General features: G+C 58.1%; 45 protein-coding genes and 1 pseudogene (2 of these 46 running past the window's edge). 26 read left to right on the plus strand and 20 right to left on the minus strand.

Translation table 11 applies throughout. The features are described from left to right. From sctV to XH80_RS20215, 6 genes are all read right to left on the minus strand, one after another. Nucleotides 1-1,517 carry the 5' portion of a type III secretion system export apparatus subunit SctV gene (gene sctV / locus XH80_RS20190; protein ID WP_271600074.1) on the minus strand. The gene continues 583 nt to the left of window position 1, outside the view, so the window shows 1,517 of its 2,100 coding nt (coding positions 1-1,517); the start codon lies at nucleotides 1,515-1,517; its stop codon lies off the left edge, out of view. Nucleotides 1,518-1,526: 9 nt separating this feature from the next. Further along, the gene (locus XH80_RS20195; protein WP_271600075.1) at nucleotides 1,527-1,955 is read right to left on the minus strand and encodes a hypothetical protein; all 429 of its coding nucleotides are present in this window, start codon (nucleotides 1,953-1,955) and stop codon (nucleotides 1,527-1,529) included. A 2-nt stretch (nucleotides 1,956-1,957) separates the two neighbouring features. Beyond that, nucleotides 1,958-2,494: a hypothetical protein gene (locus XH80_RS20200; protein WP_271600076.1), complete on the minus strand. Its 537-nt coding sequence runs from the start codon at nucleotides 2,492-2,494 to the stop codon at nucleotides 1,958-1,960. A 33-nt stretch (nucleotides 2,495-2,527) separates the two neighbouring features. Beyond that, nucleotides 2,528-3,421, minus strand: coding sequence for a SctD/MshK family protein (locus tag XH80_RS20205; RefSeq protein WP_271600077.1), 894 nt, complete (start codon nucleotides 3,419-3,421; stop codon nucleotides 2,528-2,530). 115 nt (nucleotides 3,422-3,536) lie between these two features. After that, the gene (locus XH80_RS20210; RefSeq protein ID WP_271600078.1) at nucleotides 3,537-3,728 is read right to left on the minus strand and encodes a hypothetical protein; all 192 of its coding nucleotides are present in this window, start codon (nucleotides 3,726-3,728) and stop codon (nucleotides 3,537-3,539) included. A 42-nt stretch (nucleotides 3,729-3,770) separates the two neighbouring features. Then, on the minus strand, nucleotides 3,771-4,079 hold the full coding sequence (locus tag XH80_RS20215; protein ID WP_271600079.1) for a hypothetical protein: 309 nt from the start codon (nucleotides 4,077-4,079) through the stop codon (nucleotides 3,771-3,773). A gap of 916 nt (nucleotides 4,080-4,995) precedes the next feature. Between XH80_RS20215 and XH80_RS20220 the strand changes: the two genes are divergently transcribed. After that, complete coding sequence (locus tag XH80_RS20220) at nucleotides 4,996-6,450, plus strand: DUF1521 domain-containing protein (RefSeq protein WP_271600080.1); 1,455 nt, start codon at nucleotides 4,996-4,998, stop codon at nucleotides 6,448-6,450. A gap of 684 nt (nucleotides 6,451-7,134) precedes the next feature. On the opposite strand, the gene XH80_RS20225 is transcribed toward XH80_RS20220, so the two are convergent. From XH80_RS20225 to XH80_RS20235, 3 genes are all read right to left on the minus strand, one after another. After that, entirely contained in the window at nucleotides 7,135-7,338 is a 204-nt protein-coding gene (locus XH80_RS20225) for a hypothetical protein (protein ID WP_011084616.1), read from the minus strand. A 586-nt stretch (nucleotides 7,339-7,924) separates the two neighbouring features. Then, a complete protein-coding gene (locus XH80_RS20230; protein WP_271600081.1) occupies nucleotides 7,925-8,791 on the minus strand; it encodes a hypothetical protein in 867 nt (288 codons plus the stop codon). A 297-nt stretch (nucleotides 8,792-9,088) separates the two neighbouring features. Then, complete coding sequence (locus XH80_RS20235; RefSeq protein WP_271600173.1) at nucleotides 9,089-9,781, minus strand: secretin N-terminal domain-containing protein; 693 nt, start codon at nucleotides 9,779-9,781, stop codon at nucleotides 9,089-9,091. 182 nt (nucleotides 9,782-9,963) lie between these two features. On the opposite strand from XH80_RS20235, the gene XH80_RS20240 reads away from it, so the two are divergent. The 12 genes from XH80_RS20240 (at nucleotide 9,964) to XH80_RS20295 (ending at nucleotide 18,605) form a co-directional block, all read left to right on the plus strand. Continuing rightward, on the plus strand, nucleotides 9,964-10,464 hold the full coding sequence (locus tag XH80_RS20240) for a nodulation protein NolB (RefSeq protein ID WP_271600082.1): 501 nt from the start codon (nucleotides 9,964-9,966) through the stop codon (nucleotides 10,462-10,464). An 8-nt stretch (nucleotides 10,465-10,472) separates the two neighbouring features. Next, complete coding sequence (sctJ, locus tag XH80_RS20245) at nucleotides 10,473-11,336, plus strand: type III secretion system inner membrane ring lipoprotein SctJ (protein ID WP_271600083.1); 864 nt, start codon at nucleotides 10,473-10,475, stop codon at nucleotides 11,334-11,336. Between the two features lie 11 nt (nucleotides 11,337-11,347). Continuing rightward, nucleotides 11,348-11,986, plus strand: coding sequence for a nodulation protein NolU (locus XH80_RS20250; RefSeq protein ID WP_271600084.1), 639 nt, complete (start codon nucleotides 11,348-11,350; stop codon nucleotides 11,984-11,986). Beyond that, a complete protein-coding gene (gene sctL / locus XH80_RS20255) occupies nucleotides 11,983-12,603 on the plus strand; it encodes a type III secretion system stator protein SctL (RefSeq protein ID WP_271600085.1) in 621 nt (206 codons plus the stop codon). Before XH80_RS20250 ends, sctL begins: the two co-directional genes overlap by 4 nt. Continuing rightward, the gene (gene sctN / locus XH80_RS20260) at nucleotides 12,600-13,955 is read left to right on the plus strand and encodes a type III secretion system ATPase SctN (RefSeq protein WP_271600086.1); all 1,356 of its coding nucleotides are present in this window, start codon (nucleotides 12,600-12,602) and stop codon (nucleotides 13,953-13,955) included. Before sctL ends, sctN begins: the two co-directional genes overlap by 4 nt. After that, on the plus strand, nucleotides 13,931-14,467 hold the full coding sequence (locus XH80_RS20265; protein ID WP_271600087.1) for a hypothetical protein: 537 nt from the start codon (nucleotides 13,931-13,933) through the stop codon (nucleotides 14,465-14,467). The genes sctN and XH80_RS20265 overlap by 25 nt, the downstream gene beginning before the upstream one ends. Then, nucleotides 14,464-15,585 (plus strand): type III secretion system cytoplasmic ring protein SctQ, encoded by a 1,122-nt coding sequence (gene sctQ / locus XH80_RS20270; RefSeq protein WP_271600088.1) that lies wholly within the window; start codon nucleotides 14,464-14,466, stop codon nucleotides 15,583-15,585. The genes XH80_RS20265 and sctQ overlap by 4 nt, the downstream gene beginning before the upstream one ends. Continuing rightward, on the plus strand, nucleotides 15,578-16,243 hold the full coding sequence (gene sctR, locus XH80_RS20275; protein ID WP_271600089.1) for a type III secretion system export apparatus subunit SctR: 666 nt from the start codon (nucleotides 15,578-15,580) through the stop codon (nucleotides 16,241-16,243). Before sctQ ends, sctR begins: the two co-directional genes overlap by 8 nt. 2 nt (nucleotides 16,244-16,245) lie before the next feature. Further along, a complete protein-coding gene (locus XH80_RS20280) occupies nucleotides 16,246-16,521 on the plus strand; it encodes an EscS/YscS/HrcS family type III secretion system export apparatus protein (RefSeq protein WP_271600090.1) in 276 nt (91 codons plus the stop codon). Nucleotides 16,522-16,531: 10 nt separating this feature from the next. Next, nucleotides 16,532-17,353: a type III secretion system export apparatus subunit SctT gene (gene sctT, locus XH80_RS20285; RefSeq protein WP_271600091.1), complete on the plus strand. Its 822-nt coding sequence runs from the start codon at nucleotides 16,532-16,534 to the stop codon at nucleotides 17,351-17,353. Next, nucleotides 17,350-18,387 carry an EscU/YscU/HrcU family type III secretion system export apparatus switch protein gene (locus XH80_RS20290; protein WP_271600092.1) on the plus strand — a complete coding sequence of 346 codons (1,038 nt, stop codon included), beginning with the start codon at nucleotides 17,350-17,352 and terminating at the stop codon, nucleotides 18,385-18,387. The genes sctT and XH80_RS20290 overlap by 4 nt, the downstream gene beginning before the upstream one ends. A 71-nt stretch (nucleotides 18,388-18,458) precedes the next feature. After that, on the plus strand, nucleotides 18,459-18,605 hold the full coding sequence (locus XH80_RS20295) for a hypothetical protein (protein WP_271600093.1): 147 nt from the start codon (nucleotides 18,459-18,461) through the stop codon (nucleotides 18,603-18,605). A gap of 674 nt (nucleotides 18,606-19,279) precedes the next feature. Here the strand turns inward: XH80_RS20295 and XH80_RS20300 are convergent. The 3 genes from XH80_RS20300 to XH80_RS20310 form a co-directional block, all read right to left on the minus strand. Continuing rightward, on the minus strand, nucleotides 19,280-21,592 hold the full coding sequence (locus XH80_RS20300) for a S9 family peptidase (protein WP_271600094.1): 2,313 nt from the start codon (nucleotides 21,590-21,592) through the stop codon (nucleotides 19,280-19,282). A gap of 1,296 nt (nucleotides 21,593-22,888) precedes the next feature. Then, nucleotides 22,889-23,113 (minus strand): hypothetical protein, encoded by a 225-nt coding sequence (locus XH80_RS20305; RefSeq protein WP_271600095.1) that lies wholly within the window; start codon nucleotides 23,111-23,113, stop codon nucleotides 22,889-22,891. A gap of 172 nt (nucleotides 23,114-23,285) precedes the next feature. Continuing rightward, nucleotides 23,286-25,280, minus strand: a complete 1,995-nt coding sequence (locus tag XH80_RS20310) for a hypothetical protein (protein ID WP_271600096.1) — start codon at nucleotides 25,278-25,280, stop codon at nucleotides 23,286-23,288. Nucleotides 25,281-26,437: 1,157 nt separating this feature from the next. On the opposite strand from XH80_RS20310, the gene XH80_RS20315 reads away from it, so the two are divergent. Further along, entirely contained in the window at nucleotides 26,438-27,970 is a 1,533-nt protein-coding gene (locus XH80_RS20315; protein ID WP_271600097.1) for a S10 family peptidase, read from the plus strand. Between the two features lie 502 nt (nucleotides 27,971-28,472). Here the strand turns inward: XH80_RS20315 and XH80_RS20320 are convergent. The 3 genes from XH80_RS20320 to arfA all read right to left on the minus strand — a co-directional run bounded on the left by XH80_RS20320 (nucleotide 28,473) and on the right by arfA (nucleotide 33,612). Then, entirely contained in the window at nucleotides 28,473-30,230 is a 1,758-nt protein-coding gene (locus XH80_RS20320) for a hypothetical protein (RefSeq protein ID WP_271600098.1), read from the minus strand. Nucleotides 30,231-31,086: 856 nt separating this feature from the next. After that, nucleotides 31,087-31,563 (minus strand): hypothetical protein, encoded by a 477-nt coding sequence (locus XH80_RS20325; protein ID WP_271600099.1) that lies wholly within the window; start codon nucleotides 31,561-31,563, stop codon nucleotides 31,087-31,089. A gap of 504 nt (nucleotides 31,564-32,067) precedes the next feature. Next, nucleotides 32,068-33,612: an arabinosylfuranosidase ArfA gene (gene arfA, locus XH80_RS20330; RefSeq protein WP_271600100.1), complete on the minus strand. Its 1,545-nt coding sequence runs from the start codon at nucleotides 33,610-33,612 to the stop codon at nucleotides 32,068-32,070. Nucleotides 33,613-35,069: 1,457 nt separating this feature from the next. Between arfA and XH80_RS20335 the strand changes: the two genes are divergently transcribed. After that, nucleotides 35,070-35,318 (plus strand): hypothetical protein, encoded by a 249-nt coding sequence (locus XH80_RS20335; RefSeq protein ID WP_271600101.1) that lies wholly within the window; start codon nucleotides 35,070-35,072, stop codon nucleotides 35,316-35,318. A gap of 604 nt (nucleotides 35,319-35,922) precedes the next feature. On the opposite strand, the gene XH80_RS20340 is transcribed toward XH80_RS20335, so the two are convergent. The 4 genes from XH80_RS20340 to XH80_RS20355 form a co-directional block, all read right to left on the minus strand. After that, nucleotides 35,923-36,585, minus strand: coding sequence for a CpaD family pilus assembly lipoprotein (locus XH80_RS20340; RefSeq protein ID WP_271600102.1), 663 nt, complete (start codon nucleotides 36,583-36,585; stop codon nucleotides 35,923-35,925). A 10-nt stretch (nucleotides 36,586-36,595) separates the two neighbouring features. Beyond that, nucleotides 36,596-38,050, minus strand: coding sequence for a type II and III secretion system protein family protein (locus tag XH80_RS20345; protein WP_271600103.1), 1,455 nt, complete (start codon nucleotides 38,048-38,050; stop codon nucleotides 36,596-36,598). A gap of 26 nt (nucleotides 38,051-38,076) precedes the next feature. After that, nucleotides 38,077-38,766 carry a winged helix-turn-helix domain-containing protein gene (locus XH80_RS20350; protein WP_271600104.1) on the minus strand — a complete coding sequence of 230 codons (690 nt, stop codon included), beginning with the start codon at nucleotides 38,764-38,766 and terminating at the stop codon, nucleotides 38,077-38,079. Nucleotides 38,767-40,762: 1,996 nt separating this feature from the next. Then, nucleotides 40,763-41,743 (minus strand): hypothetical protein, encoded by a 981-nt coding sequence (locus XH80_RS20355; protein WP_271600105.1) that lies wholly within the window; start codon nucleotides 41,741-41,743, stop codon nucleotides 40,763-40,765. 709 nt (nucleotides 41,744-42,452) lie between these two features. Here XH80_RS20355 and XH80_RS20360 point away from each other — a divergent pair. Continuing rightward, nucleotides 42,453-42,893 (plus strand): VirK family protein, encoded by a 441-nt coding sequence (locus tag XH80_RS20360; protein WP_271600106.1) that lies wholly within the window; start codon nucleotides 42,453-42,455, stop codon nucleotides 42,891-42,893. Between the two features lie 448 nt (nucleotides 42,894-43,341). Here XH80_RS20360 and XH80_RS20365 read toward each other — a convergent pair whose 3' ends face one another. Further along, nucleotides 43,342-44,250 carry a hypothetical protein gene (locus tag XH80_RS20365; protein WP_271600107.1) on the minus strand — a complete coding sequence of 303 codons (909 nt, stop codon included), beginning with the start codon at nucleotides 44,248-44,250 and terminating at the stop codon, nucleotides 43,342-43,344. A 1,372-nt stretch (nucleotides 44,251-45,622) separates the two neighbouring features. Between XH80_RS20365 and XH80_RS20370 the strand changes: the two genes are divergently transcribed. The 10 genes and pseudogenes from XH80_RS20370 to XH80_RS20410 form a co-directional block, all read left to right on the plus strand. Further along, nucleotides 45,623-47,104 carry a pentapeptide repeat-containing protein gene (locus XH80_RS20370; RefSeq protein ID WP_271600108.1) on the plus strand — a complete coding sequence of 494 codons (1,482 nt, stop codon included), beginning with the start codon at nucleotides 45,623-45,625 and terminating at the stop codon, nucleotides 47,102-47,104. Between the two features lie 190 nt (nucleotides 47,105-47,294). Continuing rightward, on the plus strand, nucleotides 47,295-48,194 hold the full coding sequence (locus XH80_RS20375) for a pantoate--beta-alanine ligase (protein WP_271600109.1): 900 nt from the start codon (nucleotides 47,295-47,297) through the stop codon (nucleotides 48,192-48,194). Nucleotides 48,195-49,826: 1,632 nt separating this feature from the next. Then, a complete protein-coding gene (locus XH80_RS20380; RefSeq protein WP_271600110.1) occupies nucleotides 49,827-51,035 on the plus strand; it encodes a pyridoxal phosphate-dependent aminotransferase in 1,209 nt (402 codons plus the stop codon). 350 nt (nucleotides 51,036-51,385) lie between these two features. Then, entirely contained in the window at nucleotides 51,386-52,012 is a 627-nt protein-coding gene (locus XH80_RS20385) for a CDP-alcohol phosphatidyltransferase family protein (protein WP_271600111.1), read from the plus strand. A gap of 50 nt (nucleotides 52,013-52,062) precedes the next feature. Then, entirely contained in the window at nucleotides 52,063-53,214 is a 1,152-nt protein-coding gene (locus XH80_RS20390; protein WP_271600112.1) for an aminotransferase-like domain-containing protein, read from the plus strand. Continuing rightward, nucleotides 53,211-53,735, plus strand: coding sequence for a GNAT family N-acetyltransferase (locus tag XH80_RS44055; protein WP_442869160.1), 525 nt, complete (start codon nucleotides 53,211-53,213; stop codon nucleotides 53,733-53,735). Before XH80_RS20390 ends, XH80_RS44055 begins: the two co-directional genes overlap by 4 nt. 114 nt (nucleotides 53,736-53,849) lie before the next feature. Further along, nucleotides 53,850-54,689, plus strand: coding sequence for a class I SAM-dependent methyltransferase (locus XH80_RS20395; RefSeq protein ID WP_271600113.1), 840 nt, complete (start codon nucleotides 53,850-53,852; stop codon nucleotides 54,687-54,689). A 17-nt stretch (nucleotides 54,690-54,706) separates the two neighbouring features. Beyond that, nucleotides 54,707-55,720 carry a succinylglutamate desuccinylase/aspartoacylase family protein gene (locus XH80_RS20400; protein WP_271600114.1) on the plus strand — a complete coding sequence of 338 codons (1,014 nt, stop codon included), beginning with the start codon at nucleotides 54,707-54,709 and terminating at the stop codon, nucleotides 55,718-55,720. A gap of 30 nt (nucleotides 55,721-55,750) precedes the next feature. Continuing rightward, the gene (locus tag XH80_RS20405) at nucleotides 55,751-57,289 is read left to right on the plus strand and encodes a hypothetical protein (protein ID WP_271600115.1); all 1,539 of its coding nucleotides are present in this window, start codon (nucleotides 55,751-55,753) and stop codon (nucleotides 57,287-57,289) included. 219 nt (nucleotides 57,290-57,508) lie between these two features. Further along, nucleotides 57,509-57,671 (plus strand): annotated as a pseudogene (locus tag XH80_RS20410) (IS66 family transposase); its annotated part runs 15 nt beyond the window's last position; the annotation flags it as partial.

A 57,671-nucleotide genomic window follows, 5' to 3' on the forward strand; every position in this document is an offset into this window, starting at 1 on the left:
ATCCGGGCGAGCAATTGGCGGGTTTCCTGAATGCCGACCAGGCGCTGTGCAAAGCGTGTCAATGTGGAATGGAGACGTAAGGCAAGAACTTCGCTTAGCCGATGATATCCGATTCCGGCAGCCTTGAGAGCCGCTGCATGCCGTTCTTCGATCCAGACCCGGTTCGTTTCAGGGTCTCGCTGAAAGGGGACGCCGCACAATTCGATGTTCGCCACATCGTCATTGAGTGCCAAGTGCCCGGGATTGATCACATCGCGCTCAACTGGCACACTATCGACATCGACCCTGAACTGCGACGAGGACAAGCTCTCGCCGATCTGGGCAGGGATCCGCGGAATGGTGATGCCAAGGTCCGCCGACACGAGCCTTGAAACACGCGAAATACTCTCTTCCAGCTCGTCTTTGTCGATCGAATCCGTCAGGTTTGGTGCAAGGAACAACGCGATCGGAAGGGCTTCCGCATGTGCGGTCTGCTTTTGGACCGCTGCAGGAGCCGGCGCCGATGCCCCGGTGCTTACTCCCATTTTGGCGGCAGGCTTATCGTCTTTGGGGCCGACCTTGACGTAGCTTGCGGCAGCGAACAGGACGGCGAGCACGACAAACGGGGGCAAAGGAAAGCCAGGAACGAGCCCCATGAATACCAAGACGCAGGCGGCTAGCCTAAGTGCCTGCGTACTTGCGGTAAGTTGGTGAACGATATCGGCGCCGAGTTTGAGTTTGGAAGGTCCGTTGACGCGCGTGACAATGGTCGCGGCGGTAATTGACAGCAGCAGCGCCGGAATCTGCGAAATGAGCGCATCACCAATCGTCAAAAGAGTATATTGATGCAGCGCTTCATCGAGCGACATGCCTTTGGAGAGCAGGCCGATGCTTATTCCGCCCAGCATATTGATGCAGATCACGATCAGCCCGGCGATCGCGTCTCCCTTAACGAACTTCATGGCACCATCCATAGCGCCATGAAGTTGACTCTCTTGTTCTAAGGCGGCACGTCGGCGGCGTGCTTCGTGTTGATCGATGTGGCTGTTGCGTAGCTCCGCATCGATCGCCATCTGCTTGCCTGGTAGGGCATCAAGCGTGAAGCGCGCCGACACCTCTGCGACGCGTTCGGCACCCTTGGCAAGAACCATGAATTGGACCATGGTCACGATCAAGAATATGACGATTCCGACCGCAATATTCCCTGAAATGACGAAGTCGCCGAAGGTGTGAATGATGCTGCCCGCGTCGCCTTCGGCGAGGATCAGCCGTGTTGTTGCAATCGTCAGCGCCAGCCGAAATACGGTGGAGATCAGGATGACGCCCGGCAAGGACGAGAAATCAAGCGGTGTGCTGAGATAGAGGGCAACCATCAGCAGCAATATGGCAAAGCCAAGATTGAAGCCGATCAGCATGTCGATCACGATGACTGGGATTGGCATGATCATCATGCCGATCGCCAGAAGCAGCATCAAGGCAACCATGAAATCCGGGTGGGCCGGAGCGCGCACGACGAAGTCACGCAAGGTGTTGGCCATGATAGATCCCTATTGCTTTCGGATGAGGGCTATACTCGCGCGCAATGACACATAGGTCTGGAAGACCTCGCGAGCCTCGGCCATGCGGCCAGCGTGCCGCAGTGCGTGACTGCGCAACAGCGTCATCGGTATGCGGGAAGAAGGTTGCGTATCAAGTGCGTCCAGCCGGTCCAGCACATGGAGTGCTTCCTCGCCGAGGCCCTCGGCGATGAGAGTGTAGGCTAGAATGCGCAGTAGACCGACGTCGTTGGAATGCTCGCGAGCTGCAATTCGCAACAGAGCCAGGCTGTGTGCGCTCTGCCCGCACGCGAGATGGACATATGAGAGTGCGCAAAGCAGGTCGCGCTCCGGCCCGGAGATCGACAGAATATCGCCGGATTTGGAGACTTCTGGAGTCAGGGGAACGGCGACATGCTGCAATCCATCAGGATCGGCCATGGCTACCCCTTGACTAAGCTGTTTTGATTTTGTCGGAGCATCAATAATCGCTGCAGCTCCTGCTGCAGGATTCCCAAACACTCTCGCGCCGTCTCGTCTTCCGACGTCGCCTCCAATGTTCGCGTCAAGCGTTCCAGAAGAACACTATGCTTGTCAGCGCGCAGTACGTCGGGATGACGAAGGCGCGGAACAACGAAGGAGAGTAGTCCGCGGGACAGATTAGGACCATACAGCGAAGCCAATATCGCGCGTGGATCTACCTCATTCGCTCCTGCTTCGCTTTCGAATAAAGTGACGCGCGAGATGGCGCCGACGGCATCGACCCCGAGCGACGCTTCGGTCGCGCCATCAATTGGCAGATCCTGCGAAGCCGCATCTTGCCACGACGCCCGCTTCGCGCCGCTATCCGCATGGACGCCTCCGACTTCGAGCTTATCACCTCGCGAGGGAGGCGAGCCGATGACCGGTGCGTGCTGGCCCGCATCTAACCCCTGCGATGAGGTGCCGGGCCCTATAGAGTGCTGGGGCAGCCTAGCCATGGCCTTCTCCTTTGTTCTTGCAGGGTAGAGACCTTAATATGGCAACGCGGCAGATCGGCCGTTGCGGCTGAGCAGAACTCGTCCATCCTCGATTCGGTCAACGGTCCATCCATTACTTAAGAGCGCGCCGACGAAATACTTCTGCCCGGCAATAAGCAGATAAGGGTCGCTTCCGCGCCAGACCGCTTGGACAGCAATCGAAGACGGCATCTTTTCCTCTTTCACCGTGACAGCATTCACAAGGGTCGGGATACCGTTGGTTTGACGATCGAACCATTGCTGGATTTCTTTCCATTTCGCGACGAGGTCCGGCGCAATCGTTCCTTCCGCGGTCACGACGCCGGGACCGTGCCCGATCTTGACGTCAAGAAGGCCCTCTCGTTCGATCTGTTGGCGCAGTGATGCGGCCATGTCATTAGCAGCTCTTGCGTCAAAATGTTCGACGGTTGGTTTAGCGGCAATTTCGACCGCGCGCGATGATTCGGTGCTTGGCGCCACCACTCTGTCGCCGGGGGCAAAGATGATTGAGACGGTGCCGATCGCGACAGAGCTGAGCAAGATCAGGCTGAGTGCCACGATCGAGTTGCGAGATCTCTTGCTCGAAGCAATTGGCTGGAAATCCTCTGCCGACCAGCGGATGGACATCGCGCCGGCATGAATGATCGCGGGAAGCGGCACTCTGACGCGCTCACCTGCAGCAACGCTAGCGTGACCGTCAATGCTGATTTTGGCAGCGAGCGCTTCGACCTCGATCGAATCGCTCAGCGCGATGATGCGGAGGTGATGCAGCTCGAGGCCTTGTTCAACGAAGATCATGTCGGCATCGAGGCCGCTGCCTACAATGCTCTCGCCGCCCGCCGTCTTTCCTTTGAGCCCGGTATAGAGCCCCGAAAGCACCTCGAACTCGAGCGAAATAGAGTCGTTCACGATAATCTCCTGAATAACGAGAGAAGCCGTACGGCAGTGCCGTACGGCTCATCCAGAGTTCGTCATTCACGGCGCGGCGACGGTAGCAACTCGGTGAGCCACCCGTCTTGCAGAATTACTGGACGCGCTCGTCGGCGACCTTTTTCTCGGACGAGAGTTCGGTCGTAATTCTGCGCATTGCCACGGCCTGGGCCTGAACCTTCTGGCTCACACGCTCGAATTCAGCCATCTGGTTCTGGAAACCCGAATCGCCGCTTTGCTGAACACCAGCAGCGCCGCCATTTCCGCCAACATTGTCAACCGCCATGTCTATTTACCTTTCTTTTAGGATAACCCTGGTTCTGATTTGTTACGAGATGCGGGCCGGCGAAACGATCGCAGGAATGGAAAGGAACATGGGCGTACCGCCGAGCGTGCTGAGCCCGAGGTTCAGCTCCGGGCTCTTGCAGGCAGTCTCGGGCTTGGGTTGCAACTCGGTCTCTTCGCCGGTGCCTTTGTGGTCTTCGGCCTTATCCCGGTGACCCTCGTCGGGCACCAAGGTGTGGACCACCTTGTCAAAGACCTTGTCCACGGTCCCGCCGAGTGCCGAACCAATTGCCGCTCCGGCCGGGCCGCCAAGGTAACCGCCGGCGGCGCTTCCAATCATTTCTCCGATCATTGCGTTCTCCTATGCTCGTCTTGTTGCGCAGACGACTGCTCGCCTAGCTTCAGCGGCCTCATGCTAGGGGCGCGAGCTTTCGAAAAGCTGACGAACCTCACGTTGAGGCGAGTTGGCTGATATTTTGCGGCAGGCTTGCACCTGCTCGCAATCATCGGATCGCCCTGTCGTTCCCAGCGGCGCCTATAGCTGGATTTGATGAAGGCGAGTTGAGCCGTGCTTAGCTGTGCGTTCAGGAATGATTTGACCTGGCGGAGCCTGCGCAGGCGCGTGGCTTGCAGGGTGGAGCGCGCAAGCGGGATAAGGTCATCGAGCCGTGCGGATCTCAGCCCTCGCTTGTCCCGTTTGGCTAAGATGGCGGCTTGCGAAGCTCACCTTTCGCGAAGTCTTGATGCCTGGGAAAATGGTTGCAGCGCGAGTTCAAGCTGTTGATCGCTCCTCGCAGATGATGTGCACCTCCGGTGGGAGCGCTGATTGCGGTGAGGATGAGATGATTGGCTGATAACCGGCAAACGTCGCGTCATTTGCCGTCAAAGGCATGGGAGCACCGTTGGTACCAGACGAGTCTTGCCATGAGCAATATTAAAGCTTGCGATACGTTCAGCGAAGGATGCGTTTCGGAAATCCGATCGATGCCAAATTGCGTGCGGCTTGGCTCGCTGATCATCGTCAGCTTTTCGACAGGTATTCGGGCTACCGTATCTGTGAGTTGAATGCGCGTGATGTGCTCGTGCGGTTACGGTGATGGGGCGAGAGGATCTCAAAAGGGCTGCCGGTTCTGGCAAGGGGATTAGTCGTTCGTTCGGATGAGCTAATCAGGCACTCTCAAGCAGATCTGAAGCGGCGGATCTTAGGTAACTATGCGCGTAACGCTCGCAGTTTTACAGATTTCGTCTATGCAACAGGAGTGAACTAAATGCAGTATCTTCCAGTGGCCGGCCTGCCAGTGGTGGGCGCGCCCGACTCGATGAACGGAGTGGCGCCGGAGGGCGCTGTTGTCCCTCCCGCCTTCAACGCCATGTTGGGGCAATATGCTCCGGCGAGCTACCAGTACTTGCCGGTAGCCTCACCAGCCCTCGTCGGTTCGGCCGTTGGGAGTGTCGTTCCGGTCGTCGTGACGCCAGCGGTCGTTACGACGCAGGCGTACATGATGGCGCCTCCTCCTCCGACCATGCTGATGAGCCAGCTGAATCAGAATGCCGAGCCTGCTGTGGATCCGGTGTGGACGCATGAGGTTAAGGATGGCAAGGCCACGATCAACCTTGGGGACAAGTATACGATTACAGCCAATGAGAAGGATGGCACGTGGACCGTCCGCAACAACCAGACCGGCCATGTCACGGTTATTCATGGCGACCCGCACGTTGATGCCGACGGAGACGGAAAGGATGACTTCGATTTCAAGAAGGATATGACGTTTCAGCTCGACGACGGCACGAAGATTACTGTCAATAATGTCGACTACGGCAATGGCCAGGCCATCTCTTCAAAGCTTACGATTACGAACGGCCACAACGCGATCGTTGTCGAGGGGCTCGGCGACGACAAGGATGGCAAAAACAATCTGAGGGTGACGCAGTCCAACGCTGGGATGACCCTTGACGAGTTGACGTCAGATGGTGCCCAAACGATCCATGAGAGTGGACAGGGATGGGTCGATGGCGCCGGACGCGCCGTGAATCAGGCGAGTATCGACGACGGCGAGCAGGGGCGCGGGCCGGGCAACTACCAGTATGCAAGCGGAGCGCCTGCCTCTACGGCCCCCGTCTTCTTCGTTCCTCCTCCGCCGCCGCCTCTTGCGATGGTGCCTGTTGCGGCTGCCCAGGTGCCCACGCAGTCTTCTCAGCCGGCGCCAGTGTGGTCACATGAGGTCAGGGACGGCAAGGCTGAGATCAAGCTTGGTGATAAGTATTCGATCTCGGTCGACGAAAATGACGGAACAGTGCTCATTCGGAACAAGCAAACAGGCAAAATCACCTCGATTAAAGGCGATCCCCATGTCGATGCCGACGGTGACGGCAAGGTCGACTTTGACTTCAAGAAGAACATGACTTTCCAGCTCGACGACGGCACGAAGATTACTGTTGACACCGTTGATATCGGCAAGGGCAAAACGATGGCCTCGAAGCTGACCATTACTAACGGCGACAATGCCATGGTCGTCGAAGGGCTTGGAGACCGTTTTGACGGTAAGAATAATCTCAAGGTGACGCAGTCGAATGCGGGCCGTACGCTTGATCAGTTGACTTCGGACGGAGCCCAGACGATTTATGAACAACCAGGCTCGGGCTGGGTTGACCGGTCTGGACGCCAGGTGAACCAGGAAATCATCGACAGCAATGAGAATCCAGGCACAACGTCGGATGCTTGAGTTGTCCTGAAGCCCGGCTGGTACTGCGCAGCGGTTCCAGCTTATGGGATAAGTCACTGAAGTGGGCGCTAGCGCCCGCTTTTCGTGTTCGGTGAGGGAGATGAAGATACTAGGTGCGGCGGCCTCGATGAGGATCTTAGCTCTTAGTCTAGCGCGATCGGGGCAGTCTGAGCTTTGGCGCCAATCGTACCGACAAATACGCCCATAACTCAGGATCAGGCAGCAGCAACATGCCTCGATGCTGAGGGGTAGCGGTCCCCGGAGTTCTGCAGATATGGGCGCAGCGAGCGCCAAGTCTGCCTATGTTACGGAAAATCTCAGAGGATCTCTCTAGACTAGCGCACGGTCTCGCGGGCGGCTGCAGATCCAATCGAGGATAGCTAGCTGACGAAGTTCATCGGCGGGGAGCGCTCGGGCTCGCTTGGAACGTCTGTCGCCCTGGCTAAAGAGCGTTCCTGATGAACCCTCATCGAAGAATATGGGACACGGCGGCATGAGCAAGTCGCTGCGGCGTCTTCCGATAGTTGCGAGGCCCCGCGGACCGCACCGCACCGCCTGCCTGGAGGATCACCTAAGACGGTCTAGCGGAGCTGCTGTCGCCAAGTCCGCCTGCTTCACCCGATCGTATTCGGTTCGGCTTGCCGTCCGGCAGATACTCCCTGTGCGCATCTGATAATCCGGCCTTCAGCCATCATCTAGCTCGCTCATAGCGTCATCCATGTCTGACTGGGTATCGCTTATGACCTGGGTAGCGACGGCAACTAGAGCTTTTTCGAAGGCCCGCTGCAACAATGCTGCGTGCGAGTTGTCGCCGCCGTTCGCGGCGTTATCGGTGTTTGTGCCAGCGTCTGGCGCCGTTGCTGCGATATCGGCTGCGCCTGTGTCCATGTCATACAACTCAGATAGCGGCGCTGCCGCGAGATGACCTATTCCTATCGTGCTAGCAGGGGCAGCTTGCAAGAAGCTGACGAAGAGCGAGGCCGGATTGATGCCGCGTTTGTGCCCTCAGTGATCTCAGGTGGTCCGGTGTTTTGGAGTTTTGTGGGCAAAGAACTGTGCTGGTTCTAACAACCGGTATGTTGAAGGTACTCAGGGGGCCGGTCATACCCTGACTATCCTGATCCGCAACGCGCTTACCTTCATCTCGACGACATGGATCGTCTCGCGGCCCTTTTAAATCGCAGGGTGACTCGCAGAGCTCGCGCGCGAGACGCGCTTTTGCAGCAATGCCTTTCTCCGCCGGCGTTCTGGTCTCACCGAACTATATGAAAAACCATTTCATGCATCCGGCTCGCGTGGTCGTCGACTTGACCGTTGCCCTCGAGCGAGTTGGTCTGGCACTTATGAAGTGGTCTGATAACAGAAGCGTGGCCGCGGAATAGCCGCTGGGAAGGCCTCTCGGCACGTGTCCTACCATCCGGAAGGCCGGTGCCGGCCCCGCGGAGATGGCCCTGCCGCTGCTCGGCTGCAGCTGTTAGCGGAACGGCGGATCTTCCGCGTCCTCAGGTTGGTCTTGCTCTCCCTCTTCAGGCCAAAGGGCCGGATCTCGCGAGGGCGTGAGACGAATGAAGTTCTCCTCTCTCCATTCGGCGGTATGAGGCACGCCGAGCATGGTGAAGACTGTTGCCGGGTGGTCCTTGCTCGGCTTCACTCCGCTTCGCTCCAGCATGTCGATCTGAGCGCCTGTGGCTGTTTGACCCGTAAACACCCAATAGTCCTTGGCGAAATGTCCGTCCCGCATGCGGAACCCGGAAAGTTCTGGTGGAGCTTCGGACGACCCAGGTTGGGGCGGTCCCGCCTGCAATGGCCGGGCATGGGAGGGGCCGGCGTGCGGCGGCTCATCCTGAAAAGGGGCGGTGCGCGACGGTCCTGCATGCGATGTCCCCGCTTGAGGCTCACCGGGCCGTGGCTCGGCTTCCGATGGGCCGACATCCAGAGTCTGCCATATCACATCTTGATCGAAGCCGGGATGTTCCTCGATCGCCTGAGCTATGGCCTGCGGCGAGAGATGCTGCGGGCCGTTGTCCGGCTCTGGCGCAGCGACGGCCGCAGGCGCGGCATAGAGATTATCCTGCCAACCCGAGTCTGGCCCAACGGGATCCGCTAAATCTGGGTAAGGCGGATAGAGGTGTCCAGTATCCAAGTATGGAGAGTAGGGATGACCCGCGTCCAGATAGGGTGAATAACCCTCGCCCTGCAGCACTGGATGGGCGACTCCCTGCGCCGAAGCGGCAGCCTCTGAACCGTTGAGCTGCTGCTCGAACTCAATTGCATCTGTAGCTGTCGGTGCTGTGTCGGGCTCCGGGCTCGTATTCGCCGGGGCGACTGCATTGAAATCCACTGTTTCTCCTCCAACTGATGACGCGCATCGAGCTATGCGAAGCCTCAGCTAGCTTGGAAGCACGCGTGCGGAGGCCCGCATTGATCTTTAATGCCCCGCACTGCGTGAAGGCAGCGCTACCCAATTTCCCTCGAGCATCCGGTCTCTGATCCATCTATCGGGCTGCCACAAGCAGGCAGCCGTCAAGACCTCGCAGGCTCATGCTGGGGGCTTTAGCTTTCGAAAAGCTGACGATCGGATGAATATAGGTCGCCGGACGGACCGACTTCACTCGGAGCGGTCTTGCATCTTCGACCATCACTTCTGGCCTGGACCGGCTTCGCGCAAAGCGCCTCCATGATGCGCCGTTTCGGGAGAAGCTTCCGGCCGCCCGTCCCGTAAGACCGTGCTCGAGGAGCCGCGAAACAACATCAATACCGACTCGTGTTGGGACCTCTCGGCGGCGGGACTGCGCCGGGCCTGCGCTTCCGCCACAAGGCCCTTAAGGGTCTGGTCCACCAGCGCAACAAATCTGGGTGGGCCAGAAGCAAGGATGAGGCCCTCTCCCGGGGCCGGTTTCACGATATAGCGCTCATCCGAGATGTTGAGCGCCTCGAGCGCGGACTTGAGCGCATCGAAGCTGATTGGGTTCAATACAATGAGCCGGCTTTGCGCCTCTTGGGCGCCGGAGATGTAAAGGACAAGTCCGTCATAATACCACTGGAGATTGTACAGGGCAGTCAAACGGTCAAGGAATTCTCGTGGCGGCAGGTCCGGCATCCGTCCACGAATCCGGCCCCTGACCTCGGCGCTGACATTGACCCTGATATTGAGATTGTTTCCGAACTCTTGCAGCGCCGCAGCAAGATCCTGATCGAGAACGGTGTAGCTATAAGGGGCGGGCGGCAGCGAAAGGGATGCAGCAGACGTGTGCAAAATTCCGCCACAGATGAGAACGCCGGCACAAAGAATTCTTTTTAAGATATGTACCACCGTGCACCGCGCGAGCATTCCTTGACGCCTTCCGCTCATCATGAAGTTGGAGTTTCGTCGCAGCTTGGAAGCCAAACGTGATCTTTAGATGACCAAGTCAACCTGATCTCCGTCAGGTTTTCGTCAGCTCAGCAGCCTATGAACTTGATCGGTTCATCGGCTAAAGCCTAGGTCATCATACCAGCACAATGACGCACTCCATGTTGTTAGGCGCAACGCCGATCCCGCCCAATTCAGCCGGTTGTCTTTCCGGCGCCTGCTCTCCGGCAGCTGCTGGCGAGCAGGCGCGTTTCGAGCAGTACCTGGCGCAAGTACCTCCCAATCAGGGGTCTGCTTTCCCGCCCGCGAACCCGCCCGCAGCGGCTCCGCCGATATTGGAGGTCCAACGCACGAATGTGCTGGCAAGTCCGCCGGGTGACCGAATCCTCCAAACCCTTTCCGGCATCTACCAGGCTCGAGCCGTTTCTCCGGCGATTGCGCCGGCTGCCGTACATGGGGTGCAGCCTGGACCGGCTGCGCAGCCACTTTTGCCGGCGGATAACGCCGGTGCCCATGCGGCTGTTAAGCCGGTTGGAGCTGATTTCGAATCGATGATGACGAATTTACGAGACGTCTACAAAGACGTTATTCAGGTTTCCCTCGTCTCCAAGGGCACCAGCGCTGTCAGCTCGTCGCTAAACAAGCTGCTATCGGCCGGCTGAGTAAGCTGATGACTGGCGATACGAAGAGGGGTAGCTGCGGCGGCCGTCAATCGTGGCGGCGGCTTCGCGTGTTTCTTGCTATGCCCCTTCTCCTCTCGCTGATCGGCTGTAAGACCGATCTCTACACCAAAATTCAGGAGCGCGAGGCTAATGAGATGCTGGCGCTTCTCCTTGGCAAGGGCGTTGATGCTGTCCGTGTTGTCGCCAAGGACGGAACCAGCACAATCCAGGTCGAGGAAAAGCAGCTCGCTTATTCGATTGACCTGCTCAATGTTGAGGGGCTGCCGCGCCAATCCTTCAAGAATCTCGGCGAAGTGTTCAAGGGATCGGGCCTCGTTGCCTCGCCGATTGAGGAGCGGGCACGATACGTTTATGCTCTAAGTGAAGAATTGTCGCGCACGATCAGCGATATAGATGGCGTCCTTTCAGCACGCGTTCACGTGGTTCTGCCGAAGAACGACTTGTTGCGGCAAGATGCGACCCCGTCCTCGGCATCGGTCTTCATTCGACATGGCTCCAGTGCGAGGCTTTCGGCTCTATTGCCGCAGATCAAGATGCTCGTCGCAAACAGCATTGAAGGGCTGTCCTATGACAAGGTCGCCGTTGTCTTCGTGCCGGTCGAGCGCGCTCCAGTCGAGCAGTCTGCCGGTCCGGGAGTTCCTGTGGCTCGGTCAGCAAGAGCCGGCTCATCGCCGTTACTTGCGCTTGCTGTAGGAGGCGTCGGAGCGGTATTCGGCATCGTCGCTTGCGTATTGCTGGGCCCGCGCATGCGTCAGTTTGGAAAATCATCGCGTAAGCTGAGCGTATTCGGTAAGGGCTCGCGTGTGTCTGCTGACCAAGCGGCGGGCAAGATGATTGCTGATGCGTCATAGTCTGGACGCTCATGCCGCCATCAATGTCAACCACAGCCACAAAACCCAATCGCTCGTTCACGCTCGCAGCCGATCGGCTGCGCGAGCTTGCTGCCTCGGCCGATCCCGGTCGCTTCGCCGGGCTTCTTGACCCGCTGCTTTCGCCTTCCACTTTGGCTCGGCTACAGCAGAGTGCCAGGCTACAGCCAAGGCTCGCCGAACTGCTTTTGGGCAGCAGGGGGGAGGTGAGCTGCGCCGACTGGAGCGAAGATGCTCTCCTGGGGCATGATCCGCGGCGGGCCGCGCTGCTCGCGGGCGGCATTTGGCATGCACGCTCCATCCTCAAGCTGGTCTCCAGGCACGATCTGCCTGTGTTGGTGGAGTTGATCGGTGCCGAGGCGCATGCTTTCGCAGTCCGGCATTTATCCTGCGCCGTCGCAACGGCCGAGACCGCCGATCCACAGCAATTGTCCCGACAGATCGAATATGACGGGCATGCTTGTCTCGGCGCTTGGCTCGAAGAGACTTCATCGCTTGCTCGTATCCGCGTGCTTCTACGCTTGCCCGTTGGGACGGCCGCCGAGAGCTCAACTGCCGAGCATCGTAGCGCAGCAGGCCCGCTGCTTTCCCTCGTCATGGCTCATTTGCGCACTGAGGATGCTGGGGCATGACGGCCGATGCCCTCTCACCACCCGCGGCGCCGAAGATTCGGGCTCTTGGACCGCTGATCCCAGCTGCGCAGCTTGAGATCTGGCACGATGCCGTACAGGCGTTGGCCGCTGCCGAGCGGCATCTGCAGCGGGTTCGAGGGTGGGCACGCCAGGCTTATGAGCGGGAACGTGCGCGGGGCCGCGCCGAGGGTGCAAAGGCTGGCGCAGAGGAAATGGCCCGGCTGATTGCGCAGGCGACTTGTGAACTGGCCCAACGCAAGGCGGTTCTGGAGCGGGAATTGCCGCAACTGGTCTTTGAGATCGTTCGCGATCTGCTTGGCGCATTTGACTCGGGCAAGATGCTGGTCCAGTGCGTTCGTCATGCCCTCGAGCAAAGATATAAAAGCACGGAGGTCTGCCTTCACGTATCCCCACTGAAAGCCGACCTACTAGCCAGTGAGTTCAAGGAGTATGACGGACTTGAGGGCCGGCCGAAGGTCAGGATTGAGGCGGATCCGGCGCTGAGCGCGGACCAATGCGTCTTATGGAGCGAGTTTGGCAACGTCGATCTTGGGCTTGCTGCGCAGCTGCGCGCGCTGCGCCTCGGCTTTGGCTTGGTGGAGGAAGCTGAATCGTGACCGTGCAACGACCAACCCATCATGCCGCGGCCGCAGAAGGAACTGTAAAGGCCGCACTCTCATCCTTAAGATCTTCCGCCAAGGACATCGATACACGCGCTGTCCGCGGCCGGATCACGCGGGCCGTGGGCACGCTGCTGCACGCCGTCCTACCGGAGGCCAGGGTCGGAGAACTATGCTTATTGCAGGATCCTCGCAGCGGATGGTCGCTCGAGGCCGAGGTGATCGGTCTGTTGCCGGATGGGGTGTTACTCACGCCCATCGGAGACATGGTGGGGCTGTCCAATCGCGCGGAGGTGGTGACGACCGGGCGAATGCAGGAAGTAGCTGCTGGCCCCGATTTGCTCGGCCGCGTGATCGACAGTTTTGGCCGGCCGCTCGACGGCAAGGGCCCCATAAAAGCCGGCGAAGCCAGGCCGCTGCGCGGCAGGGCGCCTAATCCGATGAAACGGCGCGGGATTGAACAGCCGTTCCCGCTCGGCGTCCGTGTCCTGGATGGTCTTCTCACATGCGGAGAAGGTCAGCGGATCGGAATCTATGGTGATGCCGGTTGTGGCAAGTCGACGCTGATGTCGCAAATCGTAAGAGGCGCAGCGGCCGACGTCACTATCGTTGCGCTGATCGGCGAGCGCGGTCGAGAGGTGCGTGAATTCATCGAACGTCATCTTGGCGAAGCCCTTCACCGTTCCGTGGTTGTGGTGGAGACCTCCGACCGTTCGGCGATGGAGCGGGCCCAATGCGCCCACATGGCGACAGCGCTAGCCGAATATTTTCGTGACCAGGGCCTTCGCGTCGTTCTGATGATGGATTCTTTGACGCGCTTTAGCCGCGCCATGCGTGAAATCGGCCTTGCCGCAGGAGAGCCGCCGACGCGGCGCGGATTTCCGCCATCCGTTTTTGCGCTGTTGCCGGGCTTGTTGGAGCGCGCCGGCATGGGCGAGCAAGGCTCCATTACGGCCTTCTATACCGTGCTTGTCGAAGGTGATGGCACGGGTGATCCAATAGCGGAAGAATCACGCGGCATCCTTGATGGGCACATCATTCTCTCGCGCGCGCTGGCCTCTCGGGAGCATTTTCCGGCTATCGATGTGCTGTCGAGCCGTAGCCGCGTCATGGATGCGATCGTGTCCGTGCCACATCGCAAGGCGGCATCCTTCTTCCGTGATCTGCTCTCTCGTTACGCTGAGGCCGAGTTCTTGATCAAGGTGGGTGAATACAAGCAAGGCTCTGACCCGCTGACCGATCGGGCGATCGCCTCGATCGAGCAGCTGCGGGCCTTTCTGCGCCAGGGACAGGGTGAGGCGTGCAGCTTTGAGGAGACGGTCGCATGGATATCGCGTTTGACCGCCTAAGTCCCGCTCACGCCTCAAAGCTGCGGCTCGTAAAGGACATGCGGGAGCGAAGCGCCATTCGTGAATTGTCTGACATGGAAGCCAAGCGCCACCTCGCGACTCAAGCTGTCCAACAAGCTTCCGAGCACCTTGCACTTGCCGAAGAGCGCCGCGCAAAGGTCGAGGCGGAGCTCTATCGGGAGATGCTCGCAGCCGATGCGATATCTGTGTGCGAACTGCAGCGGCGCTATCATCTCATCGTCGGGCGACTCACAGAAGAGATCACAGCGGCGCAGCGCGCTCTTGACAAGGCCCGTGCTACTCAAGACCAAGCTGAGGCTGCGGTTCTCGAGGCGAGGGCCGTTTGGACCAGGCGTTCAGCGGCGAGCCAGAAATGGCGTGAGATCGATCAGGACGTTCGGCGCATCACGAATGCTCATTTCGAAGCCGCCGCCGAAATCGAAGCCGATGATGAAGTCTTGCCCCGTTACCGGCGAGGCCCATCAGGGCAGACGGGAGGTGAGCCAGCATGATCGCAGATCCTCTCCCGCGCGAGCTAGCGGCCTGCGGCGCGGAAGCCGCACCGGCAGCATATCGGCCGGCTGAGCCCGCAGCCTTCATGCCGGCGCTGATCCTCTCGCGCGCCGTAGCCTCGTGGCTTAACGAGGTCGCAGCGTTGCGTGCGCATGTACAAGGTATCCTCGGCGAGAAGCCGCTCTCTGTGCGCGTGAGCCGAACCGTCTGGCAGGCGGAGCCGGCTGCGACGTCGATGCTTGACTGCGTCTTCGAAGTAGAGGGTGAAACCTTGATCCTGTCCTTGCCAGGTAAGCTTGCGGAAGCGCTGGTCGGGACCGTGCAGGATGGGCTTACCTTGCCTTCTGAGCCGACACGTTCGCTGGTCCTGGAACTTGCGCTTGAACCCTTGCTTGCTTCGCTGGAAAGAATGACGCAGCGGAATTTGCGGCTTGTTCGCACCGAGGAAGCGCGGAGCACGAGGCCTTATCTCGAACTTGACATCGCCTATGGTGAGCTCGCCAGCAAGGCTCGGATGCTTCTATTCTCGCCACTCGACGGTCCCGTTCCGCTGGCTTTCACGGTCCTCGGCGAACTGCTCGGCCGATTACCGCGACAGACGGCCAGGCTGCTTTCAGAGTTCCCCGTCATCGTTGCAGGCCATATCGGTTCGCTCCGCGTCGCGATCGGCGTTCTTCGCCAAGCAGAGCAAGGCGACGCGCTGCTCCCGGACGCAATTCCACTCGCGCAAGGCCAGATCATTCTCGCTGCAGACCGATTGTGGGCCCCTGCAGAGGTCGGCGGCGACAGGCTGGTGCTGCGAGGCCCATTCCGCTTGCGATCCAACCCCCTAAAAAGTGAAGATGTGATGCCCCAAAGCCCGTTGCAACAGCAGTCCCCGTCAGAGGCGGATATCGACAGCATCGAGATCACACTCGTATTCGAATGTGGCCGCTGGCCGATGCCGTTGGGAACCTTACGAACCATCAACGAAGGCCACGTGTTCGAACTTGGCCGGCCTCTTGATGGGCCGGTCGATATCGTTGCCAACGGCCAACGTATCGGCCGGGGCGACATCGTGCGGATCGGCGACGAGCTGGCCGTCAGGTTGCGCGGCAGGTTGGCGCTTAATGACTGAGATTCCACCCAGCATCCTTGCGCTTCTTGCGATAACCGTCGGCCTTGGCCTCCTGGCCTTCGTTGTCGTCACAACGACCGCCTTTATCAAGGTCTCGGTTGTTCTATTCCTCGTGCGCAATGCGCTTGGGACTCAATCGATCCCGCCGAACATCGTCCTTTACGGAGCGGCACTGATCCTGACCGTCTTCATCAGCGCTCCGGTCTTCGAGCAGACGTATAACCGCCTTACCGATCCGCAACTTCGCTACCAGAGTTTCGATGACTGGGTGACGGCCGCCAAAGAGGGACAGGAGCCGCTGCGTGCTCATCTGAAGAAATTCACCAATGACGAGCAGCGCCGCTTCTTCCTGTCGTCCACCGAACATGTCTGGTCGGAGGAGATGCGCGGCAGCGTAACGGCAGATGATTTCTCAATTCTTGTACCATCGTTTTTGATTTCCGAACTCAAGCGTGGGTTCGAAATCGGCTTTCTTCTCTATCTTCCCTTCATCACGATCGATCTGATCGTCACGACGATTTTAATGGCCATGGGTATGTCGATGGTGTCTCCCACGGTGATATCTGTCCCTTTCAAGCTATTTTTGTTCGTCACTATCGACGGCTGGTCACGTCTCATGCACGGGCTGGTACTAAGCTACTCGACTCCAGGAGGTTGACCATGAACGAAGCCAACATCCTTGCGCACCTCAGCCAATCGCTCGTGCTCTTCATGATCTGGGTTCTACCGCCGCTGCTCGCAGCTCTCATCTCCGGACTGATTATTGGCCTCATCCAGGCGGCAACTCAGCTCCAAGATCAAACCCTGCCACTGACCGTCAAGCTTCTGGTCGTCGTCGCCGTGCTCGCCGGGTTTTCTTCCGTACTCAGCGCTCCACTGATCGATCAGGCCGAGCACATCTTCAGCGAGTTTCCAGCACTCACCGCGAGATATTAGCAGAGCTTGGATGGCTGGCCTGTCACCCGCAGAGGCGCAAGCTCTCGTTCAGGGCACGATCGAATTCGTCGCCGCAACCGGCCTGAGTGCGGCGCGCGCCCTCGGCATCACGCTGGTGCTTCCCGTCTTCACCCGGCCGCGTATCAGCGGCCTCATTCGAGGAAGCCTGACGATTGCGATCGGCCTGCCTTGCCTCGCTCAGATCAAGCTCGGTCTGCAGACCCTTGACCCAAACACGCGGCTGGTTAGCGTTACCATGCTTGGCTTGAAGGAGGTGTTCGTCGGTCTTGTGCTCGGCATTCTGCTCAGTATTCCACTATGGAGCATACAGGCAGTCGGCGACATCATCGATACCCAGCGAGGAATTTCAAGCCAAGTTGCGGGGGAGGATCCCGCGACGCACAGCCAAGCGTCCGGTACCGGGCTTTTTCTCGGAGTTACGGCAGTTACGATCTTCGTTCTGCTCGGGGGGCTGCAAACCATGGTAAGCGGCCTTTATGGCAGCTACCTGGTGTGGCCGGTCTATCAGTTTCTGCCTGCCGTGACAGCGCAGGGGGCAATGGAGTGTCTCGCCCTTCTCGACCGTATCATGATGACGACCTTGTTAGTCGCCGGTCCGGTGCTGGCCCTGCTGCTGCTGGTCGATGTCTCAATCATGATGCTCGGCCGTTTTGCATCTCAGCTCAAGATGAACGATCTCTCCCCGATGATTAAGAATGTTGCATTCGGTGTCATCATGGTCAGTTATACCGTCTATCTGCTTGAATACGCCGGAGCTGAAATCCTGACCTCGAACAACATGCTCGGGTATCTGAAGAAGCTGTTGAAATGAGCTCTACGAGCGAGGAGAAAAAGCTACCTCCGACGCCCAAGAAGCTGCGCGATGCGCGCAAGAAGGGGCAGAGCGCGCGCAGCTCCGATCTTGTGAGCGGCGTCAGCGCCTGTGCCGGTTTCGGCTGCCTGTGGTGGCGAGCGGGTGCGATCGAGGACAAGTGGCAGGAGACGGTTCGCCTGGTCGACAAACTGCAGGAGCAGCCGTTCACAAACGCGGTGCCACAGGCGCTCAGCGGATTGCTAGAACTCTCGATTGCCACCGTTGCTCCGTTGCTCGCTGCTGCCGTGACAGCAGCCCTTCTGGCCAATGTTCTGGCCAATGGCGGCTTTATGTTTGCATCGGAGCCGCTCCAACCGAAGCTTGAGAAACTGGATCCGATCAAAGGCTTGAAACGCATCGCCTCAAAACGCTCGGCCATTGAGCTTGGCAAGACCCTGGCTAAGGTGGTCTTGCTTGGTGCGGCCTTCTTTCTAATCGTGACCACGAGCTGGAAAGCGCTGGTGTACCTGCCAGTTTGCGGCATGGGCTGTTTTGGCGTCGTCTTCACCGAGGTTAAACTGCTGATAGGGATTGCCGCTGGGGCGTTTCTGGTCGGCGGATTGGCTGACCTTCTAATCCAGCGCTGGTTGTTTATGCAGGATATGCGCATGACGGAAACGGAGGCCAAGCGGGAGAACAAGGAACAGCAAGGCAGTCCGCAAGTGAAGCGAGAGCACCGGCGTCTGCGGCAAGAGTCCGCCAACGAGGCTCCGCTCGGCATCAGTCGGGCCACGTTGATATTGCGGGGATCGGCAACATTGATTGGGCTACGCTATGTTCGCGGCGAAACCGGCGTGCCCGTCTTGGTCTGCCGTGGCGAGGGTGAAGTTGCTTCACAGCTGCTTCGTGAAGCGCGCGCGCTGCGCCTCAACATTGTGGATGATGATGTTTTGGCGCGTCAACTGCTCGGCAAAGCCAGGCTTGGGAACCCGGTTCCTTCGCAATATTTCGAGTCGGTCGCAAAAGCACTCTATGCGGCTGGGCTGGTCTAGATCATTCTGTCCTTGCGCTGCGATCTGCAACATACGCATCGATGGATGCTTGGATCTGTTGCGAGGACCCGATGGACTCGCCCGATCGCTCTTCAGCCCGCGGCTTCGCCGCCGGGACACCAAATCAGCTGCGGCGCCAAGCGCAACAGATGTTTGACGATTGCGACAAGTTCAGCGCCTGCATGCTCGAGGATGTCGGCTTGTATCGTCTTGGCTAGAGGGCCGCTGGCCATCGGATGACAAGCCGGTCGTGCTGATCGTGAAGTACGCCGGCTTCTATCCGGAGCACGCTCTCAGCCGCGCCTGTTTCTCGATGGTCACCTCGCGAGCAGCGCTGTTACGGCCTGATAAGATCACTCCGTTGCACCGTCTCAGGCTGAACGCGGAGCATCACAGACCGCTGAGAGGTTTGGGGTTCTCTTGTATCCGGAAGCTTACCAGTTGGCTCGGCACGGCCGAGATCGTCGTGATCGCCCGATAATGTCTCACGGCGCTCGACAACTGCGCCCGCCTCGCCAGGGAGACCGCTCCACGGGAAAACCTCGCAATGCCGAGCGCGCACGGATCAGCGACCAAAAAGGGGCGCGCGCCACACCGCAAAATATCTTCACGAATGCCGAAAGCGCAATGATTCAGAATCACCGTCCTGAGACAATAGGCCTCGACGGGTTCCTCACTCAACCAAATTATGGCGGAGGGAAGAGAAGAACGCCGCCTCCCACTAGTCTAATACTGTCTGGATCGGACGAAGGCGTTCAGGTCCGGCACGATGTATCCCAAGAGCGCAGAACTGTACGTTTCGTGCCGCAACGGAAGCGCCCATGACCCACCGTCAAAAGCGCTTCACACGAACGCTGAATCGGCTCAATCGTCCGGCCGTAGAACGCGGACATCACTTGTGAGATTCGATCGAGCTAATTAGTTTTTGGCCATCACGTCCTCGCATCCGGCACCGGCTGAGCGGCTCGATCGAAGCCGCGTTCCAGTTAGGAGGTGTCTGCCAAAGAATGTTGCGAACGAAGAAATCCACGAGCTTTAGTTCGCAGTAATTGCCTGGCACTCCGTGGTTCGCGTTCGGCACCACAAGCATGTCGAAGAATTTTCCTGCGTCGATAAGACGGTCGGCAAGCTGGAAGGTGGATGATGGATCGACGTTTTCATCCAGTTCGCCGACAATTAGCAACAGCTTACCTCGTAATCGGTGCGCGTTGTCGACGGCGGAGGATTGTGAATATTCGATGCCGACAGGCCAGCCCATCCACTGCTCATTCCACCAGATCTTGTCCATTCGGTTGTCATAGCAACCGCAATTGGCGACCCCAACCTTGTAGAACTCAGAATGGAAGAGGAGAGCGCTCACCGCATTCTGACCACCGGCGGACGCACCAAAAATGCCAAGGTTTGAAATATCGTACCACGGATAGTTTACGCTCGCCGCCTTGTGCCATAGGATTCGGTCGGGAAGGCCACCGTCCTTAAGATTCTTCCAGGCGACGTCGTGGAACGCTCGCGAACGGTTGTTCGTCCCCATTCCATCGATCTGTACAACGACGAATCCAAGTTGCGCGAGCGGTTCGGCCGAGGCTGAGAATGACTTCGGAACGAAAGAACCGTGGGGACCAGCATATATTCGCTCAACGACCGGATATCGCTTGGTTTGATCGAAATTAATGGGAAGGTGAATGACCCCCCAAATATCAGCCTCGCCATCTCTGCCCTTCGCATGAAAGCTGAGCGGCGGCGTCCAGCCAGCGGCCACGAGCTCCGAAATGTCGGCGTTTTCGACCTGCATGAGCTCCGAATTGTCAGTGGTTCGATATAAGACCAAGCTCGGCGGAAGATCGATTCGTGAACACAGGTCTACATAGTAGTGGCCATCTGGCGAGAACTCGATGTGATGATTTGCCGCTCGAGGCGTGAGGGCAGTCAGGCCCGTCCCGTCAAATTCGATTCGGTAGCCATGGATGAAGTAAGGATCTTCGCTTGGGTTCATTCCGCTCGCGCCAAACCAGATCTGGCGCGTCACCGGATCGACAAAATAGATCGTGCGGACCACCCACTTGCCTTTGGTGATCTGATTTTTAATCTCGCCGGTTTGGCCATCGAATAGGTAAAGATGCTCGTATCCGTCGCGCTCGGACGCCCAGATGATCTCCTTCCCGTCTGCGATGTTATACTGAAAGATTTTGCCAGTGCACTCCTGGTCCATGTTCAGAGGCTGATAGTCGACGAAGGTCTTGCTGCACTCATCGATCAGCGAGCGGACTTCTCCGGTGGCTGCTACCACTTCTAGAAGGCGATAGAGCTGATGACCTCGTTGATTATACTTAAAAGTGAAACCTCGACTGTCCTCCCACCACTCGATCGGCGAAAGTTCGTAAGGATTTCGGAATAGATTGTTGTCGAGCCGGATCTCGCGTCGGCTGCCGATCTCAAAGAGCACCGGATGTGCTTCTGTCAACAGGTCGCCAGGTTTAGGATACGTCATGGTCCGGCGCCTCGGATGAAGCTGGTCGGTCGGCGATGATTCGATGAAATGAATCTTACGCTCGTATCCGGGTCGGAACCGGTATCCCGCAAGATAGCGCGAGTTCGGAGACCACGTAAGTGTGGACAAGCCGTAGTAATTGCTCTCGGATCCGTCCCACGTCAAGGGCATGTCCTGCGAGCCATCCTTGCTGCACAGGAATAGATTGTGCCTATTGATATACGCCAGCCATTTACCATCAGGAGATGCGCTTTTTTGCTTCGGATCATTTTCTACCGGAGGGCTGCTATAGGGGTTCTCCTCATGGACTTCGGAGAAAGCGTTCTGGTTTAGACAGGTGTAGCTCACAAGATCGCAGCTCCACCTGGTGCTATCGATCTGGAAGCTGATCTTGCGACCATCGCTAGCCAGGTCAAAGCGACGGAACGGCAGATTGCCAGCGTCGCAATGTCTCTGCGTTGCTCGGGTCAGGGCGGCAGCTAACTTATCATGATCAAAGGCCAGCTGCTTTGCGCCCGTGACGGCGTTCACGAGGATGAATTCGCGCCGGCCCCTTACCCTTCGGCAATAAGCAAAGGCCTCACCACCTGACATCCAGAACGGCACGTCCGCGACATTGACCGTGAGCTGAGCATAGTAGCCATTGATCGAGAGCGCTCGTTCGTAATCCCCTACCTGCAGGATCTCGTGTCCCAGAGTATCTTTCCGGCGGTCCACGGCTACCTCCTCATCTGAGCTAACGGAGCGATCGTTAAGGTGCCCCGTATACGAAAGGAGCAATAAGGCTCGCTGAAGGGTGCGGCTAAGTCGTGCGCCGAAAGATTTCCAGCCCCCTTTCGGTTCGATCCTCCTCGAGCTCCGTCCAAGTCCTCCCTGCAGAAATGATGCCATCGAAGCTGCAGGCGCTATTACGTTGTTATCCGATCCCCTTGTCGGCTAGAGCACAAAGAGTGACGCGAACACGAATGTGTTAAATCAAACACAGCCTAGGAGTCCGCAGTAGCGGCAGGTCGAGCGAACAACGTTAGGCAGCGGTCATCTTTCGAAGCCGTGACTCCTAGAGAAATATGAACCTGCTTCGGACGCGAGTGCGAGGGCATACAACACACACACACAAGGACACACGCGACCTTGCACAGTTGCGCCACAGTACGCGGTTTCAAGTGGCAGGTAGTTGCCAGAACCTCCGAGCTGGCGGGGATGTCGGCTGCAGTCTCGTGGACATTTGTTTCGAAGGACATCCAACGTGTGTTTGATGCAACCTTGGCTGATTACTTCAATCCTGTCGTGGGCGCTGCTCTTGCCGCGGGCGATGCTTAGTGAGCAGCGACTCCACCAGAATGCTATGGACCGGCCCAGGAACATGCCTCCTAGAGAAACTGAACCCGAGCATCTCTGCCCGTAAGCTCACTAACGAGGTGACGATGGGCTCGGTTAAGCGAACCGCTCCAAGTTGGAACGAGAAAAAAGAAGGTTTAAACCCCGTCCCAGGGGCTAAGTTTTAGCGCTCGGGAAATTCCGCTTTGCTGGACGGCCAGCGTCCAGCCGCTTCGGGCCACTCCGCGAACAGGAATTGCAGTGGATTGCTATGTGCTGCCGATGCTGCTTCGGCGCGACAAACATCGCGCCGGGCGATCACATCCCGTGTCAGTCACCGGCTTTTCGACTTCGTCCGCCACCACTTCTTTCAAGCCGTTCGTCTGGCTTGGGGCTACATGGCATCGTCGCTGGGCAGTTCAAGCCGGCGAGGGGTTCGATGAGCCCGGAATGCCTTCTAGACCCCTCGCGCGAACTGGCGCACCGCTGAGTGCCGTCTAGCCGCCCGCGAGCACGAACTGATTTAGCAGAAATACGACGGATCCTGCCTTCAAACGCCGCCGAACGTCTTGGTTGCGATGTCAATGTCCCTCGACAATCGGCTGAGGGAACAAGCATGGCTCAGGCATTTCGCAGTACCGTCATGGCACTCACTTGCTGGATGACTACGTCGCGTCCGGCCTCGCGCTAGCCGCTTCATTCACCGCCGGCTTTTGCGTCGAGCGCGCCTTCATCAAACGGTCCCAGCGCGAAATGATCCGTCAATACGGCGCAGGCTGGCAGGCTGGTAGCGAGCGCATCGAGTCTGGCGGACCAACTAGTTAGGCTTTCGGCCGGGTAGAGCTGGCCGTGGATAAAGAAACGGTCAGTGGAACGTCTCGGCTCGGGCAGAAGACCCAGGCTCTGCAATATGTCGATCACGGGAGGCGAAACCTGTTGGGGGGCGTGCGTGCAATCGTCGCTCAACAACTCTGCCAGTTCAGGCACTTGCGGGAGTGGTTGATGGCCTGATGCCGGTGCGGCAGACGGCAGGGCAAGGTTCGGCGCCAGCGCTGAAGGAACGTCCCCAGGCCATTCGATCTGTGCCGGCGAATTAAACCCTGGCAAGACCGCCGTAGATATCTGAAGAAGTCCCCGGTGCCGCAGACATAGCTCCGCCCGGCAAAGCAGGCCCAGGGTGGTGAATGAGCTGAACGTCCTTCGGCCCCTCCGGTCCCAAGATGGCCGTGTACCGTTCGCCGCCAATCTCCAAGTTCATGATTGGATGTTCCGCAACAGGCAAGAAGTCCCACTCGCCCAAGGTGGACAGCATCATGTCGGGTGCCAACTGGGTGCCATGGGAAAAATTCTTGGGAACCGCGAGCGAAACATCAAACGTATCTCCGATAGCGGGCGACCGCAGATGAACGAGCTGAACATCGTCGATCCCTCCCGGTCCCAAGACGGCCATATAGCGTTCACCTCGAATATCGTAGGCCTTTACCCGTTGTCCGGCATCCGGCAAGAGGCCCCAACGGCGAAGCCTGTGCATCGTGTTCGGCGCCGCTTGAGTCCCGTGGGAGAAATCTTCGGGCACGCTTAAAGACACATCGAAGGCCTCGCCGATAGCCGCGAACCTCCGCTCAGGCCTGGTCTGGGCCGCGGCGCCTTCATTCATCATCTGTCCAGATTGGTGTTCAGAGGCGGAATCTGGCTGCCGAAAACTCGGCTGCCAAGTCGCGGCATTGGAAAGGTCTTCTTGAGCAACACTTTGCAGCGGCAACGCGATGGTTCGACTCATCGTTGGCCCGGGCACCAGTGCATCGAAGGTCGGCGCCGGCATGAGGTTCTCGCGATCCGCAGCATCGAAAAGCGCGTCTTGAGGGACACCTTGCACCGGCGATGGGATGGTTGAACTCATTGTTGGCCAAGGCACCAGTGCATCGAAGGTCAGTGCCGGCATGAGGTGCTCGCGATCCGCGGCATCGAAAAGCGCGTCCTGAGAGACACTTTGCACCGGCGAGTGAACGGTGGAACTCATCGTTGGCCAAGACAACGGTGCATCGGAGGTCGTTCCCGACAAGAGGTTCTCGCGGTCCGCGGCGTCGAAAAGCTCTTCCTGAGCGACACTTTGCACCGGCGAGTGGGACATTGAACCGACTGTTGGCCCAAGCATTGTCGCCAGCAAGAGGCTCTCGCCATGGGCTGCATCGAAAAGCACATCCTGGTCGACACTTTGTACAGGAGAATGGGGTAACCCCACTCCATGCCAGACCTGCGGAGCATTGAGCCCGGGCGGCAATGAGTCGCGCCCCTCCGCAACGTTTCCTATCGGCTGCTCATCGGCCGGCCGCATGGGCGTGGGATCGGACGGCTGAATGACCTGGCGCGAACTGCCTCCTTCCCCGCCCAAAATATTCTGCCTGATCGCGCGATAGTCGCGAAGGTCGTTCAAGGCGACGATGAGGTGCTTGTCATTCGGAAACAATTTGCCCGCGTAGCCAAGCAGGGTATCATCATTGAGCTCGGCAATGGACAGGGGGCGGAGCGTTGCCGCCAACTTCCGCAGTGTGCTCGCATAGCCCTCGGCCGTATTCTTGCCGATTGGTCGACCAAAGCGTGCCTTGGCGGCCTCCCTGATGAGACTCTCATCTTCCCTGGAAGGACGGTAATGCGTTGAGAGGGGGAAAGCGTCGCCGTCAGGCTGGCGGTACCGACTGACCATTGACAATGCTGGGGCGATGATCTTGTCGAGTGGCAGCAGCTTCCTTGCGTAACCGAGTAAAGCATCGTCTTCGAGCCCAGCAATTGATTGGCCGTACTGCTTCAGCCCCTCGGCTAATTTGCGAAGCCGACGATCATAAATTTCGACGGTGGTCTTGCTTGGCGGTGGCCCTTCATCGAGGGCCGCGGCCGATGCTGCCTGGATGAGGCGATCGTCTTCCTCAGTGACATCATATTTCGCCGCGTGAGCATATATGGGGCCCGCTTCTCGCGCGCTTGCCAGGTGCTGCTCAAATGCCGGATGCGACTGTTGCCGCTGTTCCACGTCGGCGTCTGACGCAATGGACCCTTTAGTGGCTGAGTTGATTGTGTTGAATCGGTCCATGTCGGCAAGCCTAGCTTTCTTCGTGCTTGCTACTCACGTGAGCTGTCCAAAACCTGACGCGGTCGGGAGGAAAGGTCGAATGAAACGCGAATGGTGCTGGCGGGCGCCTCTCTGGCGCTGCACTGGCACGCACGTCGCTACGAAGAGGCACCGATCGTCAGGGAAGTCGCGTTCAGGCACCCAGGAAGGATTCCCCATGCTCCCATTGTTTGAACCGACGTGCCCTTTACAGAGGATGAAGGGACGGCAGCCGCCGTATTCGCTCAGAAAATGCTATTCAAATGATTGGATGGGGACGACGACTGCGGAAAGCAGTCGACAGCGCTTGGCATGGAGCTTCGATAGGAAGGCGCTCTAGCCATAACGGGGTGGCGCGAAACGACCGACCCGGGCGCAATGATCGCTGATCTGCGGTTCGAAATCACCCACAATATTGAGGCGCGCTATGCCATGCAATTCTTCCTGGCGTGCCGCCGCCACTCCTAAGTTATGCCCAGAGACACGCCACCTAGATCTACGGCCTCTCGCTTCCACCATCTCTCCGGCAAAGCCCTCAGACAGCTCGTGGCGGACTTATTGAGCACCCGCACGCCACCTCAGAATTTCTTGCGAACTCGAGTCGAGCGGTTGAACAAGATCCACCAACTGTCTCGATGGGACCCAAAACTAAGGACTGCAGCCATGTGGCCCCAATGAGGGGCGCCACCATCGCGACGCATGGGGCCGCGGCATGCTAAGGCCTGGTGACGGCGCTCAAGCTCGAGCTCTTGAAGAGCAACTCCGGAAATGCGACTAAAAGCGCTTATGGGGCTCTTGAAAGAGCCAAAACTTTCTCCCCAGCGTCTGGGTCCAAGGTTAGCCCCGACCAACTATCCGACAGGCGGCTTGGTGGACCAACTTGGAAAGCGGCTACGATTTCGAGTCACGATCTCAGACTCAATAGTATTGCAGACACAGTGGGTGCGTTTGCTGTAGCTGTGGAGGCACCCTGTCATCGGCTAGGTTGATGCCCTTCGCTCAACCGTATCCACGCGATCCACCGATAGTGACGGCTACTGGATTTGGTAGGTTTGTTGTCTCCCGGCTTGAGCTAGTGGTTAAAGCCGCTTGAACAGAGTCCCCGCGCACGGGGTGCGCGCCGGGACGGGAGAAACTCGATGCCATCGACCGCGCTGCGCCGCACCTTTTCTGCAGTGATCCTGTTTGCCTACGCGGGAATAGGGACCGCGGGGGCCGACGATTCGCCGCCCCCCGTGCAGGTCGTGACGCCGGCCGGACAAAAGGCTGGAGCCAGCCAAACTCCTAGTATGCCATCTGCGGCCGAGCAGCATCGGCTGCCGACCGACTCGAGCACCAGACAAACGCTTGAGCTTCCTGGAAGGACGCTCTCTTTCCTCGCCACGGCCGGCTCCATCCGTCTGTTCGGCGACAAGGGCGAGCCCCAAGCCGACATCGCCTATACGTCCTATCAGCTTGACGGCACCGATCACGGCACCCGCCCTGTAACATTCTTTTTTAACGGCGGACCCGGCTCATCGTCGGCCTGGCTGCAACTCGGCAATGCCGGACCGTGGCGGTTACCGATCAATGCAGCCGAGGTCACTCCATCGACCTTTCCGGAGGCGAGTCCGAACGCGGAGACTTGGCTCGATTTCAGCGATCTAGTGTTTCTGGACCCAGTAGGTACCGGCTATAGCCGATTCTTGGGTACCGACGATGATGTACGCAAGCGGCTCTATTCGGTTGACGGCGACGTCAATGCGCTCGCAGTGGTGATCCGCCGCTGGCTCGAGAAGCATGACAGGCTATTGTCGCCAAAGTACATCGCGGGCGAAAGCTACGGGGGCATTCGAGGCCCAAAGATTGTCCACCAGCTGCAGATGCGGGAGGGCATAGGCGTTAAGGGTCTCATCATGATATCGCCCGTGTTCGACTCCGAGGCCCGCGCGGGTCTATTGCAATACGTCGCGGCTCTGCCAAGTTATGCCGCGACATTCCGTGAGTTGAAGGGGCCGGTCAAGCGAGACGATCTCATTGAGGTGGAGGCTTATGCACGCGGCGAGTTTCTGGTCGATCTTATGAAAGGTCAGCAGGACAAAGAAGCAACCACGCGTCTGGCCGACAAGGCCGCGGCGCTGACCGGAATCGACCAAGCGACTAGTCGTAGGCTCGCGGGCCGAATTAAACTCGCCGAGTTCCGCCGTGAGTTCGATCGTAAGAGCCTCAAATTAATCGGAAACTATGATGCATCGGTCCGTGGTCTCGATCCGTATCCGGACTCCAATTTCAAGCTTTCGGGCGATGCCTCGAGCGATACGCTGCTAGCACCGCTGACTAGCGCTAGTGTCGATCTCCTTACACGCAAGCTTAAATGGCGGCCGGACGGCTCCTATGAGCTCATCAACCGCACGGTTGGACAAGCTTGGGATTTCGGCCGCAGCCCTCCGGAGTCAGTTTCCCAACTGCGCCAGATCCTTGCAACGGACCGAAAGTTGAAGCTGCTGGTCGGGCACGGCCTGTTTGACCTCGTTACGCCTTACTTCGGATCACAGATCGTACTCGATCAATTGCCACCATTTGCCTCGGCACCGCGCGTCAAGCTTGTAGTCTATCCGGGCGGTCACATGTTCTATTCACGCGACGCTTCGCGCCAGGCCTTTCGTGCAGAGGTCGAAGCGATGATGAAGTAGCGCCGGCGTAGCCCACCAACTGCGGCGAGCTGATACAGTAGCGATAGCTTCGCCGTCGGTTTGTTCGCGCCGGCGAGCAGTCTACTTAACTTGCAACTATATATAAACGATACAAGCACCCCCTAGCAACGACGGATGCAGCACGTGCAAAGCAGGCTCCAGAGCTTGCTCTTGCGGCGATCGATCATTTGTTGGATCACGATTTTGACGACCCGTTCAATAGGCCTGCTGTGAGGGGCAGGTCATCGCTTTGATCCGGATCTAGGAAGCCAAATCGACGTCTGCTCTCTTTCGCCGGACGCTACACCCAAGGATTCCGCATCGGCAACAATGTCGAGATCAAAGCCGTAAAGAGAAGCGCGCTTTGCGGCCAAGCTCAGGTACGATCTGCTTGCAGCGGCTTGACCGCGACCTGACTGAAGACGCTTTTGGCGGCAGCGCTGCAAGTAAAATCGATTGAGTCGATCGCAGGATGGTTGGCCACCTGCCGGGCCTGCGCCCCTCAGGTCCGTCCCCCGCGCGCGGCAAAACGCTGCTTTGCAGTCGCGATGTCTGACATCACCGCTTCGCGCTGCGTTGTGAAGGTGTCATCGACGAAGGTGATCGTTGGGATCTGCGGTTGATCGAGGATGACCGGATGGTAACGGCCGAAGCCGTATTCGTGGATGCCTGTCGATCCGCCGCCCGGCGCGGGAAAGCTCAAGTGGTTGAATGAGGCGACCACGCCGAAATTGGCTTGCGGATAGAGCGAATAGCGGGGCACGTGGCTCATCGGAATGAACCCCATCTGCGCATCGTACTGCATTTCGGCGATCGGTGCGACACCGGGAAAGCGCTGCGCCAGTTCGTCAACTAGCTGGCGGGTACCTACCAGCATGTCACCGTCGTAGTTGTTTTCCCACAGGCCGCAAATGTCGAGGAAATAGGCATCGATTGCAAAGCGGCTGACGATACTAGCGATACGCTCGCGCAGATGGTTGCGCCAACTCGCGACGGCGAGGTTCATGAATACCATGAAGCCATCGCCCTTCCGGTCACCATCCCAGTCGACGTAGTTGGCGGGAAAGAAGTCGCCGTTGCCGTCACGCAGCCGTGCATCGGCGATTTTTGGGAAGCCAGGGTCGTTTCTCCGCGCGACGTTGCTGCCGAACATGACGGCGATACGATAGCCAAGCGTTTTCGCCTTTCGCACCAGCCTGGCGAATGCCACCTCGCCACCGGTGCGAGCGCCGACCTCGAATCGCGGATAGTCCCAGTAATAGCGTCCGTCCCAGCCGTTCAGGAACACCATCACGTTACGGGGATCGATCTGCTTGGCTGTCCAGCGCAGTATCTCGAGCTGCTGGTCGAAATCGTTGTGGACGTAGCCGGTCCAGTGCTGCCCGTGCAGCGACAGCACTAGGGCAAGTTTCTTCATCCAGTCCGGCGCGTCGGAGCGCTGCTGGAAGTCGGGGAGTTGCCAACTTTTGGCGACCCAGTCGAAATGTGTTTTCGCGACGCTTGCGAAATCGGGTGCTGCGACGATGCGCCATTTACACGTCGTTGCAGCCTGCGGCCGCTCCCAGGCGCCGGGCTCGTACACGAGTTCGGTCTTGTAGCCGTCCGGCCCCGGTAGAAAAGCGAAGCGAGCTGGTCGCACCTCGGTCTGTAGCGCCGATATGCCCCAGAAGCGCTTGTCATGCCCCTCCACCACAGCGAGGGGGGTAGCCATGCCGCCCCCGAGCGCCGGATATTCGAAAACCTGCTCGTCATCGCCGAAGTCGCACCACGCCTCCGCCGCCAGCGAGATACGCCCACGCGGCAGGCCACGGACGATCGTCTTGATCGCCTTAATCGGCGCGTCGATCGCCGCCTCGACGGCCCATTCGATGGCACCGGCGGCGGTTAGCCGCAGTTCCGCGCTGACAAGCCCTGCCTTCGTTTCCTGGCCACCGGCCCAGCGCAACCTGGTTCCAGCCATCCGGACGCGATCTATGCGGCGTTCGATCGTCACCGCCAGGGGATCAATCCCAAAATTGTTCTCGAAACTGATGACCTCAAATGCGAACAGCAACCCCGCGAACTGGATCGACGGTTCCGGGTTGGAGAAGCTGAACTTCTGAATGCCCCAGCCTTTGGACGGCGTGAATACGCCGTCCGTCGAGTTCAACGGCTCCATCCCGCCCAATGGCGGAGCCGCCTGCGCGGGACCGGTGGCATCGATCTCCCCGAAACCTGCCGCAGCTCCGATGAGCACCGTGTGCCTCGTGACATCAATCATCAATCGACTCGCGCAAAACAGTGTCGTCAAGACGGGTAAATATCAGCAGAGTCAGTGTGCCTCTCGATGCCACTCCACACGCGCGACGGAAAGTGCTAACCAGCGCCTACGCTGCCGACGCCCCTTGAGCTGCACGTGCTTCAGCGGCACGGCGGAATCCAAATCGCTGCTGCTGATTTGCACTCCCATCGCGGCAGCACCTATGAGCGTGTTCTAACAAAGAGTCGGTCTGGTTGGTTTCCCAGACGGGGCGACACTGCGTGGCGTCGGTTCCAGCCAATCGGGAAGGGACGAGTGGCGAATCGGAGAAGAACTCGATCCCTTCCCTTCAGGCCTCTTCCCGGGAAAGACAGCATCCCGTACACGTCACGGCCTGCAATAAAAATAGTCTTTCTAGACTTCATCTCATACCGAACATTGAACACATTACTTAGACTGGATGTTGAGCTGGATAATCCGACTTGGCTCCCCAATTCACCTCTCAAACCTGATAGGGCGGTGCACAAGATGCTTTCTGAGCGGTCAACCGTTGCCAAATCGGTATTGGCTTGACCTGCTTCCGATTGTAGACAGTACCAGAAATCGCGCTCGAGACGACCGTCGTCGCGCAAGCGCGTCAGCGCCTCTTCGAAGGCAAGCATAAGCGACAAACTCCGATGATGCCGCCATCCTTCCCGCTGCAGTGTCGGAGAAGGCCTGGCATGATGCGCGTTGCCTGCCTCTCCAATGCAGTTGAACGACCGCGATTCGAGCATAATGTGAAACCCTTCTCGTCCCTCGCGTGTAGAGCGTCAGTAACGGCTGTGCCTGTGGTTAAATATGCGCAGGCTGCCGGCGGCGCGTCTTCATCTGTCAGTTAAACGGGAAAGGGCGCGCATTTGAATTGAGGTAGCTCGTGACCTCCTTTGGTGAGGTCGAAGTCAAAAGAGACATCAGGTAGGCTGACCTTAAGGCGCGCTGAGTGCCTTAAGCGCTTGACTACTTCTTTGCCATCAGATTTCCAAAGCCAGAGAAAGCGGTCAGCCCGGCTCACCATCGGATAGCGCTCTGCCGGTCCATCGTCGAAGCTGTAGCTAACCTCAATTCCTCCCCTTCCAATGTGCACGTCGAACTCTAGCGCAGGTGTCACCTCGCCATGGAGGCAGCCGACATACAGAGTTGCGCCGGCGCTGCGTAGTACTGCTGTCGTCTCGGTGTGTCGGCTCGATCGGCTACCGAACTGATAGATCTCCCAGCCAACCGCCGAGTTTGCGCTGGTAGCGCACAGCGCAATGAGCAGGATGTGCCTCTTGATCGAAGCGTACCAACTTGAATGGAGCCAGGACGATTGCATCAAACACTCCGAAACAAAATCTGCAGTCTAAATCGCATCCGCGGAGCCATTCCGACCGAAGCAAGTGACGTGCCGCCTAGTCGAGTGTGGTGATTGGTGAAGTGCGGATTTTCGACGACAATAATCCGAGCACGTGCGCACTCAGCGCGTTCGGTGCGAGACAACCCAGTGATGAAGCCAACTCGCGTAGAGTAAGATGCGCGATCTTCTAGGCTTTTCGCCCTACGAGGGCCCTTCTCGAATATGGACGCTTCGACCTCGCTCAACATTTGCGGTCTGGTCGTACAGATGAATGAGCGCGACTCCTCTGTTGCGATAAGCCCGAGCCATGGCTGCTTGGGGGGCGCTAAACGCGACGCTGTTGATACATCTAGGACCAACTCTCCACATTATTACATCTGTCCAAGCCCAGGGTTAGGCACTGTCGACTGGACAACTTGAGGGCGCTGCCGCTGCCCGGCCGATTGGTTTGGAATCACGGTCTTCATCCGTGCGGAGGCCTCTTCAGGGTGTCGTCAGATGGATCACGTTCCATGATGCTGGCTTGAGGGTCGCTTTCAGGAGCCTGCCATCCAAACTTGCGACTTCCAACGAGGTTGGCGTGACCCTGCCGGGCGCGTGCTTTGTATTGGTAGCGTTAAGGTCATCGTGCCGGAGCTCGAGCGTTTCCTTGAGCGCCAGCCGACCGAAGCTTCGAAGATCGAAGGTCACTTCCATCTCCTTTTTAAGATCGCGATTGATCAGAAAGAGTGACAAGCCGCCGCCATCCTCTGCTATCGCTGCTATCTTGAGATACGCAACGTTTTGCGTCGTGAAGTTATGTTCCTGGGGGCCGCTCGAATTATAGTGGGGCGCATCGTAAGCGTCAGACTCAGTCAAAGTGCGCAACACTCTGCCACGAGCGAAGCGGCTCATATGAGCGAAAGGGAAGAATATGGTTTGACGCCAAGCGCCGCCGCCCGTCTCGGTCATGATCGGAGCGATAACATTGACGAGTTGCGCAATGCAGGCGACTTTCACCCGATCAGCGTGATTGAGCAGCGAGATACAGGCCCCGCCAAAGGCGAGTGCGTCCTCCATCGTATAGATTTCCTCGAGAATGGGCGGTGCAATGGGCCAGCCGTCCTCCGCCGCTCCAGCCTCGCTGCGACAAGTCCGATACCAGACGTTCCATTCATCGAAGCTTAGCATCAGGCGCTTGTCCGAGTGCCGCTTGGCGGCAACGGCATCGGCCAATGCGATGACCTCATCGATGAACTTGTCCATCAAGTCGCTGCTGGCCAGAAACGATGCGGTGTCCTTACGGAAATTCTCAAGGTAAGTATGGATTGAAATGTAGTCGACGTGGTCGAACGTATATTCGAGGACCGTGGCCTCCCATTGGCCGAAGGTTGGCATGTTGCGCGATGACGAACCACACGCGGCAAGTTCGATGCTTGGGTCCACTCGGCGCATCATCTTGGCCGCTTCCCTTGCAGCCGCCCCATAAGCGGCGGCGCTCTTTTGCCCTATCTGCCACTGGCCATCCATCTCGTTGCCGAGGCACCATAGCTTGATTTTATGGGGCGTCTCCCAGCCGTGCTTGCGGCGCAGCTCCGACCAGGCCGTTCCGCCGGGATGGTTGCAATATTCAACCAAGTTGCGAGCGGCATCACCGCCCCTGGTCCCGAGATTGACGGCCATCATTGGGCTGACATCAGCAGCTCTACACCAGTCCACGAATTCATTGGTGCCAAACCTGTTCGGCTCCGTGCTGGACCAGGCGAGGTCGAGGCGCGCGGGCCTGCTCCCCACCGGACCTACGCCATCCTCCCAATTGTACCCGGACACGAAATTGCCGCCTGGATACCGAACGAGCGTCGGGCCAAGCTCTTTGACGAGTGCCAGCACGTCCTTTCGAAAGCCATTCGCGTCGGCTGTTGGATGGCCAGGTTCGTAGATACCGCCGTAAACGCCGCGGCCTAAGTGCTCGATGAATGCCCCAAAGAGACGAGGATCGGTTCGGCCGAGCGCGAAGTTGCGGTCGATCAGCACGCTTGCTTTTCTCATGTTGCTCGATGGTGACTTGGCGTCGTTACGCGATTGGCTGCTAGATTCTGGTAAGGTCCTTGATCAAGAATCATGCCGAGTCTTCGGGTGGCGTCACCGGCTTTGTTCGAGGTGAAAGGCGAGCGCGAAAGCGCCCCTATGTCGTGGGTGCGACAAAACCCGACAATGTTTGCGTCCGAACGCTTGCGGCGCTGCGGCAAAATCGTATCGCATGAGCTCGTGATGGCCTTCGTTCCGCTCTGGGCGCTCCGTGTTGGTGGGCTCACGCGAGCCCAGCCCTAGAAGGGCTGCGGCTGTGGCGTGCATATTCCGAGCTGCAATCGGCGGCTGGCTTTTTCGGCGTGGCGAAAGGCTGCTGGGACGAGTCGTCCTTGGAGTGCAGGGCGGAACTGACCCAAGTGAAACGGAAGCTGTGTCGAACTCTTTAATCTTTTCTGGTGATTCAAAGCACAAACGTGTCTGCCGCATGTGTCGTTCGGATCGGCTGGCGCCACAACGCGGGTGGACAGCTACCTGCAAGTGATGCGTTCGGGCGCTTGTACGAGGGGCGAAATTCGGAGCTGAAGATAGAGGCACACGGCGCGTGGCTCTTGCCAGGAAATCGGGTACACGCGCCGTGTGCGTTCCGCAAAATGCTCAATTGGAACAACATCCGCTACCCGCAGGATGTCTAAGCACTTCGGGCAGCAATGGCATAGCTTGACGAGCTGACGAGAAGCTGACGACCATATCCCGGGCACCCGTTTTTGTCCTTGATGTCGCGACCTACACGGCTGATGTAACGGCGATCACTCATAGGGCGAGCAGGTGGATTAGCTGACCGCCCATCTGGTCCATCTGGCCCATCTGGCCCGTCGTGCCGATAATTGTAAGCAGGCCGATCGGCGTTTTCAGGGCCTGAACGTCCTAACGATGTGAGTGGGAAGCGGCCCTGGAGCCACTTCTCTTTGTGAGCTGCCGCGCAGGTCTGTCAGCTTTCAGTAAGCTAGCCCGCATACAGAGCCTTTGAGGTTGACGGGATGTGGCAGGGACAGTGCTATCTCACCAGAACGGTCGGCGCCGAGTCATGTTTCTCGTCAGCCTCATCAGCAGTGCGGATGCGGCAGGAGCCTTGCCTTCAACTCAGCCCCCCGGCGGGTAGCTCCGACCGCGCCGCACTGCCTCCAAAATTCGGCCTAATCCCGTGCGAGTAGTTTCGCCCGTTATGCGAACCATGACCCCCTCCGGCTTCTTCCGCTGCTTTGAGGCCGGCTAGGCGGAGTGCTGCCGCTGGGCGGAGGTGCGTCTGACAGTCGGGGAGGTCTGGAAGACTGGTCGAATGAGTAAGGCGACGTCAAGGTTCAGGGTGGGGGCGGCGCCCTTCTGGGGTCATGTTGGCCGACCAATTCTAGTAGGTGCTGGCCGGAACTTAGAGCGTAAGATAGCCGGCCACTTCCTCTAGATTGAAGAGCAGCACAATGGACGAGCCTCGCATCAAAGCTCTCCGGGCGCTTATCAAAGATCAAATTGAAGCCGTTGCAGAGGCGGTCTGCGAAGGTAACAGCCCGCTAGCGGCCGCGCTTCGTTTGGAATGGCTTACGCGCGAGCTCGCGATCGAAGAGAGCGCCCGAAGCGTGATCACCGACCAGAGCAGGCCAAAACGGCTTTGCGATCGGACCCGATGGGGCTTTCTGTTTGCAGATTGTCGCGCGCAAGAGTTTCGTTGAACTCAGATTATCGCGCTTCGTCAATCAGCGACGGTTTTGGGGGCGCGTGCGAGGTTGGCGTCTCGCACCGCGTTTTCAGTCGTGCGGGGGCGTCAGCGATGTGCCCGATTGTGCTGCGGGTGATAAGGACACGCCATTGCGTTGTTACAACACCGCCCGCAGACACTCGACCATCGCTATCTCAGCCTGGCTGAGTTCGAGCGCAGGGCGGGATTAGCTTAACCGCGTGTCCATCAAACCGGCAGCAGCTCAAAACGACGACGTGGTCGCCACGCCTAAGTCACGCTCTTGGACACGACCCAGAGATCGTAGTCTCTCACTTCCGCCGGCGATCTCAGGGAGGCAACGTCCGCTCACGTTTTCACTCTCCAAGCGCTGGCGGCCTTATCGAGCGAGCGTACACCACGGGGGCATTTCTGGACGAGATCGAGCGGTACCGGTGGACAGGTCCGCCAACTGTTCTTCATGAGAGCCAAATCAATCGCTGCAGTAGCGGGCAATGAGAGGCGGCTCGATTGTGACACACAAAGCCGGGCTTTGTTGCGGCCACTGACGATCAAGCACAAAGTGTTGGTCCGTGGTGTTCTGACTTGCGCCAAAACCGTTATCGCAGCGGCTGCGCATTCGGTGCTGTCGTTCCCGCGGTGTCCGGCGCTACCGCGCCTCCACCATCCTCTGCGTTATTCTTGTTGCGGGGCGCGAAGGTACCGTAGCTGGCCAGAGGAATGGCGGCGCGATCGCCATTACTGGTGATGACGGACCGATTTTCCAGCAAGTCGAGCGGATCGTTTGCCATAACTGCCAGATTGCTTTTGGTCGAGCAACCCAGCGTCGGTTCGAACGCATTGTCATTTGCTGCAGGTCCCACAATCAAAAGCGACGGACAGTACGGAAGACGAGCTTCAAAGGTGATCGCCTCGATCCTCGCGCCGGAGGGGGACGGTAAATCGAGGGGAGCAGCGAACAGGCGGATGTTATAAGGAGCAACGCCCATGGCGCGAGCCTCGTGCGCCACTTCGGCAATGAGCCTATGCGAGCCGATGACATCCACATGCAGCGCGTCCCGCCGGCCGCCGCTGACGTTGGCGATAAAGCTACGCAGCTGACGCTTCTCTGAGCCACGGAGGCTCGGCAGGAATAAGGTTTGTTTCCGCTGCTCGACCTGGATTGTCTGTTCAGCCGGCCCGCGATGGATCGAGGCACTATTTGCGCAGCCGCATAATGTCGCACCAATAACAATCAAGGGACACAAATCTCGTAAGGTCATTTGGCGACTCTCATTCGATGATAAAGCCGGCGCTGCCGGTCAATCCTGGTGCACTCGTGCGAGGCGCATCGCGATCTCGCGGCGGCCTAGCCAGCGTGTTCGTCAAAATCCGCCCGGCGTCGGAGGACGGTGAGATGCGGTCGGTTGGCGCACTCATCTCGTTCGGGTTCGATGCGGGCCGCACGATGTAGGGCGTGACAATAATGACCAGCTCGGTTTCACGTTTTTGAAACGACGAAGAGCGAAAAAGCGCACCCAGGATCGGTACATCGCCGAGCCAGGGAAACTCGCCGATATCCGTGTTGAAGTTGCGCCTGATGAGCCCCCCGATTGCAAAGCTCTGGCCGCTGGCGAGCTCGACCACGGTGCTGGCCCGGCGAGTTGAGAGGGCCGGGACCGCCATACCATTGATCTTGACTTCCCCTTCGCTCGACAGTTCGCTGACTTCAGGCTTCACACGCACATTGATCTGATTGTTGCTGAGCACGGTCGGCACGAATTCCAAGCTCACACCGAACTGCCGGAATTGAACTGAAACCTGCCGATTATCCTGCATGACCGGAATCGGAAATTCACCACCCGCCAGGAAACTTGCGGCTTCGCCGGACATCGCCGTCAGATTTGGCTCAGCCAGGATTGAGGCGAGGTGCTCACTCGCAAGAGCGTCGAGAGCAGCGCTGAGGTTGATATTGCCGGCGCTAAATCCGACCCCGATCGTGCCGCCGCCGCCGGCCACCGCGGACCGGTCCTTTTTGCCCGTGTTAAGAAAGGCGCCGTTTGGACCGGAGGCGTTGAAGTTGATATTGAGATCCTTGACAGCGCTGCGGGAGACTTCCGCCACGCGCACGCTGAGGTTCACCTGCAGTGAGCCGGCGACCTGGATCTTATTGACAACCGGCGCCCCGGCGCCAAGAAATTGTTCAGTGACCTTTCTCGCTGTGTCCACAACGTCGGCATTGGGCGCCGTACCGCTAAGAATAGCACCGCGCGGGGTATAGCTGACCTGAATCGGATAATCCCCGATCTCGGCCTTGAGCGCGGCCCGCAGATCCTCGATAGGTTGGGTGACGACAACACGTAGCTCTGCTAGCGCTTCTCCGTTTTCGTTCAGGGCGAACAGGCTCGTTCGCCCGGACTTTTTGCCGAATACGAAAATTGTACTGCTCGATGGCGCCTGATAATCGGCAATCGCCGGGTCGGCAACAAAAATGGTCGCAGCCGGCGCGCTCAGATGAACTGTCTTTCCCTGCGACGAGGTAAGGTTGAGCGTGCCCGTGGTGCTGCCAGGTGCCGCACGTGGCATCTCTCCTTTGCCGTCCCGCTTTGTCTCAGCTGAGGCGGCAAGCGGAAACAGCAAAGCAAGCCCGCATAGGAGGTAGCAGAGACCTGGCAGAGCGGCAGAGCGGCGCGGGTTGATGATCGCAAGCGGCTGAATGGCGCCGGCGGCATAGTTGAGGACTTTCAAGAGATTGTTGCCTTCAAGTGAGACTGCTAGGCAGCCGATGCTGTGCCAACGAGTTCAAGAGTGTAACCGACGCCGCGCGCGGTCTTGATCCTGAGCGTCGCACCGGCCTGGTTCAAATGTGCGCGTAAGCGATAAATCCCGACTTCCAGCGCATTGGTCGAAACCTCGTCGTCAAACGCGTACAAGCTATCCTCCAGCGATGTGCGCGGCACAGTGCGGCCGGCGCGATTGAGCAGATGTTCGAGGATGCACACCTCACGCCGGGCAATCCTCAGAATCCGACCACCGACCGAGACTTGTCTGGCGATCGGATCGAAATGCAGATTCCCGAATGTCACGACCGGCGCCGTCATTTGCGTTGACCGTCGCAAAATGGCCCGCATGCGAGCGATGAGTTCGTCGATCGACACAGGCTTGGGCAGGAAATCATCCGCTCCGGCATTGAAGGTCGCAATTCGCCGGCCGAGATCATTAAGACTGCTCATCATCATGGCCGGCATTGATCGTCCATCGCGTCGCAACTGCTTCAACCAGTCCAAGCTATCTCCATCCGGAAGCACGGATTCGAGCAGTACGATGTGGTAGGTCGCGCAATTCAGCGCGGCTGACGCCTCATCCAGTGTGGGCGTCACGTCGACTGCAAACCCGCAATTCACAAGTGTTGCCTTCACAGCGCGGCCAAAGTCTGCATGATGATCAACCAGAAGAATGCGCATTCATCGCCTCTCGTGCGTCCTCGGCAAGCCTTGAGCTTGTTACGTTTGACCATGAGATCCGGCGGAACCCAGATGCTGCCGGTTTGACGCGAATTGGAAAAGTCGTAAACGATGCACAGGAGCTTGGTGGCGCGCGGCTGACGCGTGCGCGTCCATCGCCAACGGATCAGTGACGGCTTGCGGCGAGTCGCCGCGGCGGGCGGCGCGGCTCAACATATCCGTTACACTGGCAAGAGCTCTGCAGTGCCTCACGGGGTTGACAGACAGTCTTGGCGGTGCGCTGATGTATCCGTGAGCCGCGCATAGCCGCTTCTGCCAGCCCTAGGCGAATGCCTGCAGGAGCAATCGCGCCAAACCGCCGGAGCGACTGGAGCATGCGGGCGTGAGCAGCTTTGGTTGCTTCCGAAAAAGCTTGCGAAAGCGACATTGAAAACTCCCAGTTCGTTGGATCCGCGGTCAGTTTTGCAAGGCTGTCGTCAGGTCGCGACATTGCAAGTTTTCCGCGTTAAGGCACTTCGCGCGCTATGTGTCGGCCAATGGGTCGCACAAAGCCGAGATGCGACGAAACGATCAACGTGTCCTTCGGGACAAACATCTTTTCGCTGCCCGCGCTAGCGAAGCAAGTTATCAACCGTTCCGAAGCGCGGGTCTCTTCCGACACGTTCTCCGCTCCACCCGAGCGAGTATCGCCAATGAAGCAAAAATTGGGTGCGGCGTTGCGGTCGCGCATTGTCTGAGGCGGTGACGCAGGCTCCATTTCATCAGGCCGGGTGACCGGTACAAGAATTCAGCCTCGCATCGGCATAGGCGTGCCGGTCGTCCGCGCTGTTCTGGCGCGCTGGATCCTGGTCTGGATGCGAAGAGGGCGCTTTGTCCTGCGCTCTCAGAGTGGGTGAACGATGCAAGCTCTGAACAGGAGCAGTTGAGTCGTGTGACAAACCAAATCGGCGGAGCATTGAAGTTTTGAGACGTTCGCAAGTTTTGCTACCTGTCAGGAAGAGTTCACGCGATCGGATCGTGCCGCGAGACTGTCGTAAATCCTACAATCTGACGCGAGGTGAGATTCAAGGCATTTGAAGGCTCTTTGTAGCGGTGCCTTCAAATCGAAATCGTTGTGAGGCAGCGGCGACACAGTGCGGGCATACGGTCGAGCTGCACGCATCGGTCCGTCTCGCTTCGCGCAAAGTCGTAAGCATTTGTCCGTCCAATCAAGCGTAAAGCAGATGCGCTTCGAAGCGCACGAAGAGGCGGGCGTTCCCAGCACGCGTCGGTAAGCCACGACGCCCGGATCAGGGCGATCCGATCCGCCTCAGACGTGTCAATTTAGCGGGAAGATCATGGCAAGGGGCGAGCATACACGTGACACACCGGAGGTAATGTTCGAGATGCAGATTGCCCATCGCTCGAGCCAAGATGGTCGGCAAGGGATCGCGGAGAGAATCGATTGCCAGACGTCATCTTGAATGCGGCCTCCATTTATTGCGATTGACTATGAGGCTGTTCGGCGTGCTCCGCAAAATCTATTGTTTTTATGGAACGCATCCAGGCGACGGATCGGCCGTCTTGCAACGGCGCGGCTTCGCTGATGCGATCGCCGCCGAAATGCCTATTGGTTGACCGCGCGGTCCATTTTCAGCACAAGGTAGTTAAATGGGGGACGCTGTCAGCGGCTTACCTCCACCACAGCCGTCAGCCGTCGCGAGTGGCCAACATTCATGTCGTTCGAACGCGCAATGTCTCCAAGGTGCAGCATGCTCCAACGAGCGGGCACGGGAGATAGGATGGTCCGGGGCTCTCGACTTGAAGATGCGTCTTGCGTCGGAGCCCTCAATTGCTCTAACGCGCGATGGGCCAGTTGATGGGGCCGTGAGCGGCACCCATTATGCCTAAGCTGTTGTGCATAAGTCGGTGTTGGTGCGCCGCTTCCGCGACTCATTGAGGATGTTTTGGTGCTGGGACGCCCACGAACCCGCCGAATGGGGCCATCTAGAGACCATTACTGATTGCTCTCGCGCTTGTAGGGATTAACTTCGCTGCCGGTGCGGTAGCTTTCCAAGTTTCCGCCCAGGAACAGGCGCTCGGTTTCTTGGGTCGGCGTTCTGCCGAGTGAGCACATCAAATCGACGTCCGCATCGATATTGTCGTAATCCTCAGCATTCATTCTAAGCGCAATGCTGCTCATCACGTCGTCGGGCGTCCAGACAGCGAGCTTCGGCACGGTGTAGGTGTGCAGCTCGTTCGCATTGTTGGCGATCGCTCTCGCCCAATGATCGCGGGAGACGGTGAGTTTCGCCGGATCTTCGACCAACGATACGAAGGGTGATGTGGTTGTCCTGCCGCGCATATGCCAGCCAGCTTGGCGTGCCCGGTCAATAGGATAGCGCTCCGGATGATCTCCAACGGAAGAATGATCCCGAGCCGTGTTGCGAACATGCAATATGGCGCTCGTGTTGTGTTCCGTATGCGGCTTGCAATCACTGTCCTGATGCTGAAAGCGCCGCAGCGTGACATAAGACGACCTCACCACGTCGTCGAATACCCGATCTCGGTCAACGGCAGGTGCGCTCGCCGGTGACCAGCGCGCCGCTTGCTGCCCGGCAAGGGCGATCTCGTTCCGTAGCACTTCAAGATTGGCACCAGTCATTGTTGCGGCAAGCTGAGCGCGGGCGCTGACAAAGGATGACGCTGGATAGCTACTGGTTTGCGAGGCAGCCTCGCTCGGCGCAGATGAGGAAGTGCCAGCGGCGGAATGTGCCACTGTGCGGACTGAAGTCGATGTTGGATAGACCGAATCTAAGTCGCCTGGATGCAAGTCATTTAGCTGCTGCTCGAAGCTTACTTGATGCTCCGAATTGCGTGCCGGTGCGCTGGTCTGGCCGCCATGCTCATCCTGTTGCCGCTCGACGCGGACGGGCTGCTGTAACGCGTTGCGAATCTCAAAGGGAGTGTCTGCCACGCTTCGTGGATCAACATTCATCTCTCTCTCTCTCTCTCTCTCTCTCTCTCTCTCTCTCTCTCTCGTCCGGATGCCGGTGTAGATTGTTGCAGGTGCAGCTTTCGAGAAGCTGACAGACCAGGAAGGGCCCATTTCGCTTCTACTTTTTGGGGGAGTCGATGGAGTTAGTCAGCGAGGCGAACAGTCATTTGGACGGAAGCCGCGCAAAGCGTCGAATCAAATCGGTGCGGCCTTGTGCCTTCCGACATTGGTGCTCGATTGGGCCGAGATCGGGTGCCTTGACCGAGTTTGTTCGGACTGGCGCGTCAGACACGCCCAATCACTTCATTGCGGACGCGTCATCTAAGGCAGACAGCTTGCACAGCAAAATGGACAAGCTGGTGCTTGAGGCGAGGAAAAGGTTCTTTCGTAGATCGTCTGCTTAAGCAGAACTGTGAGTTGTAGTCTCTCGCTCGAGAAGCCTGGGCCGGACCAGCGCAACGGTTGCTGTTTCCAAGCGGACGACTGCAACAAGTCGTTCTCGTCGACGCGCGGGAAGTCGAGCCACTCCCGCAAATCTGACCTACGAGGTTGTGATGTCGGATTAGCCATCGCAACTACTTGCGCCTTGTCGCGACAGGCTGCCTTGTACAGGCGCGAGCGCGCTTGCTGTCTGGAATCAGCCAAACGCATCTCAATTACGACGTCTTGGAAACCGCAATCGGCGGTACTCATCGAGGGAGAAGATCATATGAAGCTTAATGGCCGAGAACTAACGATCCTGTTGTCCTTGCTTTCGGCGGCGAGCGTGAGCGCGCCGGCGAGAGCCGACGAGCCCTCGCCGAAATACACCGAGGTGCTCAGTGCCCTCCAGGCGGGGAAGAACGTGAAGCTCATACTGGACATGAGCCGCTGTACCAATGCGGAGGGTGGCAAGCCTGCGTCGGGGACGTACGCCGGTCTGGTCATCAATGCCTTCAGGGTGACCGGCCAGAATGGCATCAGCTTCGCCAATGCTCATCAAACGGTCGACAGCTCCGGACATGCCGTGACCGAGTACATCCGCCATAGCCTTAGCCGCGAAGGCAAGCTGACGGTGCGAGCCTCGAAACTTGTCGTCGGGACCACCGAACTCGTGAACCAAGTCGAATTCATCTGCGAAATACCGGATGGCGCAAAGTTCGTCTGGTAACGAAGATCACAGAGCGTGGGTGGCGCTTCGAAGGCTCGATCCTTTAAATGATGTCGACACCTTCGCAGGGCGTGATCGTTAGCACCGTCAGAGTGTTTCTGGCCGTCCTTTCGTCGGGGAAGGATCAAGCTGCCTGAACTTGCTGCTCAGGTCTCATGAGGCCGCCGATCTCCATTTGATCTCAGGCGTTGGAAGATCGGCGGCTCAGGCAATCGTCGTATGGGGTGGAGCTACGGCCTGTCGGTTGAACGCTCCAGGCGATCCCGCTACGTCCGCACGCTGCCTGCGGTCCTTGTGAGAGCATCATCTGATCCGGCCGCAGGCCCGCGTTGATGACTCTCAGCTCCTCCACGGCGGCCAGCCGGACCGGAGTGTTTTAGCGCGAACGCTGCTTTCGACTGCTCCGAGCATCGGAAAGGGGCAAATCACGCTTTCCGAGCCTGAGCCATCAGCCTCTTGCTCCTGACTTTCTGTATGGATTTGGCGCGCTAGCAATCCGATAGTCATCCAGATTCCCGCCCAGAAACAGTACCTCACGCTCCTCAGTGGGGGTATCACACACCCATGCCCGATTGGGGTCATCATCCTCAGTCCCGTCCTCGAGAATACTGACAATCTCCTCGGCCGTCCAAGTTGTGACCTTCGGCACAGCGTAGGTGTGCAACTCGTTCGCGTTTTCCGCTATGACTTTGGCGCCAAACTCGTTGTCATCGTCCGGTGAAAGGAGCAGTTGTGAGGCCTGCTCGGACAGTGAGACAAAAGGCGAAGAACTGGTATCACCCCTCATGTGCTCTGCCGCTGCGCGACCCAGATCAAGTCGTTGGCCTCCCCAGATATTCCAGGGGGCCTCGTCATAACGTAAAGCCGCCATGGAACGCAAATGGTCCATCGCGCTTTGACGGTCCAACGCTTGTGGCTTGCAGTGGCTGGCGTGGTTTTGAAAGCGCTGCAGCTCCACGTATGACGATGCCACCACGTCGTCGTAAACGCGGCTAATATCGACGCGACAGGCTGGCGATCCAATCGCTGTTGACCATTGTGCTGGTCTTTGCGCAGCGAGTTCGATTTCTTCTCGTAGTTCCGCAATGTTCGCGCAGGTCAGCGTTGCGGCAAGCTGAGCGCGCGCTCTCACAAAGGATGCAGCCGCGCACCGTTCATTCTCCGGGATATCTTGCGCTCTCTTATTGCCATCCGTTACCGTCCGGTTCGATCCGGACCCCGGTGAAGCTGATGCCGCGAGGGTTGGCTGAGACTCTCCAAGCCGATGCTCAAAGTCTGCTTGCGCTGCCTCCTCCTGTTGCGGCTCGAGGTAGTGCAGCCCAGCCTCGGATGGGTTGACGCTGTCAAATGGATCCACTCCGTTCTCCTTTTTTTAGCCTTCAATATCATCGTACAAAGTTGAGCAGATCAGGATGATGACCAAGACGCGGGCAGCGTCTCTAAAACGTACCAGGTCGGTCTTGTTCTCGAACGGGTCGTGAGGCGTACGGGTGGGACTGACCGGCAATCCAGGTCATTCTTAGCTTCCAGATTTTGAGCCATCGTGGTGGCCTCCTGTCCGGGTAGAGATGTTGCTACGCTAGAAGGCTTAGCTGTCGAACAGCTGACCAGGCTCACTGCTTGAAGAAAACGCGTGGCCACTGCGACTGTGCCGGCGAACCTGTTGTTCATTGCTGAGCGGGGTTTGGTGGATGGGCCACCTCGCTGTCCGTTTCACGGCGGCACCGTATGAAAGGTCCTGGAGAAGCAGCCCGGCGGAAGCTCAGCTACCGGTGAGCTTGGCTGCATGGGAGTAGCCTGCCAGGGCCGGCTGCATCAGTTGGCAATGAATGTCTTTGAAATGCTATTCAAGATGCTGCTGCGATCCTAACAGCTGGGTCAGGCCGCAGCCATTGCACTCTGACCGGGCACGGGGTGGCGTGACGGGTGTCAGTCGTAGGCAAAGCCAGGGGCCTGCGACTTCGATCGAGGCAGCACGGGCTCTCATAGATGGGCCAGCCGGCGCGCGGACCAGGCCTAGCCGAGCGCGCGCTTCGCTAACCATGAGGCGGGCGATCGGCACGTGTCGAATTGTACGTTATGGATTGCGTGCAGGCGAAGACTGCGGCTTTTGCCCTCCTGCAAACGAACTTGGAGCTTTTGCCTTCGCGATGCCCTAGCGATCATAATGCGAGTCCTGACGGCAAGACCGTGTTTGTCAGATTCAGAACATTCTGCGTCAATTTCGATATTATGCCGCCTATTTGGCTCGACAATTCCGACTAATGCGGCTGGCACGGTTGTTGCTGCCGATGAGGTAAGACCAGGTCGAGTGCAGCCCTAGATGCAGGATCATCTTTCCGCCCGCAAGCCGCGGCTCCATTCCGAAAAGAAAGCAAGACCTAGAATCTGCACATTCGGGTGGATCGAGACTGATGTGGAGTTCCCAAGAGCTGATGAATTAAATCGCACTTTCGGCCATAAGGGCGCTGTCAAACGACCGTGCGTTATCAGGGTTGGCGGGTTTGATGGACAATTGCATCGAGTGGCTGTGGAGCGCATGACAAAGAATTCGGCCGACGGGGTCAAGCATCGACCGCGGGAGACACCGACATAATAGGAGTCTCGTCCGCGCCGCGTCACCAATTCGCAGGCGAGTTCGCCAAAAAGCGCACAGGCTGCGTCCAGGCCAAGCACAAAGAAAGTCAATAGCAGGCCCCTCGTAATCCTGGCAGTACGGAACTCTCGACATGTCGCAAGGGATCGGCGCTGATAGCGGGTGCACTGTGAACGAAGGTGCAGAGCACTGCTCAGATCCGAAAAACAAGCTTTCATCAGATGGCGAGTTCGTTCGGTACTGGAGCCGAGCTGCCGACCGGCTGCTGGCCGTTGCTGCCGTTGGGAGGCGAACCGAGGAGGCGATCAGAAGGACCGGGATTGGTTTGCAGCTATCCTCCGAGAACTTTAGTGGTCACGACCTGTCAGATTTCCCTTTGCGGCGCTGCACCCTCAATCGTGCGCAGCTCTACGGAACAAAGTTGGATCGAGCAGATCTTTCTGAGGCGAACCTTATCTGTCCCGGGCTCGAGCGCGCGAGTTTCCTCGGGGCCAAGCTCGATTTCGCCTATATGCATGCGATAGCAGCGCAAGTCTGCAACTTCGATGATGCCAGTCTGCGCAATGTAATTGATGCAACCGGCAGCCTGTTTCACGGTTGCAGCATGAAAAGAACACGCTTTGACAACGCAATGCTCAGCGGGCTCCTCGTTTATCAGTGCGACGCGAGTGATGCTGTATTTGATGGCGCGGAATTACAGGGTTCAACCATCAATGAATGCTTCCTTCCTTCCGCTTCCTTCCGCCTTGCCAAGCTAAACCAAGTCACCATCACGAAGGCGCATCTGGCGAATTGCTCGTTTCTCCAGTCAAAGGGGGACTGTTTGTCGATCGTGCGTTCCACCTCCATCGATGGTCTTGTCTTGGAAGGCGCTCATCTTCCTTACCTGAGACTTTCAAAGGTGAGCGGGCGGATTCGGGCGAGAACGCTGAGCGCCCCATTTGCTGATCTTCACCTGTCAAATCTTGCCAGGGCTGAGCTGGAGCAGGCAGACTTGACCGAGGCGCGGCTTCTGTCCGTAGGCCTTTCCGACGCGAACCTCGCCGGTGCTGTGTTGAACGGTGCATCTATTCATTCCTGTCAGCTGGACGGAGCGGACCTTTCTCGGGCATCAGGCGAAAGCATTTCGATAAGAGAGAGCACAATGCGAGCCGCCAAATTCACCGGTTTTCGTGGCCGTTGCGCCTTTGTGCGCGACTGCGATCTCGAACATGCGGACTTATCCCAGGCCTATCTCTACAGGTCGATGATCACCGGTGATCCGCCGCAATCAATGGCATTAAATCGCGCAAATCTCGAGGGATCAAATCTCGTTCAGGCATATCTCGCCGCGGATATGACCGACAGCAACCTAGAGGCAACGCGGGCCGCATACGTTCGCATGAACCAGTCGTCCCTGCGCGATGCCAACCTGAGTGGGATATCGCCGTTCCAGGCCAGCTTCGTAAAGGTCGACTTTTCGGGCGCTAAGATAACCACTTTCGAGCCACCGTTTTTTGTCGACCGTTGTCGGGGACTGCCCGCAGCTCTGGAGGGGGATGAGCCGCGCGAGCCATCAACCTATCTGGCTGAATTCTCATCGTTGATCAAACGTGGCCGAGAAGGCTCAACCTGACTGCTTCGAAAACCGCAAAGTAGAAGGGACTACAGTGCCCGTGGGCTTAGAACAGGTTTCGTGCGGTGGTCGACGTTGAAGCTCTTTGGAGCTCGTTGGCACGCGCGGCCCCGCGAGAGGCCGGGTGGCGCACGTTTGGGCGATCCGAGCGCTCCATTCTTGTTGGCGTTCAAAAAACTGGAGTAGGAAAATGCATCTGGCTGGTCTTTCCGCAGGCAAGGCGTTCATCCGGGAGGTCGCAAGAACAGGTCAGACTATTGGGACGGTGCATACGCTCGGCGCCCTGCATCCTGGGCATGCAGAACTGATCAGAAGAGCGGCATTGGAGAATGATGTCGCGATTGTCACAGTGTACCCGAACAAGATCCAGCTTAGACCAGGTGGGAGCTACGATTTCAATTTGGACGATGATATTGGGCTTGCCCTACGTTCAGGAGCAACTGCCGTGATTTCCTCGAACGACAACGAAATGTTCCCGACTGGCTATCGAACGTTTGTATCGCAAGGTGACTGTCATTTGCGTCTAGGGGGGGCTGAGGCGTATTTGAAGGAAGCCGTTACTGGGGCAATCCGCTGGATCTGCTATGCGCGGCCAACTCGCAGCTACTTCGGCCTGAAAGATATCGGTCAAGCGATCCTCGTGAAGCGCGCTGTGGCAGACCTCCTTCTCGATTGCGAGATAAGGTTTGTGCCGACCGTTAGATACAAGAACGGAGTTCCGGTTTCATCGCGCTTGAGGCGATTTAGCCGCTCGGAGCTTGATGAGCTGTCGCGTCTCTCCACGTCACTCAACTATTCAAGAGAAGAGATCGCCCGAGGAGCGTCTAGCGTCAAGGATCTGGTCGCGTCGGCCGCATCTCGGGTCAAATTCCGACGGTTTAAACTCGAGTTTGTTCGGATTGTCGGCGTTGATAACTTTGAAGATTTAGAGCAGGTCAAGCTCCCTTTCATAATTGTTGGAGCGGCAATGGCTAATGGTCTCAGGGTCTTCGATAGTATCTACGTTCCAGATCAGGAGACACTCCTAAATGGTGCTCCGGATCTCTGGATCGATCTGCCTGAGCAGTCGCAGCCAAACCATGATGAATAGCATGATCTTCACGAAACTGGTGCGTTGGTGTGGCGTCGGAACGACATGCAAAAGGAAAGCTGAGCTGATCAGTTGGCTGCCCTGATATTTCCTGCCCGTCACAGGACGTGAAGTCTGACCCGCATGCATTAAAGACTACCACCGGCGCGCTAGGACACTAGGCTGAAGCGGCCGTTACCAAGCACATTTGCTCTACTCGATATTTCTGCGGAGATGACATGTTTTGTCTATCTCCGCAAGCGCGACTTCCTCGTCGCGAGCAGAGTTCTCCGATGCCTGCACTCTACTCTCCAATAGAGGCGCAAGAGCAGAACGAGGGGCCGCAAAGTCAGCCACGAGGTAAAGTCGGCTGTTCAGCGCCAAGGGTATTACATTCACAGCCGCCGCGCCTCGTTGTTTGAGTAGTTACTCATCCTTCTTTGGAGAAGATATCAACGAGTTCGCCGACCTTGCGCCACGTCGCTTGAAGCAGCGGAGTTGAAGGCGCTCCGGCGATAGTGCGGCCAGCGTGGCGGCTAAGAAGGCGCGCCTAGCCGCGCGCCGGCGACAAATTCGGCTGACGTGAGTGGTGCCATCGCCCGGGCTGCGGATGCAAAGGACTTCCGGCGTCGGGATGCGTGGCCCGACGATTCGCGGGATGTTCGGTGGCGATCGCGGCAACGGCCTCATTGACGATCAGCATTCCTACGACCGCGTAACGACTGCAGGAGCGCATGCCAGTCTCTACCGTTGCTGGCCAGCGGAGAGCCCTCAATCGAGACCACAGCGCCGGCTGGGCCCTTCGCAAATCGCGGCTGGCCGCTTCACGAACTCGAGACGCGCGGTGCCGCTACCAGAGCGACCGAGATCATCGTCGATCACTACCATCTCGCTCCAGCCCAGCTGGCGCGCACGGTCGGCCAAGCGGTCCGTCCTCGCCGCGCCGACTCTTGTGTGGTCGGCCATCGACTGACGAATGTAGACAGCGGCCTGGCGAGTAAAGTGCTCAGGCGTGATCTTCCTCACTGCTGTGCTCACCGCTCACGCCGGGTGAGAACGGAGTGTCGTTCAAAGGGCCATCGGCTGGGTCGCTATTTCGATCTAAACTTGAAAGAAGAAGACCTCCGCTCATCCCAAGTCGAGTACGGGGCGTTGAGCAACGTAGGTCTCTCGGTCGATCGGCCTCCGACGGCATTTGCAGCATTGCGAGCAAGTCAGACGTCGCGACATCCCAGTAAGCCGAAAGTCAGATGTCAATCATGTTGCAATCCATAGGCCTCGGTCAACTACCAGCGCTAGTAATTGAATTAGCGACAGGAAGGCGGCAAATATCTGCCGGAAGCAGCACCCCGCAGATGCCATCGCAAGGAGTTCGGCATGCAAGCTCGATGATAATCCGCTCTGCCGGCGGCAGTGATCGTTGCGATGACTGCGTGGCCTGCAACGCTTGCATGCTCAGGTCCGCTTCAACCGTCACTGATCCTTCCTCATGGAAGCGAACGAACGGATCGCCCATCTCGATGGCATTTCAAACCTCATGAGCGGCGATCCTCCGCCGAGAAGGTGGGGCGATTTGCTGCAGCAGATTGTGTAGCGCCGGCGTGCGATCTAGATCACTTTCCAAAGTCGATAATCATCTCAGGAGGAAACCATATGCTGGCGCAAAGGATGTCTTACCTCTCAGGTTCTGGCACCGCCGCGGCCCGTGAGGCGGCCGCAGAAGCCGCCGGGGCGGGCCGCCACATCATCGATTTGGCCGCCGGCGAAGTCATGATCGAGCCGCCATCATCCGTGCGTGAAGGCGCGATTGCGGCGATCAATGCTGGAACGAGCCGCTATACGGATTCCATTGGGTTGAAACCGCTTCGGGAGACCATCGCCGAAAAGCTGTCGGCGCAAACAGGCATCGGCTGGAAGACGGATAACATCGCTATCACTGCGGGTGCAAAGCAAGGTCTGCTCGACGCTGCCTTGGCCGTGCTCGATCCGGGTGATGAAGTCATTATCATTCGCCCCTGCTGGCCGACATTCCCGTCCCAAGTTCTTCTTGCCGGCGCAACGCCCGTCTTCGTTGATGCTCGTCCTCCGACATATACTCCCGATATCAGCACGATCTGGGCTACTGTCACACCGCGTACGAAGGCCATCATCATCAATTCGCCGAACAATCCGACCGGCGCGGTGTATGATCGGCCGACCCTTCAAGCTGTTGGCGATCTTGCAATCAGCAAACAGCTCTGGATCATTTCTGACGAATGCTACTCCAGCTTCGTATTCACTGGTGTGCGCCATGAGTCCATCGTCACGGCGCATCCCAGCGTACGTTCGCGGACGATTCTGGTCAACGCCTTCTCCAAGGAACTGGCAATTACTGGATGGCGCTTAGGCTATTTCGCGGCGCCGCCGGAGATAGTTTCCGCGGCCAAGAAACTGCAGAGCCTCACGACCTCCAACGCCAACGTGATCGCTCAGCACGCGATCTTGCATCACCTTCAAGCCGGTGACGGCAGCTTTGAACGGGGTATGCATGAGCGTCTGTCTGAGGCTCGCCTCACCGGTCTTCGTATCCTGTCTGGGCTGCACGATGTGACCCCGCCGCCGGCCGATGGTACATTCTTCTTCTATCTCGATTTGAGTAGGCTTATCTCGGCACTGCCGGCCGATGGTCCCATTCGATCAAGCGAAGATATTGCGCGATTGCTTCTGGATGAAACCGATGTGGGCTCCGTTGCTGGCGGCACCTTTGGTGATGTGAACGGCCTGCGTCTGTCCTTCGGCGCTCCACGAAACCTGCTGGAGTCAGGACTGAAGCGCGTTGTCAAGACCCTGAACAGCCTGAAGACTACGCAAGCAGCGGCTTGAATGTCTCCGGAAGGAGAACTCGAAATGCCCAATGATAAACGGGCCCTATTCGTGGCCGCCGGAACGTACTCGAGGCAGTGCCTCCGCTCTCCAAGACCCCTGGTCGAGGTGAACGGAATCCGATGCTGGAGCGGCGAAAGTCGGCATCGTACGGCCGACGGTGAGAGGAGGCCTTGCGCTCCTCGGCGGGACCCGACGCTGCGGCTTTTAGAGGCGGATTACGGCGATACTCTCCGCCTCGAGACGGATAAGAAAGATGATCTGAGTCTGGTGGACGAGCTTTGCGACTCCCGATGGGCCGCGCATTTGCCGCCGCAACTTCCATATCGCTAGCAGCAGAGAGCAAGACGATGATCGGATATCTGCGTGACTATGCAAATGCCATAACCGCTCTTGCCTGTCTGTTTGCCGTCATCGCCTTGTTCCTAGCCCTGAACGGCAACATAGAGCTTGGCGTTGCGGCGATGCTCTGGACCTGGTTTCTGGATCATTGGGACGGGCACGTCGCTCGCAAAACCATCCATCTTCGCCGTCCAGGTGTTGCAAAATTTGGACGAAGCTTCGATGGCTTTGTTGACCTCATTCACGGCGTGGTGTTCCCGGCTGTAATCATCATACTTATCAGTCAAGGCACTATCCTGTCGCTCCTGGCGAGTATACTTCTCACCTTAGCCGGTGCCATAAGGCTCAGTCATTTCGAAAATGTGGGCCTTACAGCCGATGCGCGGTTTGCTGGCATCCCCGTTTCGTATGATACGCCACTCCTTGCGATCCTGCTGCTTACAAGGCCGCAATTCCCCGAGGACGTCTTTCCGGCCGTCGTAGCCATCGCCTTTATCATCCTGGCACTGCTTCATGTGACGACCTCGATCCGAGTTCCGGCTATTCGGGGGGCCGCAGTACCGATCGCCACTGCCTTCGCAATCGCGGGATCCATTGCTTTGGTGATGATCTCAAAATTCGTCCCTCAAGAATAGCATCAGTGGAGCCCAATAGAATTATGACTAGGGCGAGCGACAAGAATGACGTGAGCGAGATTATGCAGCCGCAGTCGCCACCCAAAGCGATGCCGATTGATTTTGGCCGTAATTTTCCGCCTCCCAGCCCCGTGGTCCAACGCGCGTTAACGGAGACGTTCGCAGACCTTAGAGGTATCAACATCGCCGACGCCATTCGCTTTCCGCGCTTCATGGGAACCGCGACCGATCGCGAGGTGGGAGCAATGTGGGTTAGTCAACGCCTAGGTCAAAAGCCGGACCTGGAGCGTATCGTACTCGCGAACGGCTCACAGAGCATCCTGGCGATGTTGATGGCCCGGTTCGTTGGAACCGGCGGATTCCTTCTAACCGAAGAGCTGACCTATCCGGCGATCAAACCACTGTCGGCCTTGTTCGGAATTGAGCTCCGCGGCGTGACAATAGATAGTGAGGGGATTGATCCAACGAGTCTCGATAGAGCATGTGTCGAGTTGGGCGACAATGCTCGGGCGCTCTACTGCATGCCTACACTGCATAACCCGACGTCTGCAACGATGTCTGAGACAAGACGCAAGGACATTGCGATAGTCGCTCGCCGACATGATCTTTGGCTCTTTGAAGACGATATATACGGCGTGCTGCCGGAAGAGGCGCCTCCCCCACTGGCTCTCTACGCGCCCGAGCGCAGCTGGTACATTCTAGGGCTTAGCAAATCTCTAGCTGCGCAGCTTCGGGTAGCGTATGTCATGGCTCCCAATTCCGATATCGCGAAGGATGTTTTTTGGCCTGGAGTGCGGACCACGAACTGGATGGTCGCACCGCTGGTGGCTGAGATCGCGTCGCGTTGGCTCGCAAATGGCGTCGGGTCGGAAGTACTGCGGTCGGTCCGAGCAGAAACTTTGAGGCGCCGTGCCCTCGCTGCTTCGATTCTGCCCGACGTGCAGATATCTCAAAATGGGTTCAACTATCATCTCTGGATCGATGTGCCGGGAGCATGGCAGCTCAACGCCTTTGTCAATGCATCCCTTGATGCTGGAGCGATTGTGGGACGAGGCGATTCATTCGCGGTTGGCAGCACCCGCGGGGATCGCAAATTTCGCATCGGCTTGGGCGTACCGCCGGATCAACACGAGCTCGTTCGTGGGTTGAAGGCAATTGAATCTCTGATAGCTGCTCGCAGCGGATCGGGAGTTAAGCCATGAGCGACCAATCAGCGTCCGCCGCCGCAATAGCCCAGTTCCCGATCGGTGACACCGATCTGCATGTTCGCTTCATTTCCGAAGAAGCGGGCCGTGAGCTTCGGGATGTTGCATTGGCACCGGCACCTCCGAAGCCAGTGCCCGCATATCCTAACGCTAAAGCCGTATTCCACATAGGCGCTTACTGTGGATCGGCCCTAGCATCCGTGGCCACTTTTGTTCTCCAAGACATAGAGACCAATCAAGATCGTCAGTCATCAGGACGCAGCTGGAGAATTCAAGGGATGGCAACTGCCCAAGACTTCCGGCGCCTTGGCTTTGCCAGCGCCGTGCTAAATCATGGTCTACGCGAAATCCGTAGGCGTGGGGCGCTTCTGGTATGGTGCACTGGACGAACAACGGCCAGCTCGTTCTACCGCCACCATAGGTTCGAGCAGATCGGCGCCGAGCGGCATGTGCCGGGCATTCCATCACATTACCTCTTCAAGAGAGCTATAGGACAGGCGCTCATTCTTAGGGCATAACGCCCTAGCTTTTGCCGTCTGCTCGCCTCTGGTCGCTTTCGAACGTAGCTCAAGACCGTAACGATCTGCGCTCAAAGCGGCCGGCGTGGAATCATGGATCCCCGGAGATGTCTCATGTCGATACAGAGTTCCGGAAAATCCGTTGGATGGGAGCATTATCAGACCATTGGTGAGCATTACGACAAGGAACGACCAGGATATCCCATCGGCCCCGTTCATGAGATTGCCAAGCGGGCGTCGTCTTTGCACCATTCCTCGCGGCTGGTCGTCGACGTGGGCTGCGGGACAGGCATCTTCACGCGGATGTTGGCCGACGCTCTTGACGGATCGTTTGAAGTCTGCGGGCTGGAGCCAAGTACGATGATGATCCGACGGGCAATTGAATCAACAAACACGGTCCGGCGAATTCGGTTCATCCAATCTCCGGCGGAGCAACTTCCGTTCAGCGATCTAACGGTTGGAGTGATAACAGCCGCTGGCGCCGCGCAGCTCTTCAACCGGATGCGTTTCTATCCAGAAGCGCATCGTGTCCTGGTCGATAACGGTCTCCTCGCAATAGCGCAGAACAAGCGCTGTCATGAGACAGGCTTCTTCCAGGCCTTCGAGCTATTCCTTGAGAATTTCGTTCCCGGCTATCGGACTGGCACCTACGCGGATGCTAGGGGCGCACATTCGGCGGCCAACTTTGAGGCCGAGCTTGCCTCAGACGATCGATTTTCGAATGTCATGGTCCACAGCTGGGAGTGGCCAAGAACGTTTACTACGGAAACTTTTGAGGCATTCGCCATGTCGACCATCCAAGTCAAAATCGCGCTGACAGCGCACGGCAAGGACATCATCATGAAAGAGTTACGGTCAGTCTTGTCGGACCACTGTGATGCTGTTGGCGCCATCAACGTGACCTACAGGACCGAGCTCACAACCGCAGTGCGCACCGGCCGTAATTCGCTCTAGGTGAGTTCGGGAACGCCATGCAACCGTCAAGAATCTGGTCGGAAGTCGATTTTGACAAAGAAGGCAAGACGATCGGTTATCTTCGCGTGCCGTTCTCAACCAATGCCTCAGCATACGGATGGATCCCAGTGCCGGTTGCAAGCGTCAAGAATGGATCGGGGCCCCGAGTGCTGTTGATTGCAGGTAGCCATGGCGATGAGTGGGAAGGTCAAATCGTGCTCATAAAGCTGATCCAGTCGCTACAGGCTGAGCACATTCAGGGCCATTTAATTATTCTACCTGCGGCGAATGCGCCTGCGGTTGAGGCTGGTCAAAGAGTCTCTCCCCTGGACGACGGAAACTTGAATCGAAGCTTTCCAGGCGATCCGAATGGGACCCCGACCATGATGATGGCCCATTTCATTGAAACGGTCCTGTTGCCCGGGTGCGATCTCGTTTGTGATTTGCATTCGGGAGGGAGCTCGCTGGAATACCTCCCTTCTAGCGTAATGATCGCTCCGAACTCCGCCTCACAGTTCCGCCAAAGTGTAGATCTCCTCCGTGTGTTTGGCTTACCTGTTGGGTTCGCAACCGATGCATCGACCGGTGGAGACCGTAGCTTGACCGGCGCTTGCGATCGCGTGGGGAGCGTTGCTTGTCTTTCGGCCGAATTGGGCGGTGGGGGAACCGTTTCACGCAATTTGCTACGCGTTGCAGAGGATGGTCTTGCGCGCGTTTTGCATCATATCGGTGCCCTGGCCGCTCCTCCGAAGGCACCCGGTCCTGGTTCCATTCAACTCCTCTATCGCGTTCGATCAAACGACTTCGTCTACTCGCCTGCAAACGGCCTGTTCGAGCCGCTTGTGAGCCTTGGAGACACCGTCAATGATGGTCAGGAGGCGGGACGCATCCACTTTACTCAAGAACCTTGGCGGAGGTCGGTTACGGTTAAATTCGGGACGGGGGGCGTCGTTTTGTGCCGGCGTTTTCTGGCGCGAGCAGCCCTTGGTGATTGTCTGTTTAATGTCGGGAGGGCATGGACGCCCGACTAGCATGATCGGGACTGCCGGACAGGAAATGTCATGACGTTCAACCCTCAACCTCTGTCCTTGAGCGATCAGCTTCGGTCTAACGAGAAGCATCGCCGCGGTTGGATTTACGACGCGTTGGGTGTTCAGCCAATTGTCAATTGCGCTGGGACGAGGTCGAGCTTTGGTGGCAGCAATCCGAGGCCAATCGTGGAGTTGGCAATGAGAGCTGCGGGCGAAGCATTCGTCGACGTGGATGAACTCGCCGAAGGAGTTGGCAAATACATTGCGCGGCTCACCGGAGCGGAGTGGGGCGTCGTGACGGCCGGCAGCGTGGCGGCACTAGCACTGGCAACCGCTGCATGCATCGCTGGCAACGAACCGATAGCAATGACGCGGTTGCCAAAATCGTGCGGTTTGAAGAAACGCGTCCTGATACCGCGAACACATCGCTTTGTCTATGACTCTGTCATAGGCACTGTCGGGGCTGAACTTATTCCGTTCGATGATCTCGAAGTCCTCGCTACGTTAGCTGAATCGGCTTGCATGCTCTGCTTCCTTGGGGCGGCCGAGACGGCTGACAGTGAGATGTCCTTGGAGGCGATGCGGGAACGCGTTGGTCATTTGCCGATTGTGGTGGATGGAGCTGGACTGTCTCCCGGCAAGCCTGACCCATGGCTATCCCGGGGCGCAACATTGTCGATCTACTCAGGCGGTAAATATCTGCGCGGCCCACAGTCGACCGCCTTGCTGATCGGATCTGAACAACTGGCGCGGGCGGCGTGGGCGAATGGGCCGCCGCACCTTTCGTTTGGTCGTGCGATGAAGGTCGGTAAAGAAGAGATGGTAGGCGCCGTCGTTGCGTTGGAGGCTTGGCTTACTCCGTCTTTACGTGCGAAAGATGAACAAAAATGGCTTCGGCTATTGGGGACGATAGCGTCAAACCTTTCCCCCGATCTGGTCCGTGTTTCAATCCAGCCCTCAAGCTGGTCGGCGCTCACGCCGCGGCTGAAGGTTTGTTGGGCTGACCAGCGGATTCGCGCGGACGAAATCGTTGCCCGAATGCTTCATGACTTCCGGATTCAACTTCCAGACTTCTACTCGAGCGAGAACATTATCCTAATTGATCCATTCAACATCCTCGATGACGAGCAGGCCCGCCTGGTTGCTGGATCCCTCGAGATATTACTTCGAACGTTGCAATCAGAAGTCGAAAGCGATTCTGAGGCGGCTGCGCCGAAACCCAGGGAGGTGTTCGCGGGACTTTGGGAGAGTACTGTGAAGTTCGCTGGTCGGGTTGAAGAACATGTCATGACGCTAACGCACCAGGGGGATAACATTGCGGGCTTCTACCGAGGGGAGGTGTTTGACGGCACTATAGCTGGATCCGCCATGGGCAATGAGCTTCGCATCGTTGCAAAGCACAAAGCCGACCGAATGGAGATTTATTATTGCTTTGAGGGTCTGCTCCACGAAGGCTGTATTGAAGGAGTGGCTTGGTTAGGAGCCGCGACGCGGGAGTTACGAAGTCCGTCTCTTTGTAAGCAGTTTGGCAGAGCGGCATGGCTTGCAAAACGTAGTGCGCGGCGGTGAGCGAGGTTGCAATCGAACCAATGCGACAGCAGGTAAGGACTTAGGCTAAAGAGATCCTGTGCTTAAATACATGGAATTCACGGGGCTAGTCGAAAGCGGGTGTCCGACGCATGTCGACGACTTTACCGCAAGGCTCGACAGGCCCACAACTTTGATTCTATTTCACTGCGTAAGGCGGCTTCCCACGAACTAGCGATCCTCAACGGCCGCTGCGCCGACGTGCGGATCGCAGTGCGCCAGGAAAAGAGAAAGCCGATTCTCGATGACGTGCACACTTGGTTGTTAACCGAGCGCAGAACCCTCTCGCCTTCCTCCGAGGTCCTGAAGCCGATCAACTACATGCTCGGGGCGCTGGGATGACTTCGCCCACTTCCTCGACGAT

Source organism: Bradyrhizobium sp. CCBAU 45384 (assembly GCF_028128665.1).
GTDB lineage: Bacteria > Pseudomonadota > Alphaproteobacteria > Rhizobiales > Xanthobacteraceae > Bradyrhizobium > Bradyrhizobium manausense.

Coding starts and splice junctions, on each gene's coding strand:
- arfA (WP_271600100.1), bottom strand. CDS start 33,612: ATGAGAAAAGCAAGCGTGCTGATCGACCGCAACTTCGCGCTCGGCCGA.
- XH80_RS20210 (WP_271600078.1), bottom strand. CDS start 3,728: ATGGCGGTTGACAATGTTGGCGGAAATGGCGGCGCTGCTGGTGTTCAG.
- XH80_RS20395 (WP_271600113.1), top strand. CDS start 53,850: ATGTCGATACAGAGTTCCGGAAAATCCGTTGGATGGGAGCATTATCAG.
- XH80_RS20200 (WP_271600076.1), bottom strand. CDS start 2,494: ATGGCTAGGCTGCCCCAGCACTCTATAGGGCCCGGCACCTCATCGCAG.
- XH80_RS20320 (WP_271600098.1), bottom strand. CDS start 30,230: ATGATTGATGTCACGAGGCACACGGTGCTCATCGGAGCTGCGGCAGGT.
- XH80_RS20385 (WP_271600111.1), top strand. CDS start 51,386: ATGATCGGATATCTGCGTGACTATGCAAATGCCATAACCGCTCTTGCC.
- XH80_RS20265 (WP_271600087.1), top strand. CDS start 13,931: ATGGATATCGCGTTTGACCGCCTAAGTCCCGCTCACGCCTCAAAGCTG.
- XH80_RS20280 (WP_271600090.1), top strand. CDS start 16,246: ATGAACGAAGCCAACATCCTTGCGCACCTCAGCCAATCGCTCGTGCTC.
- XH80_RS20370 (WP_271600108.1), top strand. CDS start 45,623: ATGTCGCAAGGGATCGGCGCTGATAGCGGGTGCACTGTGAACGAAGGT.
- XH80_RS20340 (WP_271600102.1), bottom strand. CDS start 36,585: ATGACCTTACGAGATTTGTGTCCCTTGATTGTTATTGGTGCGACATTA.
- XH80_RS20295 (WP_271600093.1), top strand. CDS start 18,459: ATGGACTCGCCCGATCGCTCTTCAGCCCGCGGCTTCGCCGCCGGGACA.
- XH80_RS20325 (WP_271600099.1), bottom strand. CDS start 31,563: ATGCAATCGTCCTGGCTCCATTCAAGTTGGTACGCTTCGATCAAGAGG.
- XH80_RS20310 (WP_271600096.1), bottom strand. CDS start 25,280: ATGGACCGATTCAACACAATCAACTCAGCCACTAAAGGGTCCATTGCG.
- XH80_RS20360 (WP_271600106.1), top strand. CDS start 42,453: ATGAAGCTTAATGGCCGAGAACTAACGATCCTGTTGTCCTTGCTTTCG.
- XH80_RS20215 (WP_271600079.1), bottom strand. CDS start 4,079: ATGATCGGAGAAATGATTGGAAGCGCCGCCGGCGGTTACCTTGGCGGC.
- XH80_RS20375 (WP_271600109.1), top strand. CDS start 47,295: ATGCATCTGGCTGGTCTTTCCGCAGGCAAGGCGTTCATCCGGGAGGTC.
- XH80_RS44055 (WP_442869160.1), top strand. CDS start 53,211: ATGAGCGACCAATCAGCGTCCGCCGCCGCAATAGCCCAGTTCCCGATC.
- sctT (WP_271600091.1), top strand. CDS start 16,532: ATGGCTGGCCTGTCACCCGCAGAGGCGCAAGCTCTCGTTCAGGGCACG.
- XH80_RS20225 (WP_011084616.1), bottom strand. CDS start 7,338: ATGGACACAGGCGCAGCCGATATCGCAGCAACGGCGCCAGACGCTGGC.
- XH80_RS20335 (WP_271600101.1), top strand. CDS start 35,070: ATGGACGAGCCTCGCATCAAAGCTCTCCGGGCGCTTATCAAAGATCAA.
- XH80_RS20250 (WP_271600084.1), top strand. CDS start 11,348: ATGCCGCCATCAATGTCAACCACAGCCACAAAACCCAATCGCTCGTTC.
- XH80_RS20315 (WP_271600097.1), top strand. CDS start 26,438: ATGCCATCGACCGCGCTGCGCCGCACCTTTTCTGCAGTGATCCTGTTT.
- XH80_RS20400 (WP_271600114.1), top strand. CDS start 54,707: ATGCAACCGTCAAGAATCTGGTCGGAAGTCGATTTTGACAAAGAAGGC.
- XH80_RS20195 (WP_271600075.1), bottom strand. CDS start 1,955: ATGGCCGATCCTGATGGATTGCAGCATGTCGCCGTTCCCCTGACTCCA.
- XH80_RS20235 (WP_271600173.1), bottom strand. CDS start 9,781: ATGCTCGCGCGGTGCACGGTGGTACATATCTTAAAAAGAATTCTTTGT.
- sctQ (WP_271600088.1), top strand. CDS start 14,464: ATGATCGCAGATCCTCTCCCGCGCGAGCTAGCGGCCTGCGGCGCGGAA.
- XH80_RS20220 (WP_271600080.1), top strand. CDS start 4,996: ATGCAGTATCTTCCAGTGGCCGGCCTGCCAGTGGTGGGCGCGCCCGAC.
- XH80_RS20355 (WP_271600105.1), bottom strand. CDS start 41,743: ATGAATGTTGATCCACGAAGCGTGGCAGACACTCCCTTTGAGATTCGC.
- XH80_RS20380 (WP_271600110.1), top strand. CDS start 49,827: ATGCTGGCGCAAAGGATGTCTTACCTCTCAGGTTCTGGCACCGCCGCG.
- sctL (WP_271600085.1), top strand. CDS start 11,983: ATGACGGCCGATGCCCTCTCACCACCCGCGGCGCCGAAGATTCGGGCT.
- XH80_RS20405 (WP_271600115.1), top strand. CDS start 55,751: ATGACGTTCAACCCTCAACCTCTGTCCTTGAGCGATCAGCTTCGGTCT.
- XH80_RS20350 (WP_271600104.1), bottom strand. CDS start 38,766: ATGCGCATTCTTCTGGTTGATCATCATGCAGACTTTGGCCGCGCTGTG.
- sctR (WP_271600089.1), top strand. CDS start 15,578: ATGACTGAGATTCCACCCAGCATCCTTGCGCTTCTTGCGATAACCGTC.
- sctJ (WP_271600083.1), top strand. CDS start 10,473: ATGACTGGCGATACGAAGAGGGGTAGCTGCGGCGGCCGTCAATCGTGG.
- XH80_RS20240 (WP_271600082.1), top strand. CDS start 9,964: ATGTTGTTAGGCGCAACGCCGATCCCGCCCAATTCAGCCGGTTGTCTT.
- XH80_RS20290 (WP_271600092.1), top strand. CDS start 17,350: ATGAGCTCTACGAGCGAGGAGAAAAAGCTACCTCCGACGCCCAAGAAG.